This is a genomic window from Campylobacter sp. 2018MI10 (genome assembly GCF_018501175.1).
Lineage (GTDB): Bacteria > Campylobacterota > Campylobacteria > Campylobacterales > Campylobacteraceae > Campylobacter_E.
This window is the reverse complement of sequence record NZ_JAHCZD010000008.1, coordinates 1-57,671: the sequence shown is the minus strand read 5'-3', so window position 1 is coordinate 57,671 and position 57,671 is coordinate 1. Positions and strand designations below refer to the sequence as shown.

Here is a 57,671-nt window from a genome sequence, read left to right as displayed (position 1 = left end):
ATAACAATTACAAAAGCCGTTAAAAAAGATAATGGGGTTTTATTGACTTTAAACAACTCTTTATCAAATGATGATATTAAAACTTTTAGCTATAGCAACAATCAAATTTTAGAATTTGACGCAGTTTTAAATGGTGGTAGGAAAAATTATGATTTTAAAACATACTCTATTAGTGTTTTACAATTTAATCCTAAAAAGGTAAGAGTGGTTTTATACTCTAAGAATACTAAAAAAATATTTTTTAATATAAATAATAATTCTTTAGAAGTAAGCACTGATGAGATTAGTGAAAAAGTTGAAGTTGGATTTAAAAAATCAAATTTATTAATTACTTTAGACGCAGGTCATGGTGGAAAAGATGTAGGTGCAACTGCTTTTGGCAGATATGAAAAAAACATTACTCTATCAATAGTTCTAAAATTAGAAAAAGCTCTAAAAAACAAAGGGTATAAAGTATTTTTAACAAGAAAAAAAGATGTTTATATAAATCTAAGAGATAGAACTAAAATGGCAAATGATAAAAAAAGTGATTTATTTATAAGTATTCACGCAAATTCTATCGGGGATAAGACAAAATTTGATAAAATATATGGAATTGAGACATATTTTCTCTCTCCAGCTAGAAGCGAAAGAAGTAAAAACGCAGCTGCAATAGAAAATAAAAGTGATATTGAAGAGATGAATTATTTTTCTAAACAAACTTTTTTGAATTTTTTAAATAGAGAAAAAATTATTTCATCTAATAAGTTAGCTATTGATATACAAGGTGGTATTTTAAATAATATACCTAAGGGATATTTAAAGCGAGATGGTGGCGTAAAAGAAGCTCCTTTTTGGGTTTTAGTTGGTGCTTTAATGCCTGCTGTTTTGATTGAAGTTGGCTATATATCACATCCTATTGAAGGTAAAAATATCGCAGATAGTGCTTATCAGGATTATTTGGTAAATGGTATTGTAAATGGAATTGAGAGTTATTTTGTTAAAAATAAATAAGGAAGTTTTATGAAAAAGGCGAATTGGATTTTAAAAAATGATGAGATTTTTTCTTTAGATTTTGATGATTTTTATTACAACATAAAAGAACCTTTAAAAGAAAGAAATGGAATTTATATAGATAATGCTTTTAGTAACGCATTTAATAAATTAACTATTTTAGAACTTGGTTTTGGATTGGGTTTAAATTTCTTTTTAAGTGCAAAAAGAGCTATTGATTTAGGCATAAAACTCCATTATGTAGCGATTGAAAATTATTACCAAAGTATTGATGATATAAGATATTTTTGTAATAAATTTGGTATAGAGTTAAATAATAATTTTATTAATGATTACCCACCTTGTAAAGATGGAATTTATAGAATAGAATTTGATGGTGTTGTTCTTGACTTAGTATTTCAAGATGTAAATATTGCTTTAAAAGATTTAGATTTTTTAGCTGATGTTGTATATGCTGATGGTTTTTCTCCTAATAAAAATAAAGAAATGTTTTCTAAAGAGACTTTAAAATATGTCAAAAAGCTATTAAAATTAACTGGTAAATTGGTTAGTTATAGTTCAAATTCTGATTTTAAAAAATCTTTAATTGAATTAGGATTTGAAATACACGATATTAATTTGGGAATAAAAAGAGAAAGCACTCTTGCTATATTAAAACATAAAGATTTGCAAGATGATATAGAAGGATATTTTCATAAAAATTATTTAGAAGTTAATAATATAGCAATTATTGGTGGTGGTATTGCAGGCGCTACAATAGCTTATGAACTATCAAAGTTAGGTAAAACTATTAGTGTATTTGAGCAAAGCCATACTTTAGCAAACGAAGGAAGTGGAAATAAAATAGGGTTATTAACAGCATTAATTCAAAATCCATCAAGTTTGTTAGGAGAATTTAGTCAGTTTTCGTTTTGGCATAGCTCAAAATTTTATAAAAAATTAGGCTATAACCTAGAAGGGATATTAGAGCACGCATATACTGATGAATTAAGAGAAAGATTTAAACTACAAAAGGATAATCCATTAATTAAATTACATTTTGATTTTGCATATTTAAAAGATGGTGGGACATTAGAACCCTGTAAATTAGTTCCTAAAATTTTTGCAAAATCCAATACTAGGATATTTTTAAATTATAAACTAAATAGTTTTAGAGAATTTTATGATAGAGTTGAGCTTGATTTTGATAATAAGACTATGATTTTTGATGCTGTAATATTTGCTAGTGGTGCATATTCTAAAGAAATCTTTAGTAATTTACCATTATCAGTAGTAAGAGGTCAGGCAACTTGGCTAAAAAATAAAATTAAATATAAGCACCCAATTAGCTCAAAAGCTTATATAACTGGAGCAAAAGATGGGATTATTTTATTAGGTGCTACTTATGATAGAAACTTAATTGCTGAAGCAAGTAGAGAGTATGATGATATTAATATAAATAATTTTAAAGAAATTTTTAAAGCTGATTTTAGTGATTTGGTAATAGGTAATAGGGTTGGTTATAGAAGTTATTCTTCAGATAGATTTCCTATTGTTGGAGCTTATTTTAATGAAGAAAAATATAAAAATCTTTATAAATCTTTACAATTTGATAAACATAAACCGCAAGTAAATTCTCCAAGAAGTAGGATTTTTATAAATACAGCTCATGGTTCAAGGGGTTTATCTAGTGCGATAACATCTGCAAGATTAATTGCTAGTTATTTTAACAACACACCTAGCGGAATGTTTAAAAGATACGAACACGCACTTCATCCTGCTAGATTTTTAATAAGGGATTTAAAAAAAGGCTTAGTTAAAGATTAGGAATTTAAATTCCTAATTTTGCTATCAAAAACTAATAACAATTCAATATTAATTTCTTTAAAAAAGCGTAATTTTTATATTTTAGTATTAAGAATATATATTGATTTAGCACAAACTTAATTATATTTTTTATTTAAAACTAGTGCGAAAAAATACCAAATAATTATTTAAAAATGTTAAAGTTAGGGCTATTAAATTATCAGGATTTGTATTGAAAAAGATTGTATTTTTATTAATTAGTGCTTTTGTTTTTTCAAAGGAATTAAGTGATGAAAAGTTATTTAAATTAGCCGAGACAATTAGCGGAAGAAATGTTGAGTGTAACGGACATGATTATTTTGTAAATTTAAATAATTATATAGATGAGCTAAATAAAGCTTATAATGATAAAAATATTTATCAAAATCCTATAAAAGATTATGATAAATATTATGATTATTTTCAATATTGGGCTTATCAAAGCATTGGCAATAAAAGATTATTTGATGAGTTTAATAATGAAATAAATAATTTTTGTAGCAATAACAAGGAGCATTTTATAAAGCTTTCTTCTAAAAATTATCAAAAATCTTGTGAGAATTTCACTCAAAGGCTAGGAATGAGAGCTTTTGGCTCTATTAATAAATTTATTAAGCTTGATGATATTTATATTGAATTTTTAAAGATAGAAAATCCAGAAGATAGCATTGCATATCTTAACGAAATTAGCCCAAATTATTATCAGTTAGATTTTTTATTAAAAATAGCTTTATTAGCTAAAAAAGATATGAAAATAATAGAGTTTTTAGCTAAAAATAATACAAATATTAATTCAGGTTATGAGAGTGCGATTTTTTATGCACTTGATTATTATGAAGCATTAGAATATTTATTAGAAAACAAAGCTAATGTTAATTATGTAAATGCTCTTGGTAAAAGTGCGATTTTTTATGCAGTTGAAATCAGCGATATTAAAACTATAAAATTACTTATAAAATATGGGGCTAATCTTAATTTACAACAAATTGATAGTGAAGAAGAGCTAAAAACAAATCTTCCTTATTATATTTCTTTTTGCTCTTACATTCATCCTGCAAAGACTTTAGTAATACACGCAGCGTCTTTAGCGAATTTAAATACCTTAAAATTGCTTATAGAAAATAAGGCTGATTATACGATAAGCGATAATTTTGGATTAAATGCACTAGATTATGCGATGATTTATAACAATAAAGAAAATATTGAGTATTTAAAAAAATTAGGATTAAAGGAGAAAGAACAATGAAAACAGCGTTTGTAACAGGTGCTAGTAGTGGTTTTGGAAAAGCGATTGCTAAAAGACTTTTAAAGAATAATTATAAAGTAGTAGTTCTTGCAAGACGCAAGGAAAAATTATTAGAATTTGAAAATGAATTTAAAAATAATGTATATATAGCAGAAGCTGATGTAAGAGATATAAATGCTTTAAAAAATGTTGTAAATAATTTGCCTAATGATTTTAATAAAATTGATGTTTTAGTTAATTCAGCAGGATTAGCATTAGGTTTAGGAGAGTTTTATAAATTAGATTTAGCAGATATTGAAACTATGGTTGATACTAATATAAAAGGGCTTTTATATGTAACTCATTTGATTTTACCAAGAATGCTTGAAAACGGCGGACACATATTTAATTTTGGTTCAGTTGCTGCTAATAATCCTTATTTTGGTGGTAATGTATATGCAGGAACTAAAGCTTTTGTGGGTCAATTTAGTCACGCATTAAGAAATGATGTAAGAAAAAATAATATAAAAATTACTGATATTGCACCAGGATTATGTAAGACAGAATTTAGCGAAGTGCGTTTTAAAGGCGATAAAATTGCAGCTGATAAAGTTTATGAAAATACAAAATACCTTGATGCAGAAGATATTGCTGATGCAGTTATTAGTATTATTAATTTAAAAGACCATGTAAATATAAATAGAATAGAATTAATGCCTGTTACTCAAACTTGGGCAGGTTTTCACATACAAAAGGATAATGAATGAAATATTTAAAAATAGAAGGTAACGCAAAATTAAGCGGTAGCGTAGAAATTAGTGGAGCTAAAAATGCAGCTTTACCATTACTTGCTGCTGCTTTACTTATTAAAGGAAAATGCACTTTAACAAATCTTCCTTTAGTATCAGATATTAAGACTATGTTAAGATTGCTTGAGAATTTAGGAGCTACATATGAACTAAATAATCATAGCGTTACAATTGATTCAAGCAATGTATTTAATACAAAAGCACTTTATGATATTGTTCGCAAAATGCGTGCTAGCATATTGGTTTTAGGACCTTTGCTTAGTAGATTTAAAATTTGCGAAGTATCTTTACCAGGTGGCTGTGCTATAGGACAACGCCCAATTGATATGCACTTAAGTGCTTTAGAGAAAATGGGTGCTAATATTGAATTAGTTGATGGCTATGTAAAAGCTAGTGGAGAGTTGGTTGGAGCTAAAATACATTTTGATAAAATTTCTGTTGGTGCTACTGAAAATACAATTTTAGCAGCAGTTTATGCTAAAGGTGTAACTACTATAATAAATGCAGCTTGTGAGCCTGAAATCGTTAATTTATGTGAGTTTTTAGTAAAAGCAGGTGTTAATATAAAAGGTATAGGGACAAATACTATTGAAATCACAGGAGTAACCAAATTAAATACTGATTTTACTTGCGAAATTATTCCTGATAGAATTGAAGCAGGAACATATCTTTGTGCAGGTGCTATTACAAAATCAAATATAGAAGTTAAAAATATAATTCCAGAGCATTTGGGTGCATTATTATCAAAATTTGATGAAATGGGGATTAAATATGAAACTTTAAAAAATAGTATTAAAGTATATTCAAGCGATTATAAAGCAGCAAATATCAAAACTAGCGAATATCCAGGCTTTCCTACTGATATGCAAGCTCAATTTATGGCTTTATGTCTTAAGGCAAATGGAGAAAGTATTATTGATGAAAGATTATTTGAAAATCGTTTTATGCATGTAAGTGAGCTAAATCGTATGGGTGCAAATATCAAGCTAAATGGACATATTGCTAATGTTAAGACTTCTAATTTACAAGGTGCTGAAGTGATGGCAACTGACTTAAGAGCTAGTTCGGCATTAATTTTAGCTGCACTTGCTGCAAATGGGACTACTAATATTCATAGAATTTATCATTTAGAGCGTGGATATGAGAATTTGTGTGAGAAATTAAGTAAATTAGGTGCGAAATTAGTTGAATTAAAGGAAGAAGAATGACAATTAATGAAGCGTTAGAAAATATAAAATCACTTAATCACACTCAAAGCACCGAAATTATTAATTTATTTGATGCAAAAGGAAGAGTTTTAGCGAATGATTTTTATGCTAAATGTAACGCTCCTTTATTTACAAATTCTGCAATGGATGGCTATGCTTTAAAGGCTAGTGAGTTTAAAAATGGTCTTAAAGTTTTAAAGACTATTTTTGCAGGAGATATGAGTGAATGCGAGATTAAAAGTGGCGAATGTGTAAAGATTATGACAGGTGCAAGAGTGCCAAAGGGTGCTGATAGTGTTTTAATGGTTGAAAACTCTATTATTAAAGATGATTTAATGTATGCTACAAGTGATAATTTAAAAGTAGGTGAAGCTATAAGATATGAAGGCGAAGAATACAAAAAAGGCGAATTAATTATCAAAAAAGGCGTAATTACTGATGAAATTATTATGATTTTAGCTAGTAATGGAGTTTTTAATATTGAAGTTATTAAAGAAATAAAAGTTGGTATTTTTGCAAGTGGTCTTGAGATTATTGAGCCTTATTCAAATGGATTTGGTGTTTATAATTCTAATGCTTATGGAATTTATTCTGCTTTTAAGAGTTTTTCTAAACCTTATTATTTAGGGGTTTTAAAAGATGAATATGAGTTTGTTTTAAATTCTTTAAAAGGTGCTTTAGATAATTTTGATTTAGTTGTAAGTATCGGAGCTGCAAGTGTAGGTGATGCTGACTTTATCAAAAAAGCTTTAGATGAGCTAGGTTTTAAGCCTATTTTTACTAAGGTAAAAATGAAACCTGCAGGTCCTGTTAGCTTATATTTTAAAGATAATAAATATATTTTGGTTTTACCGGGTAATCCTATGAGCGCTTATATTGGGGCCTTAATTTATGCAAGAGCTTTAATTTATAAAATGCAAGGAATTGTATATGAAAAGCCAAGTTTTTTATATCCTATATCAATGGATTTAAAAATTAAAAATAATAAAGAAAATGTAGTTATTGGAAATATTATAAATGACACTTTTGTTCCGTTTAATAATGCAAAACTTAGTAGCGGACAAATTACTCCATTAAATAAATGCACTCATTACATAATTTGTCCTATTAATTGTGATATTAAACAAAACGATAAAGTAAGAGTTTATGAACAAAGTATTTAGTTTATTTGTATTAAGTGGTGTTTTGTTTGCTAATAATTTAAGCGATGAATTATTAAAACATTGGAAAAAACAAGATGAATTTTTAGAAATAAAAAGCCTTAGTTTTAATCCTAATATTAATAATTGCAAAATTATTACATATCCAAATCTTAGCAAACAAGGATTTTTTAAAGCAAATTGCAATGATAAAGATATGCAAATATCTTTTAAATTACAAGCTCTTACTAAGGTTTATATTTTAAAAAAAGATGTCTTAAAAGATGAAGAAATAGGGCTATTTGATTTAAAAAGTGAAAAAATTGATTTTTCAAAATTGCCTTATAATGCTTTAAGAACACTTGATAATAGTATTAAGTTTAAAAGCAAAGTAAGAGCAGGTAGTGTTATAAAAACCTCTATGTTAATGCCAAATTATTTAATTAATAAAGATGATAGTGTAGTTGGTATTTTAGATGATGGAGATTTGAGTGTGTTTGTTGATTTAATAGCCTTGCAAAGTGGAGTAAAAGGTCAAAGAATTCGCCTTAAAAACACTCAAGGACACAATCTAACTGGCGAAATAATTAATGAAAAACAGGTCTTAATAAAATGAGATTTTTAGTAGCGATTAATGGAGCTAGTGGAGTTAATTTGGCTTTAAAATTAGCTAAGGTATTAAGCAAAGAAAATGAAGTGTATTTAATCCTTAGTAAAGGTGCTTTAAAGGTTTTAAAAGAAGAAAATAATAAAAAATTAAAAAAATACATTAAAAATACAAATATTACTCTTTTAAAAAATGATGATTTAGCTGCACCTGTATCAAGTGGGAGTTTTAAGCTTGATGCGGCGTTTTATTATGCTAGTAGTGATTTTTTAGCAAAGGCTAGTTATGGTTTTAGTGATACTTTAATTTTAAGAAGTTTTGCCGTAAATCTTAAAGAAAATAGAAAAATCATAATAGCTCCAAGAGAAATGCCATTAAATGAATTAATGCTTAAAAATATTTTAAAATTAAATAAATTAGGCTGTATAATAGCCCCTGCAATTTACGCTAAATATTCTAAGAGTTCTTTTAAAGAATTTGTAATAGGTAAATGGTGTGATTTGCTTGGAGTTGAATATAAAAAATTTAAAAGATGGAAAAGCGAATGAAAAAAGCAATTTATCCAGGCACATTTGATCCGATAACAAATGGGCATTTAGATGTAATAAAAAGGGCTTTAAAAATTTTTGATAAATTAATAATAGCAGTTGCTAAAAATGATAAAAAAAAGCCTGATTATGATTTAGAAACTAGGATTAATTTAGTAAAAAATGCAACAAGTGGATTAAATGTAGAAGTAATAAGGTTTGACAATTTATTAGTAGATTTTGCAAAAGAGCAAAAAATATATACCATTGTAAGGGGTTTAAGGGCTGTGAGTGATTTTGAATACGAGTTACAAATGCACTATGCAAATGCTGAATTAAACGAAGAAATTGACACTATTTATTTAATGCCAAGCCTTAAAAATGCCTTTATTTCAAGCTCAATTGTAAGAAGCATTAAAGCTCATGGTGGAGATATTTCAAAATTAGTTCCATCTAGTATTTTAAAGGATTTAAAATGAATTATTACGCTTTTGAAGGAATTGACACTCTAGGCAAAAGCACTCAAATTAAGCTTTTACAAGAATTACCAAATTCTTATTTTAAATTCCAGCCGATTTTTGTAAAAGAACCCGGTGAAACTACTTTAGGAATAAAATTAAGAGAATTGATTTTAAATGAAGAAATGAGTAAAAAGGCTAGAATGTTTTTATTTTTAGCTGATAGGGCTGAATTATTTTCAAAAATTGATTTTACTAAAGAATTTATTATAGCTGATAGGAGCTTGTTTTCTCATTTAGCTTATGAAGTTGATAGTGATTACAAACAATTATTGGATTTTAATTTATTTGCAACTAATAATGTTTTACCTAATCATATAATATTTTTTAAAGGCAGTAAGGAATTATTAGAAAGTAGATTAAATAATAAAAGCCTTGATAAAATAGAGCAAAAAGGCGTAGAATATTTTTTAAAAGTTCAAGAAAATTATGAAGCGATTTTTAAGGCTTTAAATTTAAAAGTTTTTACAATAGATGCAAGTCTTAGTATAGATAAAATAAATACAATGATTAAGGAGTATATAAATGATACATGCAATTAAAGGAATGAATGATTTATTAGATGATGATGCGTTAATTTACGAAAAGATTATAAAAACTTGTGAAGAAGTAGCAAAAACTTATGGTTATAGCTATATTGAAGTGCCACATTTAGAAGTTACTCCGCTTTTTAAAAGAAGCGTAGGAGAAAGTAGCGATATAGTTGGTAAAGAAATGTATGAGTTTTTAGATAAAAGCGGGGATAGTGTATGTCTTAGACCTGAAGGAACTGCTGGGGTTGTAAGAGCTTTTATTGAACATAAGATGGATAAAGCTGGAGTTGTTAAAAGATGGTTTTATCACGGCTCAATGTTTCGCTATGAAAAACCACAAAGAGGTCGTTATAGAGAATTTCATCAATTTGGCTTAGAGTGTTTTAATATAGCTAATGTTTATGAAGACGCTAGTGTGATTATGATACTTGCTAAAATCTTTAAAAAACTTGATATTACTTATACTTTAAAAATCAATTCTTTAGGCTCGCCTGAATGCCTTCAAAACTATAGAAAAGCATTAAGAGAATATATTGCAAACATTGAAAATAGTTCTGGTTTTAAATTCTGTGCTGATTGTGCTAAAAGAATACAAACTAATGTTATTAGAGTATTAGATTGTAAAAATGATGAATGTGCTAAACATTTAACAAACGCTCCTAAATTAAGTGAGTTTTTAGACGATGAGAGTAGGGCTGATTTTATTAAATTACAAGAGATTTTAAAAGATAATGAGATTAGTTTTGTAATTGATGAAAGATTGGTTCGCGGGCTTGATTATTATTCAAAAACAGCATTTGAGTTTGAAAGTAGCGAAATAGGTGCAAAGGCTGCAATAGCTGGTGGTGGAAGATATGATTATTTGGTTGAGTATTTAGGCGGAGCTAAAAGCTATGGCGTTGGATTTGCTATGGGTGTTGAGCGTGTTATGGATATTTTAAGAAGTAAAAATATAGAGCAAAAATTACAAAATACTTATTTTTGTATATTAGATGAAGAATTATTGCCAATTGCTTATAAATTAGTTGATAATTTAAGAGAAAACGGAAAAACAATTAATCTAAATTACGAAGCAAAAAAATTAGCAAAACATTTAAATATAGCAAATAAACAAAACTATAAATACTTTATTGCAATTGGTAGTGATGAAGCTAGTAAAAATGAAGTATTTTTTAAAGATTTAGAAAGTGGCGAACAAAAAAGTATAAAATACGATGAATTAAAGGAAATTTTATGAATGATTATGGCATAGATATTTGGGGAGATGATAATTTTATCATTAAAAATGGCAAGGTATGTTTAAAATACGGAAGCGAACCTGCCATTATTGATATAGTAAATACTCTTTTAGATGATGGATATAAAGGTCCTATAATTTTAAGATTTAATCATTTGATTAAAAAACAAATAGAACAAATCTATATAAATTTTAATAATGCCATTAAAGAATTTGATTATCGTGGTAGTTTTAATGCTGTTTATCCACTAAAAGTCAATCAATTTCCTGGTTTTGTAAAAAGTCTTGTAAAACTTGGTAAAAATCTAAATTATGGTCTTGAAGCTGGTAGTAAAGGAGAATTATTATTAGCTATGGCTTATAACAACGAAAATGCTCCAATAACTGTTAATGGCTTTAAAGATAAAGAACTAATAACAATGGGCTTTATTGCTGCTGAAATGGGGCATAATATAACTTTAACTATTGAAGGTATTAATGAGCTTGAAGTAATTATCAAAACAGCAAAAGAGCGTTTTGGGATAAAACCAAAAATCGGTCTTAGAGTAAGGCTACATTCTTTAGGTAGTGGCACTTGGGCTAAAAGTGGTGGGATTAATTCAAAATTTGGTCTAACATCAACTGAATTAATAGAAGCAGTAGGGCTTTTAAAAGAAAATGATTTATTAGATTGTTTTACTATGATACATTTTCATATAGGCTCACAAATTAATGAAATACATCCTTTAAAAAAAGCTTTAAGCGAAGCAGGAAATATTTATTTTGAATTACGCAAAATGGGTGCAAATAACCTTGAAAATATTGATATTGGTGGTGGTTTAGCAATTGAGTATTCACAATTTCAAAAGACTTCTCAAAGAAACTATACTTTAAGCGAATATGCAAATGATATTGTATTTATTCTAAAAACTCTTGCAGCACAAAAACAAGAAATAGAGCCAAATATTTATATAGAAAGTGGTCGTTTTGTAAGCGGTTCTCACGCAGTATTAGTAGCACCTGTTCTTGAACTATTTTCTCAAGAATATTCAGAAAGCAAAATGCAGTTAAAAGAAAAAAACCCGCAATTAATAGATGAATTATGCGATTTATACAAAAATATAAAGCCAAGCAATGCAGTAGAATATATGCACGATAGTTATGACCATTTAGATAGTATTTTAACCTTATTTGACTTAGGATATGTAGATTTACAAGACCGCTCAAATGCCGAAATATTGGTTCATCTAATAGGTAAAAAAGCAGTTTCTATGCTAAGTCCAAAACATTTATTAAGAACTCAAAAAGAAGTTCAAGAAAGATATTTGGTCAATTTTTCAATGTTTCAAAGTTTGCCAGATTTTTGGGGCTTAGGGCAAGAATTTCCTATAATGCCACTTGATAGATTAGATACTCAACCAACAAGATCAGCTAGTATTTGGGATATAACTTGTGATAGTGATGGAGAAATATCGTTTGATGCTGCTAAGCGCCCTTTATTTTTACACGATGTTGATGTAGAGCAAGAAGATTATTTCTTAGGATTTTTCTTAGTTGGTGCTTATCAAGAAGTATTAGGAATGAAGCATAATTTATTTACCCATCCAACTCAAGTTAGTATTGATATTGATGATAAAGGTTATGAGATTGAAAGCATTATTGAAAGTCAATCAATTAGGGATATTTTAGAAGATTTAGACTACGATATTCGTGAAATTGATGAAAAAATTCAAGATAAAATAAATTCTTCGGAATTAATAAATGAAAAAACTAAAAAACATATTTTAGGTGAGCTTTTCATATTTATGCACGATAATGGATATTTAAAGAAAATTTAAAAGGAGAGAATATGCAATTTTCAGAAAAAATTAAAGGTTTAGAAGAATCAATAACTTTAGCAATTACAGCTAAGGCAAAATTACTAAAAGAACAAGGCGTAAGAGTTATTAGTTTTAGTGCAGGAGAGCCTGATTTTGATACTCCGCAAGTTGTAAAAAATGCAGCTATTAAAGCGATAAATGATGGATGCGGAAAATACACTCCAGTATCTGGAACTACTGAAGTTTTAAAAGCAATTTGCACTAAGCTTAAAAAAGACCATAATTTAGATTATGAGACAAGTGAAGTAATAGCAAATGTTGGAGCTAAACATAGTTTATTTAATGCAATTCAAGCACTTGTTTGTGATGGCGATGAAGTAATAATCCCAGCTCCTTATTGGGTAACTTATCCAGAGCAAGTTAAGTATTCGGGTGGAGTTCCTGTGATTGTAACTCCTAAAAAAGATTTTAAAATCAGTGCTGATGAATTAAAAGCTGCAATTACACCTAAGACGAAAATATTAATATTAAATAATCCTAGTAATCCTAGTGGAGCTTTATATTCAAAAGATGAATTAATGGCATTAGCTAAAGTTTTAGAAGGCACTAGTATTGTTGTATTAGCTGATGAAATGTATGAAAAATTAGTTTATGATGGAGAATTTGTAGCGTTTGCAAGTTTAAGCGAAGATGCACTAAAACGCACGGTTACAATAAATGGACTTAGCAAATGTGCTGCAATGCCAGGATATAGATTTGGTTATAGTGCTAGTAAAAATAAAGAATTAAATAAATTAATGAAAAATCTTCAAGGTCAATGCACAAGTAATATTTGTAGTATAACTCAAGCTGCTGCAGTTCCTGCTTTAGTTGGAGAGATTGATAAAGATATTGAGATGATGAAAAAAGAATTCAAAAAAAGAAGAGATAAAGCTTGTGAAATGATTAATAGCATTAATGGGCTTAAATTAAGCGTAAAACCTAGCGGGGCGTTTTATTTATTTATTGATTGCTCTAGTGTTAATCCTGATGATGTTGAGTTTTGTGCTAAGCTTTTAGATGATAAAAAAGTAGCTTGCGTGCCAGGAAGTGGATTTGGCATGAGTGGTTATTTTAGAATTTCTTACGCAACTTCAATGGAAAATATCATAGAAGGTATAGAAAAAATCGCAGAATTTGTAAAGGAATATAAGTGAGTAAAATCGCTATAAGTATTTTAAGTGGAGGGCTAGATAGCTGCGTTAGCACTGCTTGTGCTATAAATGAAGGCTATAAAGTAATAGCCCTTCATTTTAATTATAGTCAAAGAACAGAGCAAAGAGAATTGCAAGCTTTTAATGAAATTTGCAAGTTTTATAATATAGAAAAATTAGTTGTGGATATGGATTTTTTCAAACAAATTGGCGGCTCTAGTTTAACTGATATGAGTTTAGAAATTCCAAAAGATGAATTAGGTAAAAATGGTGAATTGCCAAATACTTATGTGCCTTTTAGAAATGGGATTTTTTATAGTATTGCTGCTGCTGTTGCACAAAGATTTAATGCTAGTGCGATTTATACGGGTTTAGTTAGTGAGGATTCTAGCAATTATCCTGATACTACTTTAGATTTCGTTGAAAAAACCGCTTCGTTTATAAAAGAAGGTAGTGGAGAAGATATTAAAATAATTACTCCTTTAATCAAGCTAAAAAAATCAGATATAGTAAAACTTGGAATGAGCCTAAAAGCACCTTTAGAGCTTAGTTATAGTTGTTATGATAGTAATGATTTAGCTTGTGGTAAATGTGAATCTTGCCAATTAAGACTAAAAGGCTTTAGCGAAGCTGGATTTAAGGATTTGATAAAATATCAGTAAGATAAGATTTAAAATAAGAATTTAAAATTCTTATTTTAAATTCTATTAAAAGGAAAAGTTATGCTAAAGGTTATTTCTAAGATTGATGGATATATCATTTCTTATATGTCTTTTTTGATGTTTTTTAAATATTTGTCTGATTATATTGCTTCAAATGTTTCAATTCAAATTCTTTTATCATTTGTGTTTATGTATTTAATCAAACTAGCCTATCAACAATTTTTAAAAATAGAATATAAAAATATACAAAATAAAAATCAGATTTTTTCTATGTTTAAAATAGGCTTATTGCCAGCTATTTTATTATATTTTTTATGTGTGGATTTTTACGAAGCTTTTTTTACTAATTATATGAGCTTTTTGTTTATTAAATTTCCTATTGTTTTTTTAAATTCTTTTTTAAATATTTTATTTTTTGTAATTTTAATAATTATTTTAGCTTTTGTTTTAGGTTATATTAAATACTCTCAAGATAAAGATTTAGCTAATAATTTATAATAATAATTTTAAATAAGTTCTAAAATTTATGAACTTATTTATTAATTTTTATATTAAATTTGCGTCTTTTAATATCTCTTTTATTGCTTCTGCACTATCTTTGCTTTTTAGATTTATGATTAATATATCATCAATATTTACAGAGTATTTTTTACCTGCATATTTTATTATGGTTTTTTTGAGATTTTCCTTACCAAGTTCTGTAAATAAATCTTCGTAATAGTAGCTAGAAATCACCATATTAATACTATCTTGTATATAATCATTTTCGTTATTAACATTATCACCTATGATTTTTAAACTTAAAGTAATTTTTTTAAGCCCGTTTGATTTTGAATACAAATCGGTCTCAAAATTATTAATTTCTATACTATTTGCAAATGCAAAAATACTAAAAAATATTAGCATTATTTTTTTCATAATTGTTCCTTATCGCAAAATTGATAAAATGTCTTTACCACTTGATTTGTCTTTGCCTTTAGTCTAAACAAATTCTCATACGATTTATCACTTCCATTAAAAATAATTTTAAAATTATTAGGATTTGAACTTCTTGATAATGCAACATATAGCTGACCTTGTGCAAAAATCCTATCGCATTTGCAAATTAACTTATCAATACTCATTCCTTGACTTTTATGTATAGTAATAGCATATGATAATTTTAGTGGGAATGCTTTTAATATAGCATCAGGCTTGGTATCAACCAAATTAGGATTAACCCTATAGCTAGCTGCTATTTCAGGGTCATTAAAGTATAAAAATTCTTTAGGGTAAACTGAATAAATCATTCTATTAGATTTAATCTTTAATTCCTGCTCACTTTTATCCCACGCAATTATTTCTCCTTGCATTCCATTATAATAATTATCAGAATTATAAGTAAAAATAACTTTAGCTCCAATTTTAAAAATAAATTCTTCTTCAATTGGTTGAGCTTTTAGCCATTGTTTAAATTCTTTTTCTTGTTCTTCATTTAATTCTGTATTTTTTTTAATACTTGAGTTAAAAACATATTCTTCATCATCAATTTTTTTAAGTTTAGCATTATTTATATTTTTTGCTTCTTCATTGGTGCCACAAATAATTGTATAATCATCATAATTATTTATATCATCTTGAATTTTATACTTTTTAAAATACTCTATGCAAGTATTAGTTATATTGCCAATCCTAATACTTCTTAGATTTTCATAAAATTCCTTATCTTCCATTCTGTGCTGGGTAATTAACTCAATCACCTTAAAATTACATTCATTCCAATATTTAGAGCAAAAAGCATAATTTCCATCGGATTTTACAGGTTCGAGTTGATAAAAATCTCCAACTATTAGTAATTTTATATTGCTATAACCAAAAAGCCTTGAATAAATCATATCAAAAACATCACTACTAATCATTGAAATTTCATCAATTATTATTAAATCTATATTTGATAAAGACTTATTTAAAGCCATTAAATCATCTTTACTTGTTTTTAGCTCATTAATGTTTTTTGCAAGTCTTAGTTTAAAAAATCTATGAACAGTGTCTCCACCAATATTAATAGCAGCAAGTGCAGTGCTTGCTAAGACTATGGTTTTAAAAGCTTCACTTTTTATTATTTTTTCTATGGTGTAGGATTTTCCAACTCCTGCACCACCTGTTAAAAATACATTTCTTCCTTGCTTTAATAAATCAATGATATGTTTAATTTGATTCATCTAAGATATTTACTTTATAGTTTTTAGTAGTAAGATTATTTAATCTTAACATTAAATCATCAAAATTATCTCCATCATAAGGATAAAAAGCTACACAATCTCTTGCTTTAGTATTTAAAAAATCATATATTTCATTACTTATTATTTGTGTTTTTTCTTTACTTGTTCCAGAAAATAATATTATTATTCCACTATCTAGTTCAAATACACAATCAGTTTTTCTTAAAATACTAGCAATTACTTTTCTATGCTCTTCATCAGGGCTTTTGATATAAGTAAGACAAAATTCAAAATCTATATCATAAAAATACCTATAAATATTAGCAGTAAAAAATTCTACAACTTTTCTCATATCTTCTTTTTTAAACATTTGCATAACACAACTCCTTTTTATTCATTTCTTAAAGTTTTTAATACATCAATTTTACTTGCTTTATATGCTGGATAAAGTGATGATAACACTACTATTAAACTAGCACCTAAAATAATAAAGCAAAAATCACTCAAGCTTAAATTAATAGGTAATTTTGAACTACCATAAACATCAGCTGGTAAAGAAATAATATCAAAAGTATCTAAAAACCAAAGTCCAAAAAATCCTAATAAACAACCAAAAATAATTCCAACAAATCCTATAAAACAACCAATGGTAAAAAATGATTTTTGTATTTCGCTTTTGCTTGTTCCTAACGCTAAAAGTAGGGCTATTTCATTTCTTCTATTTAAAACTATCATAAATAATGAAGTTATTATATTTAAACTAGCAATAATTACTATCATCATTAAAATAAAAAATAATGCTTTTTTTTCTAAGTCAATTGCACTTAAAATATTGCCGTTTTGCTCCCACCAGCCAACTAAAAAATAATTATTTTTGTATTTTTCATTTAATTTTTTAATTTCTTCTTTAGGGTTTGCAGTATCTATGTGAATGCCTGTAATCTCATTATTTTTTAATACCTTTTGTAAATCTTTAATATCTACATACACATATGATGAATCATAAGCATTTAGACCTGAATGAAAAGTATTATTTACATAAAAACTTTTTATATTAGGTGTAATACTAAAAGCATTTGCATTAAGATTTGTAAAAATTATATGTATTTTATCTTCTTTATTAACTTCTAATCTTGAAGCTAGTAAATTGCCTAAAATTGCGGGGAATTTCAAATTAGAATTTAAATAATAATCTTTAAAAATTTTATTTACTTCTTTTTCTTTTTCAAAATCAATCCCAAAAATTATAGCACCTCTCATTTCATTACCATATTTAATAGCGGCTTGTGTTTGAATAAAAGGACTGATTTTATAATTTTTACTTAATTCATTTATTAATTCTTCATCAATTAATGTGGTTTTAGGATATAAAGTAATTGGATAATTCATAGTAAGTAACTTATCAATAAAGCTTTTATTCATTCCATTCATTACTGCCATAGTTATTATTAAAACACAAACTCCTAAAGCTACTCCGATAAAAGCAAGTAGCTTAGTAATCATAATAAATGGCATTGATTTATCAAATCTTAGGTATTTAAAAAGCAAGTATCTAATCATAAATATTTCTTCATTACTTCTGCGATTTGTGTTTCTGTAGCATCTTTAATAATCAAATCTGCAAAATCTAAATTCTTTTTAGCGTGTTTATTGCCTAAAAATAACATTATAAAAGTATTTGGATTTTCGCTTTTTACTTGATTAATATTGCTAACTAAACTTTCATAATCAAATAAAATAGCCTCATATCCAATGGCAATGATTTTATAATTATTTTTTAGTTCATCTTTAAATGAACTTATACTATCTACTTTTTTATTCAATTTTGCGTGTTTATTTGCGATATGATATAAATAATCACTTTGCATATCAGAACTAAGCAATATTAATACATCGTTTTGATAATTTGTTGTATTCATATCACTCTTATAATCATTTAGCATTGTTACTAAAATATTTTTTAATTTATTTTTATTAAAAGGTCTTTTTAAAAAACTATCTTTATTGCAATTTTCACTTAAGATAATTGTATTTTTTTCTTTATAATTAAAATTTTCATCGGCTATAACGCAGGCATAATTTGAAAAATCATTAATTTTTGTATAAAAATCAACACTAATTCCGTATTGATTTAGCAATGTTTCTAGTAAAAAGTTTTCTAATAAATCATTATTTAAAATAGCTATTTTTGCACCTTCAAAATTAGGATTTAACTCATTATCAAAATTATCGTAATTAGTTTCGTATGTAATTGTAGTTTTTGTTAAAGAGTATATATTTTGAATATTATCTTCATTATGCTTTTCTATTAATTCTTTAATTTGATTTAAATTCTTATCATTTGTATAAGATAACACGGCATTTATATTCTTTAATTGTTTAGCATTATCAATTAAATGCTTATGTAAAAATTCATTGTGATTTTGCAAAGCCATCATTTTTTGTTTGATTTTACCAACCTCATCAACGATTAATCTTAAATTCTTATTCAAATCTAAGTTATCGCTATTAGCACCTAAACTTTTTAAAATTTCTTTTAAAATATTTATTTTTTGGTTAGCACTTTTTTTTCTAATTAATGCAGCCATAAAACTAACAGCATTAAATATCAAAATTATTGCTAGAATAATTGTAAAAATTGTTTGATTTAATAGGTTTTCTATAAATAAACTTGCTATTAAAATAGCACATAATAATATATTAAACAAGCTTGGGAACACAACAATCCTTTATATAATTTAGAGCATAATTATGTCTATTAAATTAAATGATTACTTAATAATTTGGCTAATTTTAGTTGCTACATTTTTATTTGTTACTTTTGCTATTTCATCATAACTTGCATTGTATATATTTTCATAATTTTCAAAGTATTTTAATAATTTTACGATACTAGCTTTTGAAATTCCAATTTGCTCTAATTTTGATGATTTTATATCTTGTTTTCTTTTTGCGTTTTGATGGCAAGTAATTGCAAATCTATGAGCTTCATCTCTTAGTTTTTGAATAAATTGCAATATTTCATCACTTGTTTTAAGATTAAATTCTTTATCCTTAAAATGTATTTTATCCCTAGCAGCACCTTTTGCTCTATGTGCTAAATGATTTAATTTTTCTTTAGAAATTGCAATTACATCTAAATTGATTTCATTTTGAGCTAAAAGCTCGTTTGCTAAATCTAATAAAGCCTTACCACCATCTATAACCCACAAATCAGGACAGGCTGATTTATCAAAAGAATTTATCCTTCTAGTAAGCATTTCTCTCATTTGTTCATAATCATTATTGCTAGTAAGATTAAATCTTTTATAATTATTTTTATTAAAACTATTAGAAAACACATCATAACTAATTAAAGCTCCGATTATTGCTTGACCTTGAAAATGTGAATTATCAAATACTTCAATATTATAAGGAGTATTGCTAAGATTAAAAAAGCTTTTTAGCTTATTTGCTATATTATTTTCAGTCTTTTCAAGATTTATTAAAGCATTGTTTTTAGCTAATTGAATTAGTTTTTTTATCTCTAAAGTTTTTGCGATTTTTATATTTACTTTATGATTTGCAAGATTGCTTAAGTATTCTTCTAAGAGTTCTATATTTTCATTGTGATTTTCTATATAAATATTGTTTGGAATTATTCCTTCTTTATAGTTTGCTAGTATTAATTGGGTTAAAAAATCACCTTCTTTATTAGATATTTTTTCATTTATTACGCTTATTACTTTTCCGTGATTTATCACTAATCTAGTGCTTGATAAAAATTCATTATTATTGGTTATTGCAAATACATCAAAACTAACATCTTTTGCCAAATCCACTTCAATTTCTTGATTTAAATTCTTTATATGATTTATCATATCTCTTATTTTTGCCGCTTCTTCGTAGTTTTCATTATCAGCATATCTAAACATTTTTTCATTTAAAATTTGTAGCATTTGTTTTGGATTTTTAAGAGCTTGCAAGGCTTGTTTTAAGATATTTTCATATTCATCTTTAACACTAAACTCACAAGGAGCTAAACATCTTGACATATCATAAAATATACATCTTTTTTTACAGCTTTTCATTTGTCTTAATGGATAACATAAATACAATGCTTCTAACAAATCCTTAGCCCCACTAGCATAAGGCCCATAATATTTAGTCAGTGGGTCTTTTTTAACCTTTCTAGTTATCTCAAATCTTGGATAAGTCTCTTTTAAATCACAGCAAATATATGGATAAGTCTTATCATCTCTTAATAAAATGTTATATTTTGGTCGCATTTGTTTAATTAATGAATTTTCTAAAATCAGTGCGTCTAATTCACTATTTGTAGCGGTATATTCTAAATTATTTGCTTCTTCAATTAATTTTATAATTCTAGGAGAGTTTTTAGGATTTGCTCTAAGGCTTGGAGTAAAGGCAAAATAGCTTTTAACTCTTTTTTTTAAATCTTTTGCTTTACCTACATAAAGCAAGGTATTATTATGATAATATCTATAAACTCCAGAAGAATTTGGTAATGATTTAATTTTGTCTAAGAGATTTGATTTTTGCATTTGTTTTTTTGATACTTTCTTTTAGATTATTTATTAATATTTTTTGTTCTTCATATATCGCTAGATTTTGAAAATTCTCACACATTAAATCTTTTAAAAATATTTTTGGTTGTTTTGATTTTTCATAATCAATATATGCTTTTAAAATAGCATTAGAATTAATTATAATTTCTTCTTCAAATAGATTTAAAATAGCAGCGTCTTTTGGATTAATTCTTTTATATATTTTAATATGTTCTTTTAATGTTTTTATAGTTGAATCATTTCTTAAGTCTTGTGCTAAAGTCGGATGATAAACTCTAATTCTAAAGCAATTTTTATTATATTTTTTAAATACATCACAAACTACACCTTTTTGAGTTAATTTATATTTAAGGTCAGGTGGCATACTTAAAATAAATAATTTTAATTGCTTATTAATCTTTAAAAATAAAAGGTTTTTATTATGAGAAGAAAGAATATTATGAATATTTTCAATGTTTTTAAATTCCACCATATTGTTTTACTTGCTGCCTTGTTGTTTTCTGCTTGTGGGTATAAAAGCGACCCAAGTTATTATAATAACAAGTCAACGCAAACGCAAAAATTACCCTTTGTTGAATTAGAGTAAATAATATCTATCATTTTTTTAAAAAGGAGCTTTTATGGAAATTACATTTTCATGGGCGGGAATTTTATGTTTAGTGATATTTATCATCGGTTACTATTTTATCGCAGCTGAAGATAAATATCATATAAACAAAACAAAACCTGCAATATTTATCGGAACTTTAATGTTTATTATTTTAGGGCTTTATTTGTGTCTAAATGGAAAAAGCACAGAGCCATTAGAACATGAAGTAAAGGATTTAATAGAAGAGATTGCTGAAATAGTGTTTTTCTTAATGGTTGCTATGACTTATATTGAAGCTTTAATTGAGCGTAATGTGTTTAATACCTTAAAATATAAGCTTGTAACAAAGGGATATACTTATAGAAAATTATTTTGGCTAACTGGACTTTTAGCATTTTTCATATCTCCTGTTGCTGATAATTTAACTACAGCTTTAATTCTTTCAACCGTTTTACTTACAATTGACAATCAAAAAAAGGAATTTTTAGTTCCTGGTGCTATAAATATAGTTGTAGCTGCAAATGCAGGTGGAGCTTGGAGTCCTTTTGGAGATATTACAACTCTTATGGTTTGGACTGCTGGTAAAAGTCCTTTTATAGACTTTTTCGCATTATTTCCTGCTAGTTTCCTTGGTTGGTGGCTTACTGCGTTTTTATTAAGCAAATTCGTTCCAAATGTAAAACCTAATTTTGATGAAAAATCTTTAAAAGTTGAGCGTATAAAAGATGGTGGAAAAATCATTATTTTCTTAGGTGCTTTAACGATTTTTAGTGCAGTTTTAATGCACTCATTATTTGGCTTACCTGCTATGTGGGGAATGATGTTTGGCTTATCACTTTTAAGCCTTTATACTTATAGATTTAATGTCGCTCGTGGTAAAAAAGATATAAATATATTTTCATATATGACTAAAATTGAAATGGATACATTGCTATTTTTCTTCGGTATTTTAGCTGCTGTTGGAGCGCTTCATTTTGCAGGTTGGCTAGCTTATGCTTCAAGATTATATGATTTTGCTGGAGTTATGAGCACAAATATTGGAGTTGGATTTTTAAGTGCGGTAGTTGATAATGTGCCTGTAATGAGTGCAGTTTTAAAAGCAAATCCAAATATGAATATAGATGATTGGCTTTTAGTAACCTTAACAGCTGGAATAGGTGGCTCATTAATTAGTTTTGGTTCTGCTGCTGGGGTTGGAGTAATGGGAAAAATGCGTGGAATTTATACCTTTGGCTCTCATATGAAATATGCTTGGACTGTTTTATTAGGTTATGTTCTAAGTGTTATTGTTTGGTGGTTACAATTTGAATATTTTGATTTATATTAGGAAAGGAAATTAATGGAAAAAGCAGATATTTTAGTGCTTGACTTTGGGTCGCAATATACCCAACTTATTGCTAGAAGACTTAGAGAGCAAGGAGTTTATACACTTATTTTACCATTTAATATTAGTGCGAATGATATTAAAAATTATGAGCCTAAAGGTATTATTTTAAGTGGTGGTCCTGCTAGTGTTTATGCAAATGATGCTTATTTTTGCGATAAAGAAATTTTTGATTTAGGTTTGCCGATTTTAGGGATTTGTTATGGAATGCAGTTAATGGCTCATCATTTTGGAGCAGTTGTTGCACCTGCAGGGCATAAAGAATATGGTAAAGCTAAAATTAGCATTCAAGAAGATAGTTGTTTATTTAAAAACTTACCTAAATCTCAAGTGGTTTGGATGAGCCATTCTGATAAGGTTGAGAATTTACCAGCAGGATTTAAAACTATTGCTGTTAGTGATAATAGTCCATTTTGCGTATATGGTAATGATGAGAAAAAAATGTATGCCTTACAATTTCATCCTGAAGTTCAACATAGCGAATTTGGTAAAAATATTCTTAAAAACTTTGCAAAATATGTTTGCAATTGCGAAAGCGTTTGGAATATGGGTTCATTCGCTAAGACACAAATTGAGAAAATTAAAGAGCAAGTTGGAGATAAAAAGGTTCTTTGTGCAATTAGTGGTGGTGTAGATAGTAGCGTTGTGGCTGCATTGCTTGCTAGTGCTATTAAAGAACAAACTATTTTAGTTTTTGTTGATACTGGATTACTTAGAAAAAATGAAAAAGAGCAAGTAGAAAGTATGCTTAAATTAAAATTTGGAATAGAATTAAATACTATTGATGCAAGAGAAATTTTCTTAAAGAAATTAAAAGGTGTAACAGACCCAGAAACTAAGCGTAAAATTATCGGAAATACCTTCATTGAAATATTTGAAGATTTTGCAAAAAAACAAGAAGGTGTTGAATTTTTAGCTCAAGGCACTTTATATACTGATATTATTGAAAGTAGCGTTGTAGGTAGCTCAAAAACAATTAAGAGCCATCACAATGTAGGTGGCTTACCTGAAAAGATGAATTTAAAATTAGTTGAACCTTTAAAAGAAATATTTAAAGACGAAGTAAGATTGCTTGGACTTGAATTAGGTCTTACTAAAGACTTAGTATATCGCCATCCTTTCCCAGGTCCAGGACTTGCAATTAGAATTATGGGTGAAGTAAATGAAGAAAGCCTAAATATCTTAAAAGAAGCTGATGATATTTTCATTCAAGAGCTTAAAGCAAATGGTTATTATGATAAAACTTGGCAAGCATTTTGCGTATTGTTAAATGTAAGAAGCGTTGGAGTAATGGGTGATAATAGAACCTATGATAATGCAATAGCTTTAAGAGCAGTTGATGCAAGTGATGGTATGACAGCTACATTTTCTCATTTACCTTATGAATTATTAGAGAATGTAAGTAGAAGAATTATAAACGAAGTTAATGGAATTAATAGAGTAGTTTATGATATTTCTAGTAAGCCACCTGCAACTATAGAATGGGAATAAAATTCCAAATAACCCTAGCTTAATTAATACCTAAGCTAGGGTTAATAAAACTCTTTTAAAAACATTTAAATCCTTTTATAAAAATATCAAGCTTTTTAATGAGAAGATTTTAATATAAAATAAATTATATTAATAAAAATTATAATTTTAATTGTATTTTATGTATTTTAAATACTATTCAAGCAAAAAAGGTAAAACTATGAAATGTATTGGTAAAATTTTTAATATTTTAAAACTTATCATAGGTATTTTAAAAAATATTTTTCTTGCTTTATTTATAATTTTTTTTATACATCTTGTATCTTTAATTTATATCAATGTTTGTAATGATATATTATTGCTTTGCACGATAGTTTTTGCTTTTCTTTATTTGTTAATGTCAATGATTATAAGAGATTATAAACCTTCTAAAAAAGTTTTATATATTTTTATTACTTTATCAACTTTGCTAATAATTTCACAATTTTATATAACACATATAAAAGAACCAAATGAATTAATAAAAATGATTATAAGTTCTAATAAAGGGTATTTTACAGATGGAAAGAAAGGCGGATATATCTATGTGATAAAAAATGATTTAGATTTATTTGATTATGTTAATACAAAAATAAGAGATAATACTAAAAAATATTTTGAGGATAGTGGATTTAAACAAATTAAATTTAAAAATAATGTTTATTCTTGCAAGAAGATTATAAAAGGTCAATATTATGATATAACATTCGTTAGTAATGAAACAGACAATGGTATTGTAGCGAAATATATTGTAATAGAATACGAGCCATTTCTTGGAATAGAATATATACAAGATTTATTTTAATAAAAAAGGAAAGTAATGAAAAACTATATTAATATGCTAATATCTTGGGTTATTATTAATTTAAATAGCAAGGATAAAGCTTTAATAGATTTTGATTATTTTAAAGCTATGTTTTTTCCATTTTCTTATTTGAAGATTAGTATTTATAGATTTTTATTATTCTTGTTTTATTTATCACTTTATTATTCTGTTGATTTAGGACTTTTGACTAAAGCATTTTCACATAACTCAAATGATAGCTATATATTTTTCAACATAATTTTTACAATTATTCATTTTTTCATTTTACCTTATATGTGGTTTTTTGCTAGTTTTAAAAATAAAATTTCACATAAAATCAATATTGAATATGCGTATATAAGTTTGATTTTTATTGTTGCATTATTGTATCTTTTTTATAATATTTTTCCTAGTTTTAGCTTATTAGTTATATCTTTAATAATACATATTGTGTGTTATTTTTTTAGAGTTAAGACAATTTATTTATTTTTTTTAACTATTGCTATTTTTATTACTTACTATCAACAATTTTATAAAATATTTTCAAAAGAAGTTATTTTAAATATTAATTTGTTTTATATGTATTTAGCTCTTGCAATAAATTATATTTACAATAAAATTATTTCAAAACTAAAATAATATAATGCGAGAAAATATGACTTTTAAAAATGATTTTATTGTATTTATAAAAAATATACTTTTTTATCTAGCTTGGTTTTTCTTTTTCGTAGCTTTAGCTTTATTTTATTTAATCTATATAAATCCATTGAGTTTTAATAATCACTTGGATTTTATAATTTATTTGATAATTTCAAGTCTATCTTTTATGCTTTATTACATAATTTCTAAAAGGCTAAAAAACTTTGAAATATATTTAAAAGATAGATTTTTTAGTGTTTTAAAATATTTTTCATTTAATATAATGTTTATTGCCTTAGCTAATGCTTTATTTAATCTTTATGTAAAAAATGATTTTATTTTAGATATTATTTATGCGATTTTATTTTTCATAATTTATAAATTAGTTGGTAAAAATACAATTAAATACCAAGCACTTGTTTTAGCTATCTTGCTAGTATTTTGCGCCTATAAATATTATGATTATTTTTTAAAACTGCCAAATGAACTTGTAATGCAGATTATAAAGGCTAAAACGATTAATTTTGATGATTATTTTTTAGTAGATGATATTAATTTAATCAATGCACTTAATAAAAACATAAAGGATAAAAGCCCTTATGAAGTTTATGAATATTTTAAAGAATTTAAAATGCTAAGGTGTTATAAAAACGCTAATATTTGTTATAAAAATGTAGTATTTGGAAAAATGGTTTTTATAACTTTAATTTATAAAAATAAAGTAATCCAAGAAATTCATTATAAGGTATATAAGTAGGATTTGCTTATTTTGCGTAAAGTAGATTTATTTTCTATCTGCTTTATAATATATTTTATTTATTTGATTATCTTGCAATTTTATTGCTATATCAACTGGGTTTTTATAAATAGTATCTTGAAAATACAGCATATTATTTTTCTCATTTTTTCTAAATCCATATTCTTTTAGATATTTAAGAATTTCATCATTGTTTTTATCTAATAATACAGCGTTGAGTTCTTTTGTAGTAACTTCATTTGTTATGCAATATCTTTGATTTTCTAGGCAAGTTTTATTAGCTTTTATGATTTTTGCTATTAAATCACTTGGCTCTTTTATAAAAAATTCATAGTATTTATAAGCAGATACTAAAGCTAAAATTATTAAAAAGTATTTATTAAATTTAATCTCATCTAATCTCTTTTTAATACTTCCATAAATAGCAGAAAGCAAAATTGCAGATATAAAATAATAAGCAAAATTAAAGCCCATAAAAAGCTCAATCAAACCAACAACTACGCATAACCAAGATAAATAATAAGATAAATATTGTAAGAGTTTTATAATTTTATGCAACATTTCACTACTTCATAATGCAAGTATTATAAATATTTAGGATTTACCTAAGTAAATCCTTATTTTTTAGATAGTTCGTTTATCATATCTATAAGCATTTGTGGAGATTTTGCATAAGCTAAATTGATTACATATTTTCCATTTACAATAAAGGTTGGAGTTCCGTAAGTATTAGCAATTTCATTTGCAATATCAGTTGAGCTTAATAAATATTTTCCTTCAGGGCTTTGCAAGAAGCTTTCTAATTTTTTCTTTGAAATTCCAAGAATACTTAGACCAGATTTATAAAATTCATCAGGATTATTATTCCAAGTTGATTTATTTTTAAACATTTCAACAAAATAAACGCTACTAATTTTATCATATAGGCTATTTTTATCAATCAAGCTAATTTTATTTTTTTCATCTTGATAATGTGCGTATGCAAGTAAATTAGCCATTTCTTGACCAAATTTTCCCCAAGTTTTTACCATCATTAATCTAATATCTAAATCTTTTAATTGCTCTTTTATTAGTCCTAAAGTATTGTGATTGTGGTGTAAATAACAATGCGAACATTGATAAGACCATATTTCTGTTAAAGAATTATCAGAATTTGGAATTGGATTTTCAAGCACATTGTATTCTACACCTTCACTTAAGGCAAATAAGTTTGAACTAACAAGCAACACTAAAGCTAACTTTTTAATTTGTTTTAACATTTTTTCTCCTTAAAAAAATTGCATAAATATATAAAATTTTAATTAATAAAAATTTTCTATTAGAAATGATAATGATTAACAAAATATCGTATAATAATGGTTCAATTTAAAAAAAAGGATAAAAAAATGAAAAAGATATTTTCTTCAATTATCGCTACTGCGATTTTAGGCTCAAGTGCTTATGCAATTACTATTGATGAAGCTAGTGTAAAAGCTCATTTTGTTGGCTTTAAAATGACAAAAAAATTAGGTGTTCCTGGTGTTATTGATGATGCTAAATTTGAATTTAGCAAAACAAGTGGCTCTGTTGTAGATATTTTAAACGGAACTAAAGCAAGTATGGATTTTGCTAACGAAAATACAAAAGATAAAATTCGTGAAAACAATATCCATAGAACTTATATTGCAAATCTAAAAAATAGCAAAATTGAAGCTAGTTTAAAAGATGTAAAAGGTGATGAAACAAGTGGTAGTGCTACAGGTGTAATCACATTTAATGATATTACAAAAGAAATTCCAATGACTTATAGTGTAACTGATGGTAAATTAGTTGTAAAAGGAGTAATCAATATGAATACTGATTTTAATACAACTGAAGCATTTACAGCACTTTCAACTGATAAACAAATCTCGGCACTTCACGGAAAGAAAACTCACGAAGAAGTTGAAATTTATTTTGATGTAGATGTTAAATAATCTTTAAAGGCTAGAATACTAGCCTTTAAAAAACTTAAGGATTATTTAAATTGATTTTAATAGATTATATTGATATTGATAAAGCTTACGGCGAAAAAGTTATTTTAAAAAATGTAAATTTTAGTATAAACGATGGCGAAAAAATCGCAATAATAGGTAAAAACGGGCAGGGCAAATCTACATTTTTAAAAATAATTACTAAAGAAATAGAACCTGATAATGGTAGGGTTTTGATTAATTCAAGTATAAATTTTTCTATGCTTTCTCAAAGCATTAATATAGATTATAATCTTAGTGTAGATGAATATATTAAATTAGAATTAGGCGATATTTTTAATGCTTTAAGCGAATATAATGAGATTAATTCTAAACTATCAACTAATCCAAATGATAAAGAATTATTACAAAAACAACAAATTTTATTTGATTTAATAGAGAGCAAGGACGCTTGGAGTATTGATAGCAAAATAAATAGAGCTTTAAAAGAATTTGAATTAAGTAGTTTTATAAATAGAAATCTAGCAAGTCTTAGTGGTGGAGAATTAAGAAGATTAAGCCTTGCTTGTATGCTGCTTAAATCTCCTGATGTTTTGATTTTAGATGAGCCTACGAACCACTTAGATGTAACTATGTGTAAATACCTTGAAGATATGTTAAAAGCTAGTAAAAAATGTGTTATTTTTATAAGTCACGATAGATATTTTATAGACAATATTGCAAGTAAATGCGTAGAAATAGAAGATGCAAAATTAAGAGAATTTGAAGGTGGGTATTCAAATTATTTACAAGCTAAGGCAAGATTACTAGAAAGCCTTAATAAAAGCTATGAAACTTTAGTAAAACAATTAAAAAGCGAAGAAGAATGGCTGCGTCGTGGGGTAAAAGCAAGGCTTAAGCGAAATGAAGGCAGAAAAGAGCGTATTTTTAAAATGCGTGAAGAGGCTAAAAAAAATCCTAGTATTTTGAATAGGCTAAGAGTTGAGCTTGCCCGTGCAAGTGATATAAAATCAAATCCACTTATAGCAAATAAGAAAAAAATGCTTTTTGAATTACACGATATTAGCCTAACGCTAGGCGAAAAATTATTATTTAAGCCATTTAATGCAAGGATTTTACAAGGTGAAAAAATAGCAATTGTAGGCAAAAACGGCTGTGGAAAATCTAGCTTTTTACAAATTCTACTTGAAAAACTTCGTCCTAGCAGTGGTTTTATAAAAAAAGGTGAGATAAATATAGGATATTTTGACCAGAAAAAAAGTGATTTAAAAGATGATGAAACTTTGATTGAGTATTTTTGTCCAAATGGCGGTGATACTATCAATGTAAAAGGCTCTAATATGCATGTATATGGATATTTAAAGCATTTTTTATTTCCTAAAGAACAACTTACTTATAAAATTGGCTCACTTAGTGGTGGCGAAAAAAGTAGGGTGGCTTTAGCAAAACTTTTTACAAAAGATTATGAAGTATTAATTTTAGATGAGCCTACTAATGATTTAGATATTGCTACGATTAATATTTTAGAGCAGTATTTAATGGATTTTAAAGGTGCTTTGATATTTGTAAGTCATGATAGATATTTTACGGATAGACTTGCTACTAAGCTTTTTGCCTTTTCAAATCAATCAATTGAAATTGAAACTATGAAATTTAGTGAGCTTTTAGAATTAAACGATGAATTAAGCGAGTTAAATAGCGAAATAGAAAATGATAAAGAAAAACCAGTAAAAGTTGAGCGTAAAAAAAGCGTAAAATTAAGCTATAAACAAAATAAAATCCTAGAAGAACACCCAGTTAAAATTGAAGAGATTGAAAAAGAAATTAGATTATTAAATGAATACTTAAGCGACCCTACAAAATATGAAAAATATGGGATATTGGCTCTTAATGAAAGACTTGAGAATTTAAATCAGGAATTAGAGCTTTTAGAAAATGAGTATTACGAAGTTTTAGAACTTACAGAAAGGTTAGAAAATGTTGATAATTAGTATAATTAGTGTAATTTTTGTGATTGAAACAATACTTAAATTACTTGAAATAAATCATATTAAAACAAAAACAAATAAAGGTTTTTTAAGTGATGAGCAATTTATAGAATTTAAAAATATAGCTATAGTTGAGCATAAATTTTCAATACTAAATAATTTTTTAGCACTTATTTTAAATTGCGTATTTATATTGGTGTTATTTAATGTATTAAAGGTTCATTTTGAGCCTAATTCACTGCTTGATAATACTATTTTAGTTTTATTGTATTTTATTATAAATTCTTGCATTCTAACTTGCTTAGATTATTATAAAACTATGGTTGTTGATACCAAGCACGGCTTTAATAAAAAAACTCCTAAAATGTATTTTAAAGACCTTTTAAAATCATTAATCTTATTAGTAATTATAGGTGGAGCTTTAGTTTATATTTTGCTTTTTGCTATTGCTAAATTAGGCGAGTTTTGGTGGATAGGTGGCTTTGTTATTTTATTTATTTTTAGTCTTTTAGCTATGGTTATTTATCCTAATTTTATAGTTCCATTGTTTAATAAGTTAAGCCCTGTAGAAGGTGAATTAAGAGATGATATTGCAAAATTATTAGATGAATGTGGCTTTAAAAGTAATGGGGTATTTAGTATGGACGCTAGTAAAAACGATACTAGACTTAATGCTTATTTTGCGGGTATGTTTGGAGCAAAAAAAGTAGTTCTTTATGATACTTTAATCAATGCTATGAGTAAAGATGAATTACTTGCCGTATTAGCTCACGAATTAGGGCATTTTAAACATAAAGATATTTTAAAAATGCTTTTTATAAGTGGTTTAAATCTATTAATTACCTTTGCGTTTTTTGGATATTTTTCAAGTTTTTTTGAAAATCAATTTAATTTAGAAGGTTTTGTATCTAGCCCGTTGTTTGCTTTTATTATGGTAGGCTCGGCAATTTCGTTTATTTTAAGTCCTATTTTAAATTCTATTTCAAGAAAAAATGAATTTAGTGCAGATAAACACGGAGCAATAAAAACTAGCAAAAACGATATGATAAGTGCTTTAAAGGTATTAGCTATTCATAATAAAGCCTTGCTAGATCATAACGCTATTTATGAAATGATTTATAAAACTCATCCGAGTTTAAGTAGAAGAATAAGTGCATTAAATGATAGCCACATTTAACGAATTAAAAGCCCTAAGCAATGAAGTAATTGCAAGACAGATTATAATGGAGTATTTTTCATATTCAATGCTTGAATATTCAGTCGCAAGGGCAAATGTGATAAATCCAAGCGATAAAATTAAACTTTTAAGTATTGCAAACGAATACAAAAACGGCACTCCATTGCAATACATATTCTCAAAAACTTATATAAAAGATTTAGAATTTAAATGTGCTAAAGGAGTGTTAATTCCTAGAAATGATACTGAAATACTAATAGATTTAGCAATAAATCTAATAAATCAAAATAATATAAAAAATATTTTTGAAATAGGTTTTGGAAGTGGGATTATTAGTATATTTTTAAAATTATTTACAAAAGCAAATATAAAAGCTTGTGATATAAACAAATTAGCCTTAAAACTAGCCAATGAAAATGCTAAATTGCATAATGTAAATTGTGATTTTTTTATTAGCGATTTTATGAAAGTTAATTTTAAAGACTATGAACTAATTATCTCAAATCCTCCATATATTAGCACCGAATATAATTTAGATAAATCAGTATTAAAAGAGCCTAAAACAGCGCTTTTTGGTGGTAAAAAAGGATATGAGATATTATTTAAAATAATTGATAAATGTTATTTAGAAAATGTGAGATTTTTAATGTGCGAATTTGGATATGATCAAAAAGAAATCCTAAATGATTATCTAAAAGAAAAGAATTTTAAGGCTAGTTTTTATAAAGATTTAAATGGTTTTGATAGAGTTTTTATAGCAGAAAGGTTAGATTATGAAAAAAATTAATGATTTTTTATTAGCTGGAATAATTTTTGTAGAATTATTCATAGGAATTGTTGTTGCTCCTATTATTTTTTATCCTAGTGCAATTATTGGAGATGGGATTTTAAGTCACTTTCAAAGCGGACTTTTGATGACACAAGTGTTTGTAAAATTTAATTATTTGTTACTTTTCGTAAGTTTATTAAATATTATTTATGAAAGTATTTCAAATAAATTATTTAGTTTAAAGCCAATTTTAAGCCTAATAATTTTGATTTTAGCCTTAGTATTTGTATTTTATTATACAGCTAATGTGCTTGATATGCAGGCTTTAGGCGTTACTGATAGTAAAGATTTTGATGATAATCATAAGCAAAGTGAAATGATTTTTAAAGTTATGGTTATTTTACAATTAATATTATTTTTTACTAAGAAAAAAGAAAAATAGGCTATAATCGGCAAAATTTAAAAGGAGTTTAGTATGCAAATTAACAATAACATACAAAGCAATGTCTTAATGGCTCAAAATAAACCTACTCAAAAAGTTGAAGATACTTCGGTAGAACAACTAAATGAGAAAAAAGTAAGTGAAGAAAAATTAAGCGAGAAAAAATATCAAGAAATCAGCACTCAACAAGATGAAATAATTTCAAAAATTCAAAATAATAATACAAATAAAGCTGATTTGAAAAATGATTTAGAAAAAATAGAAAATAGTTTAAAAACAGCAAATAACAATAACGATAGATTTAAAAATGAAGATTTTTCTAAATTAAACGCTAATTTTTTAAAGCAAAATGAAGAAAGTTTTAAAAACGCTCAACAAGTTAATTTTAACCAAACTCAAATAGCATCATTATTAGCGTAATTTTAAGGGTTTTTAGCCCTTAAAATTGATATTCAAGAGATTTTGAAATTCTTTGTATTTTAGCGCTTCTTGTTTCTTCATTATTTAAAGTAATTTCCATATCAATATTTGTCTTTTTACTAGCAGTATTTATTATTTTGTAAAAATATAAAAAATCATTTTTATAAGGCAAATTAAATTCATTTTTTGGCAGTTTTAAAAATTGAACCAAATACCCTTCAATTATTATATGTTCAATTTCATTTTTACTAGCAATCACAAAATAATCGTTATTATCCTTAACTCCTAAATAACTAATAATGCAATCATTTACATAATAAGACCTTAGCATTATTTCTTCTTTTGAATTATAAAATTCATCATTTTGCCTAACACAAGCTGTAAAACATATCAAAATTACTAAAAATAAAGCTTTTTTCATTACTTCTCTTTCGTTTAATTTATAAATTTATAATTTTTAATAAAAAAGGTTAATCAATGAAAAAAGCATTCGCATTTACTGGCCCATCAAATTCGGGCAAAACTACACTAATTTGTAAAATTTCAGAGCATTTACAAAAGCTTGGCTTAAAGGTAGCAATAATTAAGCACGACCCAAAAGATAAAGCAGTATTTGATACAAATGGTAAAGATAGTTTTAAATTCTATCAAACGGGTGCTGAAGTTGCAGTTTTAAGTCCTGTAAAAACCACTATTTTTTATCACGAAAGCTTAGAAATAGAGCAAATAATTAAGCAATTTAGTGCTGATATTGTTTTAGTTGAAGGACTTAAAAGTTTGCCTTTACCAAGATTATGTGTGTTTTGCAAAGAAGTTGATGAGAGTTATTTAGAATATTCTTTAGCATTAGCTAGTTATTCTAATAAAGATTATGGTTTAAAGCAATTTAATTTAGATGATATTGCTAGTATTAGTGAATTTGTTTTGAATAATGCTAAGGAGATTTAATGCAAGAAATAATAGAAGCTATAAAACAAAGCGTTTTAAAGATTAAGCAAAGCTTTGATAACCCTGAATATGGCTATACAGAATTAAGCAATGCTAGTGGGGATTTACAATTAAAACAAGATGTATTAAGCGATATGATAATTACAAACGAGCTTAGTAAAATTGGCTCAATTAAAGCAATTATCAGTGAAGAAAAAGAAAATCCGCAATTTTTATACGATGATGCAAAATATATAGTTGCGTATGACCCACTTGATGGCTCTTCTTTATTTGATGTTAATTTTGCAGTAGGAAGTATATTTGCCATCTATGAAAATACTGCAGAGCCTAATAGTTTAAAAGCAGCTATTTATTCAATTTATGGTCCTAGAACCCAATTAGTAGTTTGTATAAATGAACCAAAATTATATGAATACGATGGAAAAGAATTTAAATTCTTAAAAGATTTAAAACTAAATGAAAAAGGTAAATTAAACGCAACAGGCGGCACTCAAAAAGATTGGAGTAAAGCTCATAAAGCAATGATTGATAAAATATTTAGTGATGGATACCGCTTAAGATATAGCGGTGCTATGGTTAGTGATTTGCATCAGATTTTAATAAAAGGCGGGGGATTGTTTTCATATCCAAATACAAGTGAAGCTACATTAAATGATGGTAAATTAGGAAAACTTAGGGCTTTATTTGAAGTATTTCCTTTCGCTTATATTTACGAAAAAGCTGGTGGATTTTCAAGTGATGGGATAAAAGGCTCTAAAGGATATGAGAGTTTGCTTAATTTAAAATTTAGCACAATTCACGCAAGCACACCTTGTTATCTTGGTTCAATCAGTGAAAAGGCATATTTAGATGAATATTTATGAGAGTAATTTGCAAATTGCTAAAAAGAATTTGCAAGATTGCCAACAAAAAACACAAAATAAATTATCTTGTATAGATTGTGAAAAGCTCTGTGAGTGCGATATAAGAAATGCTTTTGTAAAGGCTACTTATGAAAATATGTCGCAAGGTGCTTCACAAGATTTTAATTTTTAAGGATTTAGATGAAAACATATATTACAACTCCAATTTATTATGTAAATGACAAAGCTCATATAGGTCACGCATATACCACTATAATTGCTGATACGCTTGCTAGATTTGCTAGACTTAAAGGAGATGAGACTTTCTTTTTAACAGGCACTGATGAGCATGGTCAAAAAATAGAAGAAAGCGCTATCAAAAATAACGAAAGCCCAAAAGCTTATGCTGATAAAGTTAGTAAAAGTTTTAAAGATTTGTGGGCTGAACTTGAAATTAGTAATGATTATTTTATTAGAACAACTGATGAAAATCATAAAAATTGTGTTCGTAAGATTTTTTTAAAAATGTATGAAAAAGGCGATATTTATAAAGATGAATACGAAGGTCATTATTGTGTATCTTGCGAGACTTTTCATACAAAAACTCAATTACTTGATAATGATAAATGTCCTGATTGCAAAAAGCCTACTAGAATTTTAAAAGAAGAAAGCTATTTTTTTAGATTAAGCAAATACCAAGATAGATTATTAAAATGGTATGAAGATAATCCTACTTGCATTATGCCAGCTAGCAAAAAAAACGAAGTAATAGCATTCGTAAAACAAGGCTTAAGGGATTTATCGGTAACTAGAACTAGCTTTTCTTGGGGTATAAAAATACCTGATGAATTAAATGATAGTAAGCATATAGTTTATGTATGGCTTGATGCTTTGAGTAACTATTTGAGTGCTTTAGGGTATTTAGATAATGATGAAAAAATGTCTTTTTGGCCTGCAAATATTCAATTAGTTGGTAAAGATATTTTAAAATTCCACGCAATTTATTGGCCTTGTTTTTTAATGAGCCTTGATTTAGAGTTGCCTAAAATGATAGGAGCGCACGGCTGGTGGACGGTTGAAGGCGAAAAAATGAGTAAAAGTGTAGGAAATGTAATAAATCCTATTGATGTTAAAAATGAATTTGGCAATGAGCCTTTAAGATATTTTTTATTATCTCAAATGCCTTTTGGAAATGATGGAGATTTTAGCAAACTTGCGATGGTTAATAAAATAAATGCTGAATTAGTGAATGAATTAGGTAATTTATTAAGCAGAAGCATATCAATGGCTAAAAAATATTTTAATTTGAAAGTGGAATTTGAATCAGGATTTAGCGAAGAATTAAATAAGGCAAATGAATATTTTAAAGCAAGTATAAATGCTATAAATGAGCTTAGAATGAATGAATATATAAGCGAAATTATGAAAGCTTTAAGTATAGCAAATGCGATGGTTTCAAAATATGAGCCTTGGACTATGATGAAAAATAACGAAAGTAAACAAACTCAAAGCTTATTAGTAGTAATTTTTAATATTTTAAAAAATGCTAGTATTTTATTAAGTCCTGTTATGCCAAAAGCTAGTGTAAAAATAGCTAATGCTTTAGGAATAAATATTGATACTAAAACATATAACGATATGTTTAATTTACAAAAAGAATTTAATTTAAACGAATGCGAACATTTATTCTCAAGAGTTGAGCTTAAAATTGAAAGCAAAGAAGAAGTAAAAAAAGAATTAAAAGAGCCAAAAATCAAAATTGATGATTTTGCAAAAATCAAAATGCAAGTAGCAACCGTCTTAGAATGTGAAAATGTAGAAGGTAGTGAGAAATTATTAAAATTCCAACTTGATTTAGGAACTGAAAAAAGACAAGTTTTAAGCGGAATTGCGAAATATTATAATGCTAAAGATTTAGTTGGCAAACAAATTATTTTACTTGCTAATTTAGAGAGTAGAAAAGTATTTAAGCATTTAAGTGAAGGTATGATTTTAAGTGCTAAAAATTCAGATGAAAGCTTAGTTTTATTAACACCGCTTACTAAATGTGAAAATGGTGCAGTGATTGGATAAAAATTGGAAATAACTAATTTTTCAGAATTAATTAATGCAAAAATTATTAATAAGCCTAGTGTTTCTAGGCTTAAAGATTTTTGCCTTAATTTAAATAGCGTTACTAATGCTAGTGCGTTTTTTACCAATGAACAAGCATTGGCAAATGAAGCTATTAAAAAAGGTGCTTATGCGATAATTAGCACTAAGGATTTATCAATTAGTGATAAAGAAGTAGCATTTTTAAAAATAAATGATTTTGAATTTGCTTTAACAAGATTGCTTGCGTTTTATTCAATTGATAAAAGGGTGGTTTTATTAGATGAATTAAGCATAGAATGTTTAAATAGGCTAAATATTACTACTTTAAAAAATGACTTATTTTATGATTTTGAAAATATTTTAAAAAATAATTTAATCTTTTGCTCAAGCAAGGAATATTTAGATAAATTAAGCTTAAGCTATGAAAATGTAAAGTATTCTTATGAAATTATTAAACGCTCTAGTTTTTTTTATCAAGATTTAATATTAAATGATGAGTATTATTACAATGTTTTTATACCTATAATATTTACAGAACAATTTGCAAAAATCAATGTATTTAAAGAACTAAATATCAATTATTCAAATCTTAAATTATTAGATTTTATATTTTTAAATGACAATAATGAAATAGTCAAAATGAGCGAAGGCTCTAAGGTCGTGTTTTTTGAAAATAACGAATTAATCATTAGCGAAATCAAAAAACATTTAAATTTATTTGAAATCACCGAAATAAAAAATCATACTTATATGTTATATAAAGGCGATAAAAATAAATTTATTAATGAATTAAATGTATTTAATGAAGGGTTATTTTTATGATTTATATAGTTTCTTTTGCGTTTTCTTTTTTGATGCTTTATTATTTAGCTTTAGTATTGCAGTTAAATAATTATAAATTTAAAAGAGTTTTATTTAATTTTTCTAAAAAGCGTTGGCATTTTTATTATTTAATAGCACCATTTTTACTCTATGTAATTACTTGTGATATTAATCATTTTTTAGCCTTAGGAGTAGCTATAATTTATCTTTTAGCTTTAATTTTTTTAGCAAAAAATATTGATAAACCTTTAGTATTTACAGCTAGGATTAAGAGATTATTTTTATTTAATTTATTAGGTGCTTTTGTATTTACCCCAATTCATTTTTATTACAAACTTGACCCACATACCTTAGATATTATAATTTTTGCATTTTTACTTTCGTATATTTGTGAGTATTTTGTAAATAAGAGTTTTTATGATAAAGCTTATAATAAAATAAGCAATTTAAAAGATTGTAAAGTAGTATTAATCACTGCAAGTTATGGCAAAACAAGTATCAAACATTACCTAGCTAGTATTACTCAAAACTATTTTAAAATTCATTATGCTAAAGGTAGTATCAACACTCTTTTAGGGCTTATTAAAGATATTAATGAAAACCTAAACCCAAATACAAATTTATTAATAATAGAAGCAGGTGCTAGAAAAAAGGGCGATATAGAAGAAATCACAAAATTAGTCCGCCCACATTATGTAATAATAGGACAAATTGGCACAGCTCATTTAGAATATTTTAAAAATATAGAAAATACTAAAGAAGTTAAAAAAGAAGCCCTAAAAAGCACTAGATTAGAATTAGCAATCACTCATAGTAGTGTAGGTGAGAGCTTTAGCTATGATAGTGCTTTAAGTGAGATAAAAGCTAGTTTGGATGGGCTTAGTTTTAAATGCAATGATGAAAAGTATTTTGCTAATTTATTAGGTAGTTTTAATGCTAGTAATTTATGTGCTTGTATTTACCTAGCTAAGGCTTTAGGTTTAAATTACGAGCAAATTAGCAAAGAAATAGCTAATTTAAAAGCTACAGAACATAGATTACAAATCATCTCTCGTGAGCCAAAATTTATAATTGATGATGGGTTTAATGGTAATTATGATGGTATGAGTGATAGTTATAGAATAATTAAAGATTATAATTTAGGCAAAAAAGTCTTAGTTAGTCCAGGCATAATTGAAGCAAGTGAAGAGTTAAATAAAAAACTATGCAAAGTAATTAATGAATGTTTTGATTTAGCAATTATTACAAGTGAGACTAATGCTAGAATATATGATGAGAATTTAAAAATTAAAAAAATCATTCTAAAAGATAAAGCAAAATTAATTGAAACTTTAGCTAATGAAACTAAAGAAAAGGATTTAATAATATTCTCAAACGATGCTCCTAATTTCATATAAAATAGAATAAAATTATTAGCTAAAAAATTTTTTAGATAATAATTTTTATTATTTACCAATTATTATCCTATGTTATTTATTATTACTTCACATTTTTAAAAGGAGATATAATGAAACAATTAACAACGGATTTTGGTAACCCAATAGGTTCAAATCAAAACTCACTTAGTGCAGGTGCAATGGGACCGCTTTTAATGCAAGATTATCAGTTGATTGAAAAACTTGCTCATCAAAATAGAGAAAGAATTCCAGAGCGTGCAGTTCATGCAAAAGGAAGTGGAGCTTATGGAGAATTAAGAATAACACAAGATATTAGCAAATATACAAAAGCAAAAGTTTTTGCTAAGGGTGAAGTTACTCCACTTTTCTTACGCTTTTCAACAGTTGCAGGTGAAGCAGGTGCAGCTGATGCTGAAAGAGATGTTCGTGGCTTTGCGATTAAGTTTTACACAAAAGAAGGTATTTGGGATTTAGTAGGTAATAATACTCCTACATTTTTCTTAAGAGATGCTTACAAATTCCCTGATTTTATTCATACTCAAAAAAGAGACCCAAGAACTCATTTAAGAAGCAATAATGCTGCGTGGGATTTTTGGACTTTAACTCCTGAAGCACTACATCAAGTAACAATTCTTATGAGTGATAGAGGAATTCCTGCATCATATCGCCATATGAATGGATATGGTTCTCATACTTATTCATTTATTAATGATAAAAATGAAAGATTTTGGGTTAAATTTCACTTTAAAACCAAACAAGGAATTAAGTGCTTAACAAATGAAGAAGCAGAAAAAATCATAGCAAAAGATAGAGAATCTCATCAAAGAGATTTATATGAGAATATTGAAAAAGGAAATTTCCCTGTTTGGAGCGTAAAAGTTCAAATCCTTGCAGAAAATGAAGTTGAAAAACTTGGATTTAATCCATTTGATTTAACAAAAGTATGGCCTCATAGCATTGTTCCATTAATTGAAGTTGGAGAAATGATATTAAATCGCAATCCACAAAATTATTTTAATGAAGTAGAGCAAGCTGCATTTAGCCCAAGTAATATTGTTCCAGGTATAAGCTTTAGCCCTGATAAAATGCTTCAAGCTAGAATTTTTAGTTATCCTGACGCACAAAGATACAGAATTGGTGCAAACTATCATCAATTACCTGTAAATAGAGCTAGAAATGAAGTTAGCACATATAATGTTGCAGGTGCTATGAATTTTGGTATAGGTGATAATTTAGCTAATGGTGCTTATTATGAGCCAAATACTTTAGGTGGTGCAAGTGAAAATGCTAAATATCTTGAGCCTGATTTGGCAATAGGTAATAGTGCAGCTAGATATGCTCCGCTTGATAATGATTTTTATACACAACCAAGAAATCTATTTAATATCTTACCTGCTGATGAAAAAGAAAGACTATATAAAAATCTAGCAGCAAGTTTTGATGGTGTAAAAGATGAAATCATTGCAAAAGCTCTAGCACATTTTGAAAAAATTAGCCCTGAATATGCAAATGGCGTAAAAAAAGCTTTAGGAAAATAAAATGCAATTAAGTAGTGCCGAATTAGCAAGATACGATGAATTATGTAAAATGGCGTTGGATTTTGCAAGAAATAATGATTACAACACTCTCCTTAACATGATAAAGGCAGGATTTAATGTTGATTTTAAAGACCATCGTGGAAACACACTTTTAATGTTGGCTTGTTATAACGGCTCTTACGAATGCGCTCAAATGCTTATTAGCAATGGTGCAAATGTTGATATGAAAAATGATAAAGGTCAAACTCCACTAGCTGGAGTTTGCTTTAAAGGTTATTTAAATATCGTAAAACTGCTAGTAGAAAACGGAGCGAATATTGATGAAAACAATGGTTTAGGAATGACTCCTTATACATTTGCCTTAATGTTTGGAAGAACTGAAATTGCTGAATATTTAGCTTCGCAAAAATCTAGTATATTAAAAAAATTAACGTTAAAACTCTTAAAACTCTTCAAAAAAGTATAAAATTTAAAAGCAAATAATATTTTTTATAAATAATTAATATTATTTGCTATTTTATGATATATTTTTGCGAAAAATTTTAAAGGAGATAAAATGTTAAATTGTAACAATCTAAATTCTTTTGTATTATTAACTAAAGCCCATTGACCCTTACTCTTATTTTTTAATTTCCCAATTTTTATTATTGTTTATTTTTTAGTTTTTTATTTTTAGCATTTTAAGCTTTATAGCTTTATTTTATTTGCTTGAAAATAAATTTGTTTTATTGTTTTTAAAGGAAAAATTATGAAAAAATTTATTATTTTATTAGCATTTGTAATGCAAATTTTCGCACAAGATTTGATTAAAGTTGGAATTGACCCAGCATATGCACCATTTGGATATATGAAAGATGGTAAAGCATATGGATTTGATATAGATTTAGTAAATGAAATAGCTAAAATATTGGATATTAAAGTGGAATTTATTCCTATGGATTTTGATGGTTTAATAGGTGGTTTAAAACTTAAAAAAATTGATATGATAGCTTCAGGACTTAGAAATACACCAGAAAGAGCTAAGAGCGTTGAGTTCAGTGATTTTTACTACATAAGTAGTAATTATTTTTTAAAACAATCTTCAAGAACTGATATTATTGAAATTAATGGACTGACTATAGGAGCGCAATTAGGCTCAATTCAAGCTGATATATTAGCTAGATTTAAAGATGTAAAAATATTTTTAAATGCTGATACTTCAAATTTAATCTTAGCATTAGTTGGTGAAAAAATTGATTCTGTTTTAGTAGATAAAACTGTAGCCAAAGGATATTTAAGAAATTATAAAAATTTAGTTGTATTTAAGAAAACTGAAGAAAAAACTGATGGTCTTAGTTTTGCTTTTGCTAAAGGAAATACAAAGTTAAGAGATGAATTTAATAGGGCACTTAAAATTATAAAAGATAGTGGAATTTATGATAATTTAATAAAAAAATATGATATGGAATAAGGAAAAATTATGAAAAAATTAATTATTTTATTAGCATTTGTAATGCAAATTTTCGCACAAGATTTAATTAAAGTTGGTATGTCGCCTGGTTTTGCTCCGTTTGGATATATAAAAGATGAAAAAATCGTTGGCTTTGATATAGATTTAGTAAATGAAATAGCTAAAGTATTGGATATTAAAGTGGAATTTGTTCCTATGGATTTTGATGCTTTAATGGGTGCTGTTAAATTAGGCAAAATTGATGTGATTGCTTCAGGACTTAGCAATACTCCTGCAAGGGCAAAGAATGTTGAGTTTAGTGATATTTATTATACTGGTTCAAATTGTTTTTTAAGATTAAAATCAAGAACTGATATTAAAGATTTAAATAATTTAGTAGTAGGAGTGCAATTAGGTTCAATTCAAGCTGCAATGCTTAATGAAATTCCTTCGGCAAAACCATTTTTAAATTCTGAAATTTCAAATCTAATCCTAGCATTAGTAAATGGCAAAATAGATGCTGTTATAGTTGATAAATTAGTAGCTAGAGGATACTTAAATACCTATAAAGAAATTGAAATATTTAAAGATATACAAGAAAAAAGTGGCACTAGCTTTGCATTTGCTAAAGGTAATATTAAATTAAGAGATGATTTTAATAAGGCTTTAGAAATTGTAAAAAGTCAAGGAATTTATGAAAAATTATTAGAAAAATATGAAATGTGATATTTTTTAATACAAATTTTGTTAATTTTGTTACAAATCGTAACGAAATTAACAAAAAAAATAATTTTTTATTATCATTAACAAAAAATATTGATATTATTATTTAAATTATTTTAAAGGAGAAAAAATGCAAAAGAGTGTTGCTAAATTATTTTTAAGACTTCGTTGATGCTTACTACTATTTTTTAATTTCCCAGATTTTATCATTGTTAATTTTTATTATTGTTAGTTTTATCATTGTTATTTAGGTTATTTTAGTTTTTTGCTCTAAGCAATTTAGTTATTTATTTTTATTAAAAGGATTAATTATGAAAAAGTTATTTTTAGGTTTTGCACTAGTTGCACAAATTTTTGCTCAAGATATTTTAAAAGTAGGAACATCTCCAGGTTATGCACCATTTGAATATATGAAAGATGGTAAAATTGTTGGATTTGATATGGATTTAGTGGAAGAAATAGCAAAAATACTAGATATTAAAGTTGAATTTGTTGCTATTGAATTTGATGGTTTAATCAATGCTTTAAAAGCAGGGAAAATTGATGTTATAGCTTCTGGAATGAACGAAACCCCACAAAGAGCAAAAAGTGTTGATTTTTCTAATTCATATTATAACGGGGTAAATTATTATGTTAAATTAAAAGAAAATACTAATATAAATTCTTTAGAAGATTTATCAAAAGGAGCAAAATTAGGAGCTCAATTAGGCACTTTACAAGCTGATGAAGTTAGTAAAATTAAAGGCGTAAAACCATATTTAAATTCTGAATTAATAGTTTTTGTTTTAGCAACGGTTAATAAAAAAATAGATGGTTTTGTATTAGACGCTGCTGTGGCTAAAGGCTATATTAATACTTATCCTGAACTTAGCGTATTTGCTAAAACACCAATTTTAGGTGATGGAGTGAGTTTTGCATTTGCTAAAGGTAATACAAAATTAAAAGATGATTTTAATAATGCCTTAAAAATTCTAAAAGACAACGGAACTTATGTAAAATTATTACAAAAATACGATTTAGATAATTAAGGAGAAAGTATGAAAAAAATTGTTTTAGCTTATAGCGGGGGTCTTGATACTTCAGCAATTATTCCTTGGCTTAAAGAAAATTATGATTGTGAAGTGTATGCTTTAGTAGCTGATGTGGGTCAAGATAAAAATGAATTAGTAGATGTTAAACAAAAGGCATTTAATTCAGGGGCAAAAGATTGTGTGGTAGTTGATTTAAAAGAAGATTTTGTTAAAAACTATATATATCCTACAATTTTAAGCGGGGCATTATATGAAGGCACATATTTACTAGGCACTTCAATGGCAAGACCGGTAATTGCTAAGGCTTTAGTTGATTATGCAATAAGCATTAATGCTGATGCTATCGCACATGGAGCTACAGGAAAAGGAAATGACCAAGTAAGATTTGAATACACTATAAACGCACTAGCACCTAAGTTAGAAGTTATAGCTCCTTGGAGAATTTGGAATATGAAATCAAGAGAAGATTTGCTTGATTTTTTAGCGTTAAAAAATATTAAAACAACAGCGAGTAAAGAAAAAATCTATAGTAAAGATGCAAACGCTTGGCATATTTCAACTGAAGGTGGAGTTTTAGAAGACACAACAACTTTTAATAATGAAGATTGTTTTTGTCTAAGTGTAAATCCAAAAATCGCTCCTAATGAAGCTGAATTAGTAAAATTAAGCATTGAAAAAGGTGTGGTTACAAAAGTAAATGATATTAGCCTAAGTCCTTACGAAGCGTTAAATAAACTTAATGAAATAGGGGCAAAACACGGAGTTGGTAGGATTGATATTGTGGAAAATAGGCTTGTGGGAATGAAATCAAGGGGATGCTATGAAACACCTGGCGGAACAATTATAAATACTGCTTTAAGAGCGTTAGAGCAAATCGTTCTTGATAGAGATAGCTTAAAATTAAGAGCTATGTTAGGACTTGAAATGAGCTATTTAGTGTATGATGGTAAGTGGTTTTGCCCTACAAGAACTGCTATTAGTGCTGCGATTAATGAATTTAGCAAAGATTTAAATGGAGAAATAATTATAGAATTATATAAAGGCAATTGCAATGCAATGAGTAAAAGCTCTCCTAATAGTCTTTATGATAAAGATTTTGCAACTTTTAGCGAAGATGAAGTTTATAATCAATTTGATGCAGCAGGATTTATAAGACTATTTAGCTTAAGTGCAAAAATTAGAGCACTAAAAAAATCTTAATTTAATATTTTAGGTCTTTTCATTAAGACCTAAAATTATTCTATTTCTATATTTACTTTATTTACAATCTAATTCTATTTTCTAGCTATTCAAAACACTATTATTACGATATTTGTTTTAATTTTTACACAAAGCATATTGATGAATTAAATAATATTTTTTATCAAAAAATAAATTATAAAACTATAAAATTTTATATAAATAATATTTTTTATTATCTAAAAAACTTTATAATCTTTTTACTTTAATTAAAAGGAGAAAATAATGAAAAAAATTATGTTATCTTTAAGTTTATTAGTAGGTTTAAATGCTGCTAGTTTAATTGATGAAGCAAAAGAAGCAGGTTTGGTTGCTATACCTAGCGATAAAGCCAAATTAGAAGAATTAATTAAACAATATGCACCTGATTATGTAGAATATCCTACCACTAAAGAAAGAGTTGAACTTGGTAAAAAACTATATTTTGACCCAAGAATTTCAAAAAGTGGAATTATATCTTGTAATACCTGTCATAATTTAGGTTTAGGTGGAACTGATGGAGTTCCAGCAAGTACAGGGCATAAATGGTCTCCTAATCCGCATCATCTAAACTCTCCAACGGTTTATAATTCTGTATTTAATTCTTCACAATTTTGGGATGGTCGTTCAGGTCATTTACAAGACCAAGCAAAAGGGCCTATTCAATCATCAGTAGAAATGGCAGCTATACCAAGTGAAGTTGTGAGCAAAATTACTTCAATTCCTGAATATGTTAATGATTTTAAAAAAGCTTATGGAGATAAAAAAATTGATTTTGATTTAATTGCTACAAGTATTGGTATTTTTGAAAGAACCTTAATAACTCCATCAAGATTTGATGAATTTTTAAATGGTAATGAAAAAGCTTTAAGTAAAGAAGAAAAACAAGGATTAAAACTATTTATAGATAAAGGTTGCACTGCTTGTCATACAGGTATTAATCTTGGTGGGACACTACAAGCATTTGAAGTAGCTAATAAATATAAATATGCAAATATAGGTGATTTTAAAGGAGATAGCGATGGTTTAATTAAAGCTCCTACATTAAGAAACATTGAATTAACCGCACCTTATTATCATAATGGTGCTATTTGGGAATTAGATGAAGCTGTTAAATTAATGGGAAAAATCCAATTAGGAATAGAAATAAATGATGAAGAATCACAATTAATAATTACATTCTTAAAATCACTAACAGGTAAAATGCCTGATATTACATATCCTAGCTTACCTGCTTCAACTTCTAAAACAATCAAACCTGATTTAGAATATTAAAACATTCCTAGCTAAATGCTAGGAAGTTAAATTAAAATAATGCTTCTTTATTTTCTTCAACTTTTGGGATAAATAGTTTTAATCCACCTAGCATATGAAAATGTAAATGAAACACTTCTTGTCCTGCATCAGCACCTACATTAGTAAGTAATTTATATCCGCTTTTATCAAGTCCTAATAATTTTGCAACTTCGTGAATAAAATCTGTCATTTTTGCCATTGTAGCACCGTCAACTTCTTGAAAACTTACAAATCTTTTTTTAGGAATTATTAATATATGAACAGGAGCTTTTGGATCTATATCGTGAAATGCTAAAAATTCATCATTTTCTAAAACTTTACTAGATGGGAGTTCGCCTATTACAATTCTTTCAAAAACATTTAAATCGCTCATTTTCTTTCCTTTTTTTAATAGTCTTAATCGTTTATTTATGTAATTTACACTAAAATTGTAAAAAATCAATAAAAAGGCTAACTCTTGGAAGATATTTTAATTAGTTTAGATAATTGTTCTTCGCTTGAAGAATTAGAGCAAATAAAGGTGCAAATTCTTGGTAAAAAAGGTTATTTAACAAGTGAATTTGCTAAGTTAAAAGACTTAGAAGGTGATGAAAAAAAACAAAAAGCAGAAATTTTAAATAAATTAAGAGATGAATTTAATGATAAATTTATTCAAAAGCAAAAATATTTAAAAGATGAATTTATAAAAGCAAAAGCTAAAAAAGATGCTTTCAATTTTGCTTATTTTGATGAGCGTTCAAATTCTGGTGCTCTTCATCCTGTAATGAGCACAATGGATAAGATAATTGATTATTTTTTAAGACAAAATTTTAGTCTTGAAGAAGGTCCGTTGATTGAAGACGACTTTCATAATTTTGAAGCTTTAAATTTACCTAAATCACATCCTGCTAGAGATATGCAAGATACTTTTTATTTTATAGATAAATTACTACTTAGAACTCAAACAAGTCCGGTGCAAATAAGAACTATGAAAAAACAAAATCCACCTATTAGAATGATTGCACCTGGTGCCGTATTTAGAAGAGATTTTGATATTACACACACTCCTATGTTTCATCAAATAGAAATGCTTGTGGTTGAAGATGGGGATAAAATATCTTTTGCTAATTTAAAATATGTTTTAGAAGAATTTTTAAGATATATGTTCGGAGATGTAAAAGTTAGATTTCGTCCAAGCTTTTTCCCATTCACAGAGCCTAGTGCAGAAGTTGATATATCTTGTGTATTCTGCGGCGGTTGTGGTTGTAGAATTTGTAAGCAAACTGGCTTTATTGAAGTTATGGGTTGTGGTATGGTTCATCCAAATGTATTTAAAAATGTTGGCTATAAAAATGTTAGCGGATATGCTTTTGGTTTAGGAGTTGAGCGATTTGCAATGCTACTTCATAAAATACCTGATTTAAGGTCATTATTTGAAGGAGATTTAAGATTATTGGAGCAATTTAAATGATAATTAGTAAGAATTGGTTAAATGAATTTATAGACTTAAAAAATATTAGCACAGATGAATTAGTAAAAACTTTAAATAGCATAGGTTTAGAAGTTGATGGAGTAACTACAATTATAGCTCCTAAAAAAGTTGTAGTTGCAAAAGTAATGAGTAAAGAAAAGCACCCTGATGCTGAAAAATTAAGCATTTGCCAAGTAGATGTTGGTAATGAAGTTTTACAAATCGTATGTGGAGCTAAAAATGTTGAAGCAGGGCAATTTGTAGCAGTTAGTTTAGAAGGTGCACAAATTGGTGATATTACTATTAAAAAAGCTAAATTGCGTGGGGTTGAGAGCAATGGAATGATATGCTCATCAACTGAACTTGGATTTGCTAAAATAAATGATGGCATTATGGTTTTAGATAGTAGTATAGGCGAACTTACTTTAGGTAAAGAATTATGCGAATATCCTTTATTTAATGATGAATTAATTGAAATTGAGCTAACTCCTAATCGTGGGGATTGCTTAAGTATTAATGGTATAGCAAGAGATTTAAGTGCAGCATTAGATATTAATTTAAAAGAAAAGAAACCTTTTAAAGATATTGATAATGCAGAAGGTATTAGAAGAATTTTAAATGTTCATTTTAGTGATGGAATTGATGGTAATTTAAATATAAAAGCAATAGAATTATTAAATAATATTGAAAATACTTTAAAGGTTAAATTAAGATTAGCTAGTATTGAAGAATTAAAAGATAATGCTATAGAAAACTTATTATCTTATACAACACATGCAAGCGGGGTATTATTTAATGCAGTTGATTTAAGTAAATTATGTAATGAATGCGAGCAAATAAGTTTAGATGTAAAAACCAAAGAAAACAAAGAATTTGTTATTAAGTATAAAGATAAAGAATTAGCAATTGCTGGAATTACACAAAATGAAGAATTTAAAATAGATAAAGATAGTAAAAAAATAATCATAATTGCAAATTATGTAAATCCTAAAATAATCGCAAATACCCATAAAAATTATAAAAATACAGATATTTATAGAAGTTTTAGGGGTAGCGAACCAGAGCTTAATATAGGAATTGATTATTTATTTAATTTGTTACAACTTAATAAAAACATTAAAATTTATGGTAGTTCTTGTCAAAATACCCCAAGCAAAGAAAAAATATCAATTAATTGTAATATTAGTGAGCTTGAAAATATGATAGGTCAGTCTTGCGAAAAAAATGATGTTGTGAAAATTTTAAAAAGATTAGGGTTTGAATTAAGTATTGCTGAAGATAATCTATATTTAAAAGTTCCATTTTATAGACATGATATTAATAATTCTGCTGATATTTGTGAAGAAATAGTAAGAATGATTGGCATTGATAATATTAAGCCTAAACCACTTGATTTTTATGAATTAAACAGAACAAACAACACTTATTTAAAATATAAAAAATCTCTTGAATTAAGAAATAGAGCTTTAATGTGTGGATATTTTGAAAGTATTGGCTATGTTTTTGATAGCAAAGAATTTTTAGAAAAATTAAATTTAAAATATATCAAAAATGAAATTATAAACCCAATCACAAATGAAATGAATACGCTAAGAAGCTCTATCATTAGCACACTTTTAAAACAAGCTAGTTTTAATTTTAATAATTCAAGAAAATCAGTAAAATTATTTGAAATTGGTAGTGTATTTGATGAAAACGGACAAGAAAATAAAAAATTTGCTTTAATTAGCTCTGGCTTAAGTGAAAATGCAAATTTAAAAAATCATGCAAAACCTAAAAATGTTGATTTTTTCACATTCTTAAATGAATTAAAAACAATATTAAAGGATTTCCAATTAAAATCTAGTGATTATCATTTATTTAGCGAATTTGAAAGAGCTGATATTTATAAAAACAATCAAAAAATAGGGGTAGTTGGAAGATTAGATTTACATTTAGAAAATGAATTAGAATTACCGGTTACTTATTTATGCGAAATTGATTTTAATGCTTTAGAGTATGATTTTATACAAGCAAAAGCTTATTCAAAATTCCAAGGAACAACTAGAGATTTAAGTATTTTAGTGCCTAAAAATTATGATTATTCGGTTATAAAATCAACTATAAATAAATTAAACATTAAGAATTTAAAAGATTTTAAAATAGTAGATTTATATCAAGATGAAAGCTTAAAAGATTATGAAAGTTTAAGTATAAGTTTTTCATTTGTTGATGATGAAAAAGTATTAAAAAATGATGATATAAATAATGAAATGAATGAAATTATTAGTGAATTAGATAAAATAGGATTAAAATTAAGATGAAAATAAAAGCATTAAATAAACAATTTGATTTAGTTTTGGAAAATATAGCTGCAGATAAATCTATCTCTCATAGAGCTGCTTTATTTTCTTTATTAACTAATGGGGAGTGTAAGGTTAAAAATTATCTTTACGCACAAGATTGCCTACATACTTTAGAAGTTGTAAGAAATTTAGGTGCTACAATAAAAATATATGAAGATAAAAATGAATTAGTTATAACACCGCCTAATGCTATCAAATCTCCTAATGTAGTTTTAGATTGTGGAAATTCTGGGACACTAATGAGACTTTTAATTGGTTTTTTAGCTAGTCAAGATGGTTTTTTTGTTTTAAGCGGAGATGAATATTTAAACAAAAGACCTATGAAAAGAGTAAGCGATATACTTAATAAACTAGGGGCTAAAATTGATGGTAGAGAAGGGGCAAATTATGCTCCTTTAGCAATTAGGGGAAAGAAAATAGATTATTTTACTTTTGAAAATACTCTAAAATCAGCACAAGTAAAAACTGCATTAATATTAGCTGGATTATTGAGTAATGGTTGCGAAATATACGAAAGCGAATTAAGCAGAGACCATTCAGAAAATTTATTAAAAATGATAAAAGCACCAATAAAAACAGATGGTTCTAAAATAGAAGTAAAACCATTACAAGATAAATTACAATCGTATGAAATAGAAGTTCCAAATGACCCTTCTTCTGCATTTTTCTTTGCTGTTTTATGTGCTATCAGTGATAATTCCACTCTAGTTTTAAAAAATATGCTTTTAAATAAAACTAGAATTGAAGCATTTAAAATTCTTGAAAAAATGGGGGCAAATATTACATATCAAATAGAGAAAAATGATTATGAAAATATAGGAACCATTACTATAAAAAGTTCTAAATTAAAGGCTGTTGAAGTTAGTGAAAATATTTCTTGGCTAATTGATGAAATACCAGCATTATCAATAGCATTTTTATATGCTGAAGGAAATTCTATTGTCAAAAATGCAAAAGAATTAAGAGTAAAAGAAAGCGATAGAATAAAGGCTGTCCTTGAAAATTATTCAATTTTAGGTGTTGAATACGAAGAATTTGAAGATGGATTTATGGTTGTTGGAAAAAGTATAAAAAATAATAATGTAATGCTAAAAAGTTTTGCAGACCACAGAATAGCTATGAGTTTTTCTTTGCTAGCTAAAGATTATGAAATAGAAATTGACAATGTTGAATGTGTAGATGCTTCTTTTACAAATTTTTATGAAATTTTATCTTTATTTGAAAGACAATAAAATATGAAAATAGAATTAGCTAAAAGTTACGGATTTTGTTTTGGAGTTAAAAGAGCTATCAAACAAGCAGAGAAGACTAAAGATGCAGCCACCATTGGGCCATTAATTCACAATAATGATGAAATATCAAGATTAAAGAACGATTTTAATGTAAAGACTATTAATGATATAACAGAATTAAATGATGAGAAAAAGGCTATTATAAGAACGCATGGAATAACAAAACAAGACTTAGACATATTAAAAGAAAGTGGTAGAGAAATTATAGACGCAACTTGCCCTTTCGTTAAAAAGCCACAAGAAATTGTGGAAAAAATGAGCAACGAAGGGTATGAAATTGTTATTTTTGGTGATAGCAATCATCCAGAAGTAAAAAGCGTAAGAAGTTATGCTACTACTAATAATTATGTAGTTTTAGATGAAAAAGAACTGATAGATATTAAGTTTAAAAATAAAGTAGCTTTAGTAAGTCAAACTACAAAAAAAGTAGAAAAATTTATGCAAATAGCTAATTTTTTAATGTTAAAAGTAAAAGAAGTAAGAGTTTTTAATACAATTTGCGATGCAACATTTAAAAACCAAGAAGCTATTAAAATTCTTGCAATGAAAAGTGATGTTATGATAATTGTTGGCGGTAAAAATAGCTCAAATACAAAGCAATTATTTTTAATAGCAAAAGAGCATTGCAAAGATAGTTATTTAATTGAAAATGAAAATGAATTAGATTTTAATTGGTTTAAGGATAAAAATCTATGCGGAATTAGTGCAGGAGCTAGCACACCTGAATGGATTATTGATAAAGTTGTTAAAAAAATAGAAAATTTTACTTAATATTAAATAGTCATAAGTGAAATAGTGATAGAATAGGGCACAATCATTTCTTAATTTGATTAATTTTATTACAAAAGGACCAAAATGGCTAAGTTAAATGGAGCTCATAACAATTTAGAAGATTTAGAAAACATTGATTTCGCGGCAATGTTAGATGAGTTTGAAAGCGAAAAAAATCCTGAAAATATTTCAGTAATTGATGGAAAAATTATTAAAATTGAAGGCGACGAAGTATTTGTTGATATACAAGATAAATCAGAAGGTGTTTTAAATATTAGTGAAATCACAAAAGATGATAAGCTATTGTTTAATGTTGATGATGTTATTAAGGTAACAGTTGTAGGTAGTTATAATGGACGCCGTTTATTATCATACAAAAAAGCACTTCGTAAAGAAAAAGTAGTTGAATTTATTAAAAACTATAATGAAGACAATAACGATACTTTTGAAGTAAAAATCATAGGAAAAAATCGTGGTGGTTTTGTTGCAGTAGATAATAATGAAGTAGAATTTTTCTTACCAAAATCACAATGCTCTCATAAAGAAATTAATACTTTAATGAATAAAAAAATTAAAGTTAAAATATTAAAAATTGACGAAGAAACACAAAGTATAGTTGTGTCAAAAAGAAAAGCAAACGAAGAAGACCGCAAAAAGAAAAAAGAATTAATTAATAATATAATCAACGATTCAGAACTTAAAGAAGGTGTTGTTAGAAAACTTACAAGCTATGGAATGTTTGTTGATATTGGTGGAGTTGATGGCTTAGTTCATTATAGCGAAATATCTTATAAAGGTCCTGTAAATCCTAGTACTTTATACAAAGAAGGGGATAAAGTTTTAGTAAAAATTGTAGGATATGATGAAGAGAAAAAACATATTTCTTTATCAATCAAAGCAGCTTTAAGTGACCCTTGGGATGAAATTAAAGATAGCTTAGAAATTGGAGATATTTTAAAAGTAGTAGTTTCTAATATTGAAAATTATGGAGCTTTTGTAGATTTAGGAAATGATATTGAAGGATTTTTACATATAAGTGAAATTTCTTGGGATAAAAATGTTAAAAATCCAAGAGATTATTTAAAAGAAGGTCAAGAAATTGATGTTGAAGTAATTGAAATAGATTATGAAAAACGCCGTTTAAGAGTATCTCTTAAAAATTTACTTCCAAAACCTTTTGATGGCTTTAATGAGAAATTTAAAGCAGGAGATATTGTTGAAGGCGAGATTAGCACTATTACAAATTTTGGAGCTTTTGTTAAAATTGACAATATTGAAGGTTTATTATTAAATGATGATATATCTTGGACTGAAAATGAAACTTGCAAAAAAGTTTATAAAGTAGGGGATAAAGTAAAAGTTAAAATTAGAAAAATTGATAGTGAAAACCAAAAAATTTCTTTAAGTGTTAAACATTTAGAAGAAAGTCCTAGTTCATTATTTGCTAAAGAACATAGATTAGGTGATGTTATTAAAGGTATTGTAAGCGATATTAAAGACTTTGGAGTGTTCGTTAAAGTAAATGATAAAGTTGAAGCTTTAATTAAAAATGAAGATTTAGGAGAAGTTAAGCCTAATATTGGAGATGAAATTGAAGGAGCTTTAATTTTCACTAGAAATGGTAAAATTCGCTTAAGTATAAAAAAATTAAATTTAATTAAAACTCGTGAAGATTTAGAAAAATTTAATTCTGATGATAAAATTACAATAGGTGATATAATTAAAGATCAATTACAATAGTAATGAAACAACACTCGTTATATTTTATATTTGGAATAATTTTTTTTATTTTAGTATTGGTTTTAATGCTATTAATAAAATCTGCAAATTATAAAGATTTGCAGATTTCTAAAATTATTGATGAAAATATTGAAATTATTAAAAATAAAATATCAAATAATGAGTGGTATGCTAAATTAGCTAAAGATGAATTGGGAGATTCTTACCCAATATCAAATGAACTTTATGTTCATTTTGAATTACAAGATACAGGTAATTTAAGTAAAAAGAAATTTTTTAAATTAAATATAGATAAAAACGATAATTATTCTTTGTTTTGTGTAAAACAAACTATATCTAATTTAAATTTGAAATATTTTTTAATTAATAATAAAAAATATTCTCAGATAGTCATAGATACTAACAATATTTCTTTATTACATTACCTTATAGATAGTTTAAAAAACTATAATATCAATTCTGATTTTGAAGAAATTTGGATTTAATTTAATTTTAAAGGATTAACAAAATGGCATCTTATTCAATGGGTGATTTAAAAAAGGGTTTAAAAATAGAAATAGAAGGTGTTCCTTATAAAATAGTGGAATATCAACATGTAAAGCCAGGTAAAGGTCCTGCTTTCGTAAGAATAAAAATAAAATCTTTCATAAATGGTAAGGTTTTAGAAAAAACTTTCCACGCAGGTGATAAATGTGAATCTCCTAACTTAGTAGAAAAAGAAATGCAATATTTATATGATGATGGAGAATTTTGCCAATTTATGGATAATGAGACTTATGAGCAAGTAGCTATAACAGAAGAAGATGTTGGTGAAAGTAGAAAATGGATGATTGATGGTATGAATGTAAGCGTATTATTCCATAACGGAAAAGCAATAGGCGTTGAAGTTCCGCAAGTTGTTGAACTAAAAATAGTTGAAACTCAACCGAATTTCAAGGGTGACACACAAGGCTCTAATAAAAAGCCAGCTACTTTAGAAAGTGGTGCAGTTGTTCAAATACCTTTCCATGTATTAGAAGGGGAAGTTATTAGAGTAGATACTCAAAGAGGCGAGTATATAGAAAGAGCTAATAAATAATTATGAACGATAAAGCAAAGCGTGTAAAATACTTAAGAGCTTTAGAAAAAGCTGCTAATCGCTTTGCTTTAGCCTTAAAAAAAGAAGATTTTTCAGATGGTATTTTCGCATCTAGTATAGAGCAGAATTTAAAATTACTAAATAAATGTGAGCCTGTTTATCTTGATTCTACATATTCAAAAGAATTAGAAAATTTTGTGAATTTATGCTGTTTTTCTCAATTAGACAGATTTGAATTAATTAGCAAATTTAATACTCTAGAGAAAATAAAAAAGCAAAATCAATACAAAAAAACAAAACATAAAAATCAATTGTATGATAATTTATTTAGTTAAAATATATTTTTATTTAAATAAGTTATTGGAGAATTAAAATGGATGATTTTGATAAATTATTTGAGACCACACCAGAAGAAAAACTAATAGATGTATTACAAAACGCACCAAGAGGTGCAGTTCAAAATACTATAGTAACGCATAGTAAAGAATTTTTAGCATTAAAATTATTATTAGAAAAGCAAAATATAGACTATACACAAGTTGAAGAATTTATATTTAATAATGATGCTTTGCTAAATGAAATGCTAAATGATGTTTTTATAGATTTAACAGCAAAAATTTTAGGGCATGAGGGATAATGAAAGTTATTTTTGATGATATTGTTGAAATTTATGATGATACATTAAATGAAGAAGATTTATTAATTAAAGCAAAAAGCCTTAAACCTTGGAGAAAAGGGCCTTTTAAAATAAATAATATTTTTATAGATAGTGAGTGGAAAAGCAATATAAAATATAATATTTTAAAAAAGCATATTGGTTGTATTGAGAATAAAATAGTGGCTGATGTTGGGTGCAATAATGGTTATTATATGTTTAGAATGCAAGAATTTAGACCAACTAAGATTGTCGGATTTGACCCTTCTCAAAGGTGCTATGAGCAATTTACTTTTTTAAATTCCTTATTTAAAACAAATATTGTATTTGAGAGATTAGGGGTAGCTGATTTACCAAGCTACAATCATAAATTTGATGTAATTTTTTGCTTAGGGGTGATTTATCACAGAAGCGACCCAGTGCAAATGCTAAAACAATTAAAACAAAGTCTAAACACTAATGGGATTGTATTCTTAGATACTATTTATTTTGATAGCGAACAACCTTTTGCTTTAGTTCCAGATACAAGTTATGCAAAAATGTCTAATGTATATTTTATACCAAGTATTAAAGCATTGCAAAATTGGTGTAAAAAAGCTAATTTTAAAGAATTTGAAATACTAGCAACTTCTAAAACAACAATAGAAGAGCAAAGGAAAACAGATTGGATTGATGGATATAGCTTGGAAGATTTTTTAGAAGATGATGATTTTACAAAAGAAGGTTATCCTGCACCAAAAAGAATATATATAAAATTAAAGGTATAAAATGGCTGAAGAAAAAAATGATATAGAAGAAAATTCTACAGAGATTAAAATCAATGTTGAAGCTTGCCCTACAATAAATACAGAAATTTGTGGCAACATTACCGAAACAGATGAAAATAAAGCAAATCTGCAATTAAAAATAACATCTGAATTAATTTCAGATTCTGAAGGTTTAGCGCATAATGGTTTTATATATTCTGCAGGAGCTTATGTTGCACAAGTAGCAATTAACAAAAAAAATACCTGTGTTATAGGCTCAAGAACTAGTTTTTTTGCGCCGGCTAAAATAGGGGATATTATATCTTTTGAAGCAACTGCTAAATTTGATAATAGTAAAAAAAGAGAAGTTTTAGTAAAAGCATATATAAGAGAAGTATGCGTATTTGAAGGTATTTTTTATGTTCTAGTAACAGATGAACATATATTAAAAATGCAAAAAAGTGAATTAGCAAAATACCAGAGCAAAAAACAAGAATAATAATTTTCTTGTTTTATAAACTAAAACCTTTTATACAAACCAAATTCAAAATATATAAAAAACACTACACTTAAAACAACGGCACTTGCATTTGCCTTAACTTAAAGCATATTTGATATTTAGTTTAAAATGAGTATTTAAAAAGTGCTTAAACATTTAAAACAACGGCACTTGCATTTGCCTTAACTTAAAGCATATTTGATATTTAGTTTAAAATGAGTATTTAAAAAGTGCTTAAACATTTAAAACAACGGCACTTGCATTTGCCTTAACTTAAAGCATA

At 26.7% G+C, this 57,671-nt stretch carries 61 protein-coding genes (1 of these 61 running past the window's edge); 50 read left to right on the top strand and 11 right to left on the bottom strand.

Features of this window, described 5'->3' with window-relative positions:
* The 15 genes from KJR01_RS05045 to KJR01_RS04975 all read left to right on the top strand — a co-directional run.
* Positions 1-993 carry the 3' portion of an N-acetylmuramoyl-L-alanine amidase family protein gene (locus KJR01_RS05045; RefSeq protein ID WP_214117572.1) on the top strand. The gene continues 972 nt to the left of window position 1, outside the view, so only the last 993 of its 1,965 coding nucleotides appear in the window; its start codon lies off the left edge, out of view; its stop codon occupies positions 991-993.
* A 9-nt stretch (positions 994-1,002) separates the two neighbouring features.
* Complete coding sequence (mnmC, locus tag KJR01_RS05040; protein WP_214117571.1) at positions 1,003-2,799, top strand: bifunctional tRNA (5-methylaminomethyl-2-thiouridine)(34)-methyltransferase MnmC2/FAD-dependent 5-carboxymethylaminomethyl-2-thiouridine(34) oxidoreductase MnmC1; 1,797 nt, start codon at positions 1,003-1,005, stop codon at positions 2,797-2,799.
* Positions 2,800-3,010: 211 nt separating this feature from the next.
* Entirely contained in the window at positions 3,011-4,063 is a 1,053-nt protein-coding gene (locus KJR01_RS05035; protein WP_214117570.1) for an ankyrin repeat domain-containing protein, read from the top strand.
* Positions 4,060-4,809, top strand: a complete 750-nt coding sequence (locus KJR01_RS05030; RefSeq protein WP_214117569.1) for an SDR family NAD(P)-dependent oxidoreductase — start codon at positions 4,060-4,062, stop codon at positions 4,807-4,809. Before KJR01_RS05035 ends, KJR01_RS05030 begins: the two co-directional genes overlap by 4 nt.
* Entirely contained in the window at positions 4,806-6,059 is a 1,254-nt protein-coding gene (murA, locus tag KJR01_RS05025) for a UDP-N-acetylglucosamine 1-carboxyvinyltransferase (RefSeq protein WP_214117568.1), read from the top strand. The genes KJR01_RS05030 and murA overlap by 4 nt, the downstream gene beginning before the upstream one ends.
* On the top strand, positions 6,056-7,222 hold the full coding sequence (locus KJR01_RS05020; RefSeq protein ID WP_214117567.1) for a molybdopterin molybdotransferase MoeA: 1,167 nt from the start codon (positions 6,056-6,058) through the stop codon (positions 7,220-7,222). The genes murA and KJR01_RS05020 overlap by 4 nt, the downstream gene beginning before the upstream one ends.
* Positions 7,206-7,814, top strand: coding sequence for a flagellar basal body P-ring formation chaperone FlgA (gene flgA / locus KJR01_RS05015; protein ID WP_214117566.1), 609 nt, complete (start codon positions 7,206-7,208; stop codon positions 7,812-7,814). Before KJR01_RS05020 ends, flgA begins: the two co-directional genes overlap by 17 nt.
* On the top strand, positions 7,811-8,353 hold the full coding sequence (locus tag KJR01_RS05010; protein WP_214117565.1) for a UbiX family flavin prenyltransferase: 543 nt from the start codon (positions 7,811-7,813) through the stop codon (positions 8,351-8,353). The genes flgA and KJR01_RS05010 overlap by 4 nt, the downstream gene beginning before the upstream one ends.
* Positions 8,350-8,811, top strand: a complete 462-nt coding sequence (gene coaD, locus KJR01_RS05005) for a pantetheine-phosphate adenylyltransferase (protein ID WP_214117564.1) — start codon at positions 8,350-8,352, stop codon at positions 8,809-8,811. Before KJR01_RS05010 ends, coaD begins: the two co-directional genes overlap by 4 nt.
* Positions 8,808-9,392, top strand: coding sequence for a dTMP kinase (gene tmk / locus KJR01_RS05000; RefSeq protein ID WP_214117563.1), 585 nt, complete (start codon positions 8,808-8,810; stop codon positions 9,390-9,392). The genes coaD and tmk overlap by 4 nt, the downstream gene beginning before the upstream one ends.
* Positions 9,376-10,620, top strand: a complete 1,245-nt coding sequence (gene hisS, locus KJR01_RS04995; protein ID WP_214117562.1) for a histidine--tRNA ligase — start codon at positions 9,376-9,378, stop codon at positions 10,618-10,620. Before tmk ends, hisS begins: the two co-directional genes overlap by 17 nt.
* Positions 10,617-12,437 (top strand): biosynthetic arginine decarboxylase, encoded by a 1,821-nt coding sequence (gene speA, locus KJR01_RS04990; protein ID WP_214117561.1) that lies wholly within the window; start codon positions 10,617-10,619, stop codon positions 12,435-12,437. The genes hisS and speA overlap by 4 nt, the downstream gene beginning before the upstream one ends.
* 11 nt (positions 12,438-12,448) lie before the next feature.
* The gene (locus tag KJR01_RS04985) at positions 12,449-13,615 is read left to right on the top strand and encodes a pyridoxal phosphate-dependent aminotransferase (RefSeq protein ID WP_214117560.1); all 1,167 of its coding nucleotides are present in this window, start codon (positions 12,449-12,451) and stop codon (positions 13,613-13,615) included.
* Positions 13,612-14,274, top strand: coding sequence for a 7-cyano-7-deazaguanine synthase QueC (gene queC, locus KJR01_RS04980; protein WP_214117559.1), 663 nt, complete (start codon positions 13,612-13,614; stop codon positions 14,272-14,274). Before KJR01_RS04985 ends, queC begins: the two co-directional genes overlap by 4 nt.
* Before the next feature lie 60 nt (positions 14,275-14,334).
* Complete coding sequence (locus tag KJR01_RS04975) at positions 14,335-14,772, top strand: hypothetical protein (RefSeq protein WP_214117558.1); 438 nt, start codon at positions 14,335-14,337, stop codon at positions 14,770-14,772.
* A 48-nt stretch (positions 14,773-14,820) separates the two neighbouring features.
* On the opposite strand, the gene KJR01_RS04970 is transcribed toward KJR01_RS04975, so the two are convergent.
* Genes KJR01_RS04970 through KJR01_RS04940 form a run of 7 tightly spaced genes read right to left on the bottom strand, consistent with a single transcriptional unit; the run spans position 14,821 to position 21,515 of the window.
* The gene (locus KJR01_RS04970) at positions 14,821-15,192 is read right to left on the bottom strand and encodes a flagellar basal body-associated FliL family protein (RefSeq protein WP_214117557.1); all 372 of its coding nucleotides are present in this window, start codon (positions 15,190-15,192) and stop codon (positions 14,821-14,823) included.
* Positions 15,189-16,475: an ATP-dependent DNA helicase gene (locus KJR01_RS04965; RefSeq protein WP_214117556.1), complete on the bottom strand. Its 1,287-nt coding sequence runs from the start codon at positions 16,473-16,475 to the stop codon at positions 15,189-15,191. The genes KJR01_RS04970 and KJR01_RS04965 overlap by 4 nt, the downstream gene beginning before the upstream one ends.
* Positions 16,462-16,851, bottom strand: coding sequence for a hypothetical protein (locus KJR01_RS04960; protein WP_214117555.1), 390 nt, complete (start codon positions 16,849-16,851; stop codon positions 16,462-16,464). The genes KJR01_RS04965 and KJR01_RS04960 overlap by 14 nt, the downstream gene beginning before the upstream one ends.
* Before the next feature lie 14 nt (positions 16,852-16,865).
* Positions 16,866-18,035: an ABC transporter permease gene (locus tag KJR01_RS04955; RefSeq protein ID WP_214117554.1), complete on the bottom strand. Its 1,170-nt coding sequence runs from the start codon at positions 18,033-18,035 to the stop codon at positions 16,866-16,868.
* A complete protein-coding gene (locus KJR01_RS04950; RefSeq protein ID WP_214117553.1) occupies positions 18,032-19,195 on the bottom strand; it encodes a hypothetical protein in 1,164 nt (387 codons plus the stop codon). The genes KJR01_RS04955 and KJR01_RS04950 overlap by 4 nt, the downstream gene beginning before the upstream one ends.
* A gap of 51 nt (positions 19,196-19,246) precedes the next feature.
* Entirely contained in the window at positions 19,247-21,019 is a 1,773-nt protein-coding gene (uvrC, locus tag KJR01_RS04945) for an excinuclease ABC subunit UvrC (RefSeq protein ID WP_214117552.1), read from the bottom strand.
* Entirely contained in the window at positions 20,988-21,515 is a 528-nt protein-coding gene (locus KJR01_RS04940; RefSeq protein WP_214117551.1) for a hypothetical protein, read from the bottom strand. Before KJR01_RS04940 ends, uvrC begins: the two co-directional genes overlap by 32 nt.
* A 148-nt stretch (positions 21,516-21,663) precedes the next feature.
* On the opposite strand from KJR01_RS04940, the gene nhaD reads away from it, so the two are divergent.
* The 5 genes from nhaD to KJR01_RS04915 all read left to right on the top strand — a co-directional run bounded on the left by nhaD (position 21,664) and on the right by KJR01_RS04915 (position 26,726).
* Positions 21,664-22,959, top strand: coding sequence for a sodium:proton antiporter NhaD (gene nhaD, locus KJR01_RS04935; protein WP_214117550.1), 1,296 nt, complete (start codon positions 21,664-21,666; stop codon positions 22,957-22,959).
* 12 nt (positions 22,960-22,971) lie between these two features.
* Positions 22,972-24,507: a glutamine-hydrolyzing GMP synthase gene (gene guaA, locus KJR01_RS04930; protein ID WP_214117549.1), complete on the top strand. Its 1,536-nt coding sequence runs from the start codon at positions 22,972-22,974 to the stop codon at positions 24,505-24,507.
* 199 nt (positions 24,508-24,706) lie between these two features.
* Positions 24,707-25,330: a hypothetical protein gene (locus KJR01_RS04925; RefSeq protein ID WP_214117548.1), complete on the top strand. Its 624-nt coding sequence runs from the start codon at positions 24,707-24,709 to the stop codon at positions 25,328-25,330.
* Between the two features lie 15 nt (positions 25,331-25,345).
* Positions 25,346-25,969 (top strand): hypothetical protein, encoded by a 624-nt coding sequence (locus KJR01_RS04920; RefSeq protein ID WP_214117547.1) that lies wholly within the window; start codon positions 25,346-25,348, stop codon positions 25,967-25,969.
* Between the two features lie 16 nt (positions 25,970-25,985).
* Positions 25,986-26,726 carry a hypothetical protein gene (locus tag KJR01_RS04915; RefSeq protein WP_214117546.1) on the top strand — a complete coding sequence of 247 codons (741 nt, stop codon included), beginning with the start codon at positions 25,986-25,988 and terminating at the stop codon, positions 26,724-26,726.
* A 27-nt stretch (positions 26,727-26,753) separates the two neighbouring features.
* Here KJR01_RS04915 and KJR01_RS04910 read toward each other — a convergent pair whose 3' ends face one another.
* A complete protein-coding gene (locus KJR01_RS04910) occupies positions 26,754-27,287 on the bottom strand; it encodes a hypothetical protein (protein WP_214117545.1) in 534 nt (177 codons plus the stop codon).
* Positions 27,288-27,343: 56 nt separating this feature from the next.
* Complete coding sequence (locus KJR01_RS04905; protein WP_214117544.1) at positions 27,344-27,985, bottom strand: thioredoxin domain-containing protein; 642 nt, start codon at positions 27,983-27,985, stop codon at positions 27,344-27,346.
* A 126-nt stretch (positions 27,986-28,111) separates the two neighbouring features.
* Here KJR01_RS04905 and KJR01_RS04900 point away from each other — a divergent pair, with 126 nt between their 5' ends.
* The 6 genes from KJR01_RS04900 to KJR01_RS04875 are packed head-to-tail and all read left to right on the top strand — an operon-like array spanning position 28,112 to position 33,474.
* Positions 28,112-28,681 carry a hypothetical protein gene (locus tag KJR01_RS04900; RefSeq protein WP_214117543.1) on the top strand — a complete coding sequence of 190 codons (570 nt, stop codon included), beginning with the start codon at positions 28,112-28,114 and terminating at the stop codon, positions 28,679-28,681.
* 50 nt (positions 28,682-28,731) lie between these two features.
* Entirely contained in the window at positions 28,732-30,669 is a 1,938-nt protein-coding gene (gene abc-f, locus KJR01_RS04895) for a ribosomal protection-like ABC-F family protein (RefSeq protein WP_214117542.1), read from the top strand.
* A complete protein-coding gene (locus KJR01_RS04890) occupies positions 30,656-31,843 on the top strand; it encodes a M48 family metallopeptidase (RefSeq protein ID WP_214117541.1) in 1,188 nt (395 codons plus the stop codon). Before abc-f ends, KJR01_RS04890 begins: the two co-directional genes overlap by 14 nt.
* Complete coding sequence (locus KJR01_RS04885; RefSeq protein WP_214117540.1) at positions 31,827-32,630, top strand: HemK/PrmC family methyltransferase; 804 nt, start codon at positions 31,827-31,829, stop codon at positions 32,628-32,630. Before KJR01_RS04890 ends, KJR01_RS04885 begins: the two co-directional genes overlap by 17 nt.
* The gene (locus KJR01_RS04880) at positions 32,617-33,054 is read left to right on the top strand and encodes a DUF4149 domain-containing protein (protein WP_214117539.1); all 438 of its coding nucleotides are present in this window, start codon (positions 32,617-32,619) and stop codon (positions 33,052-33,054) included. The genes KJR01_RS04885 and KJR01_RS04880 overlap by 14 nt, the downstream gene beginning before the upstream one ends.
* 33 nt (positions 33,055-33,087) lie before the next feature.
* Positions 33,088-33,474 (top strand): hypothetical protein, encoded by a 387-nt coding sequence (locus KJR01_RS04875; RefSeq protein ID WP_214117538.1) that lies wholly within the window; start codon positions 33,088-33,090, stop codon positions 33,472-33,474.
* 19 nt (positions 33,475-33,493) lie between these two features.
* On the opposite strand, the gene KJR01_RS04870 is transcribed toward KJR01_RS04875, so the two are convergent.
* Entirely contained in the window at positions 33,494-33,895 is a 402-nt protein-coding gene (locus tag KJR01_RS04870; RefSeq protein ID WP_214117537.1) for a hypothetical protein, read from the bottom strand.
* A 56-nt stretch (positions 33,896-33,951) separates the two neighbouring features.
* Here KJR01_RS04870 and mobB point away from each other — a divergent pair, with 56 nt between their 5' ends.
* The 13 genes from mobB to KJR01_RS04805 all read left to right on the top strand — a co-directional run bounded on the left by mobB (position 33,952) and on the right by KJR01_RS04805 (position 46,791).
* Positions 33,952-34,422 carry a molybdopterin-guanine dinucleotide biosynthesis protein B gene (mobB, locus tag KJR01_RS04865; RefSeq protein ID WP_214117536.1) on the top strand — a complete coding sequence of 157 codons (471 nt, stop codon included), beginning with the start codon at positions 33,952-33,954 and terminating at the stop codon, positions 34,420-34,422.
* A complete protein-coding gene (locus KJR01_RS04860) occupies positions 34,422-35,285 on the top strand; it encodes a class 1 fructose-bisphosphatase (protein ID WP_214117535.1) in 864 nt (287 codons plus the stop codon). Before mobB ends, KJR01_RS04860 begins: the two co-directional genes overlap by 1 nt.
* Complete coding sequence (locus KJR01_RS04855; protein ID WP_214117534.1) at positions 35,272-35,457, top strand: hypothetical protein; 186 nt, start codon at positions 35,272-35,274, stop codon at positions 35,455-35,457. The genes KJR01_RS04860 and KJR01_RS04855 overlap by 14 nt, the downstream gene beginning before the upstream one ends.
* Positions 35,458-35,465: 8 nt before the next feature.
* Entirely contained in the window at positions 35,466-37,337 is a 1,872-nt protein-coding gene (gene metG, locus KJR01_RS04850; RefSeq protein ID WP_214117533.1) for a methionine--tRNA ligase, read from the top strand.
* Between the two features lie 3 nt (positions 37,338-37,340).
* Entirely contained in the window at positions 37,341-38,180 is an 840-nt protein-coding gene (locus tag KJR01_RS04845) for a hypothetical protein (protein WP_214117532.1), read from the top strand.
* Positions 38,177-39,577 (top strand): UDP-N-acetylmuramoyl-tripeptide--D-alanyl-D-alanine ligase, encoded by a 1,401-nt coding sequence (locus KJR01_RS04840; protein ID WP_214117531.1) that lies wholly within the window; start codon positions 38,177-38,179, stop codon positions 39,575-39,577. The genes KJR01_RS04845 and KJR01_RS04840 overlap by 4 nt, the downstream gene beginning before the upstream one ends.
* Before the next feature lie 110 nt (positions 39,578-39,687).
* On the top strand, positions 39,688-41,115 hold the full coding sequence (locus tag KJR01_RS04835) for a catalase (protein WP_214117530.1): 1,428 nt from the start codon (positions 39,688-39,690) through the stop codon (positions 41,113-41,115).
* Position 41,116: 1 nt separating this feature from the next.
* Positions 41,117-41,581, top strand: coding sequence for an ankyrin repeat domain-containing protein (locus KJR01_RS04830; protein WP_214117529.1), 465 nt, complete (start codon positions 41,117-41,119; stop codon positions 41,579-41,581).
* Positions 41,582-41,863: 282 nt separating this feature from the next.
* Positions 41,864-42,565 carry an ABC transporter substrate-binding protein gene (locus tag KJR01_RS04825; protein WP_214117528.1) on the top strand — a complete coding sequence of 234 codons (702 nt, stop codon included), beginning with the start codon at positions 41,864-41,866 and terminating at the stop codon, positions 42,563-42,565.
* A 9-nt stretch (positions 42,566-42,574) separates the two neighbouring features.
* The gene (locus KJR01_RS04820) at positions 42,575-43,270 is read left to right on the top strand and encodes a transporter substrate-binding domain-containing protein (protein WP_214117527.1); all 696 of its coding nucleotides are present in this window, start codon (positions 42,575-42,577) and stop codon (positions 43,268-43,270) included.
* 308 nt (positions 43,271-43,578) lie between these two features.
* Complete coding sequence (locus tag KJR01_RS04815) at positions 43,579-44,295, top strand: transporter substrate-binding domain-containing protein (protein WP_214117526.1); 717 nt, start codon at positions 43,579-43,581, stop codon at positions 44,293-44,295.
* Positions 44,296-44,304: 9 nt separating this feature from the next.
* A complete protein-coding gene (locus KJR01_RS04810; protein ID WP_214117525.1) occupies positions 44,305-45,498 on the top strand; it encodes an argininosuccinate synthase in 1,194 nt (397 codons plus the stop codon).
* Between the two features lie 264 nt (positions 45,499-45,762).
* Positions 45,763-46,791 (top strand): cytochrome-c peroxidase, encoded by a 1,029-nt coding sequence (locus KJR01_RS04805; RefSeq protein WP_214117524.1) that lies wholly within the window; start codon positions 45,763-45,765, stop codon positions 46,789-46,791.
* 31 nt (positions 46,792-46,822) lie between these two features.
* Here the strand turns inward: KJR01_RS04805 and KJR01_RS04800 are convergent, their stop codons facing one another.
* A complete protein-coding gene (locus tag KJR01_RS04800) occupies positions 46,823-47,185 on the bottom strand; it encodes a histidine triad nucleotide-binding protein (RefSeq protein WP_214117523.1) in 363 nt (120 codons plus the stop codon).
* Positions 47,186-47,269: 84 nt separating this feature from the next.
* On the opposite strand from KJR01_RS04800, the gene pheS reads away from it, so the two are divergent.
* The 11 genes from pheS (at position 47,270) to KJR01_RS04745 (ending at position 57,388) form a co-directional block, all read left to right on the top strand.
* Positions 47,270-48,262 (top strand): phenylalanine--tRNA ligase subunit alpha, encoded by a 993-nt coding sequence (gene pheS, locus KJR01_RS04795; protein WP_214117522.1) that lies wholly within the window; start codon positions 47,270-47,272, stop codon positions 48,260-48,262.
* Positions 48,259-50,565 (top strand): phenylalanine--tRNA ligase subunit beta, encoded by a 2,307-nt coding sequence (pheT, locus tag KJR01_RS04790; RefSeq protein WP_214117521.1) that lies wholly within the window; start codon positions 48,259-48,261, stop codon positions 50,563-50,565. Before pheS ends, pheT begins: the two co-directional genes overlap by 4 nt.
* Positions 50,562-51,839 (top strand): 3-phosphoshikimate 1-carboxyvinyltransferase, encoded by a 1,278-nt coding sequence (gene aroA / locus KJR01_RS04785; protein WP_214117520.1) that lies wholly within the window; start codon positions 50,562-50,564, stop codon positions 51,837-51,839. The genes pheT and aroA overlap by 4 nt, the downstream gene beginning before the upstream one ends.
* Before the next feature lie 3 nt (positions 51,840-51,842).
* Entirely contained in the window at positions 51,843-52,670 is an 828-nt protein-coding gene (locus tag KJR01_RS04780; RefSeq protein ID WP_214117519.1) for a 4-hydroxy-3-methylbut-2-enyl diphosphate reductase, read from the top strand.
* An 84-nt stretch (positions 52,671-52,754) separates the two neighbouring features.
* Positions 52,755-54,410, top strand: coding sequence for a 30S ribosomal protein S1 (locus KJR01_RS04775; protein WP_214117518.1), 1,656 nt, complete (start codon positions 52,755-52,757; stop codon positions 54,408-54,410).
* Between the two features lie 2 nt (positions 54,411-54,412).
* A complete protein-coding gene (locus KJR01_RS04770; protein ID WP_214117517.1) occupies positions 54,413-54,895 on the top strand; it encodes a hypothetical protein in 483 nt (160 codons plus the stop codon).
* Between the two features lie 23 nt (positions 54,896-54,918).
* On the top strand, positions 54,919-55,488 hold the full coding sequence (gene efp, locus KJR01_RS04765) for an elongation factor P (protein WP_214117516.1): 570 nt from the start codon (positions 54,919-54,921) through the stop codon (positions 55,486-55,488).
* A gap of 2 nt (positions 55,489-55,490) precedes the next feature.
* Complete coding sequence (locus tag KJR01_RS04760; protein WP_214117515.1) at positions 55,491-55,823, top strand: hypothetical protein; 333 nt, start codon at positions 55,491-55,493, stop codon at positions 55,821-55,823.
* Positions 55,824-55,861: 38 nt separating this feature from the next.
* The gene (locus KJR01_RS04755; protein WP_214117514.1) at positions 55,862-56,125 is read left to right on the top strand and encodes a DUF2018 family protein; all 264 of its coding nucleotides are present in this window, start codon (positions 55,862-55,864) and stop codon (positions 56,123-56,125) included.
* Positions 56,125-56,910 (top strand): tRNA 5-methoxyuridine(34)/uridine 5-oxyacetic acid(34) synthase CmoB, encoded by a 786-nt coding sequence (cmoB, locus tag KJR01_RS04750; RefSeq protein WP_214117513.1) that lies wholly within the window; start codon positions 56,125-56,127, stop codon positions 56,908-56,910. Before KJR01_RS04755 ends, cmoB begins: the two co-directional genes overlap by 1 nt.
* Before the next feature lies 1 nt (position 56,911).
* Complete coding sequence (locus tag KJR01_RS04745; RefSeq protein WP_214117512.1) at positions 56,912-57,388, top strand: PaaI family thioesterase; 477 nt, start codon at positions 56,912-56,914, stop codon at positions 57,386-57,388.
* The last annotated feature ends 283 nt before the right edge of the window (positions 57,389-57,671 follow it).

What these genes read in the sequence shown, in the direction of transcription:
- pheT (WP_214117521.1), top strand. Translation starts at nt 48,259, where the DNA reads ATGATAATTAGTAAGAATTGGTTAAATGAATTTATAGACTTAAAAAAT.
- KJR01_RS04775 (WP_214117518.1), top strand. Translation starts at nt 52,755, where the DNA reads ATGGCTAAGTTAAATGGAGCTCATAACAATTTAGAAGATTTAGAAAAC.
- KJR01_RS04780 (WP_214117519.1), top strand. Translation starts at nt 51,843, where the DNA reads ATGAAAATAGAATTAGCTAAAAGTTACGGATTTTGTTTTGGAGTTAAA.
- flgA (WP_214117566.1), top strand. Translation starts at nt 7,206, where the DNA reads ATGAACAAAGTATTTAGTTTATTTGTATTAAGTGGTGTTTTGTTTGCT.
- KJR01_RS05020 (WP_214117567.1), top strand. Translation starts at nt 6,056, where the DNA reads ATGACAATTAATGAAGCGTTAGAAAATATAAAATCACTTAATCACACT.
- KJR01_RS04955 (WP_214117554.1), bottom strand. Translation starts at nt 18,035, where the DNA reads ATGATTAGATACTTGCTTTTTAAATACCTAAGATTTGATAAATCAATG.
- KJR01_RS04905 (WP_214117544.1), bottom strand. Translation starts at nt 27,985, where the DNA reads ATGTTAAAACAAATTAAAAAGTTAGCTTTAGTGTTGCTTGTTAGTTCA.
- KJR01_RS04900 (WP_214117543.1), top strand. Translation starts at nt 28,112, where the DNA reads ATGAAAAAGATATTTTCTTCAATTATCGCTACTGCGATTTTAGGCTCA.
- KJR01_RS04885 (WP_214117540.1), top strand. Translation starts at nt 31,827, where the DNA reads ATGATAGCCACATTTAACGAATTAAAAGCCCTAAGCAATGAAGTAATT.
- cmoB (WP_214117513.1), top strand. Translation starts at nt 56,125, where the DNA reads ATGAAAGTTATTTTTGATGATATTGTTGAAATTTATGATGATACATTA.
- KJR01_RS04910 (WP_214117545.1), bottom strand. Translation starts at nt 27,287, where the DNA reads ATGTTGCATAAAATTATAAAACTCTTACAATATTTATCTTATTATTTA.
- KJR01_RS05010 (WP_214117565.1), top strand. Translation starts at nt 7,811, where the DNA reads ATGAGATTTTTAGTAGCGATTAATGGAGCTAGTGGAGTTAATTTGGCT.
- KJR01_RS04985 (WP_214117560.1), top strand. Translation starts at nt 12,449, where the DNA reads ATGCAATTTTCAGAAAAAATTAAAGGTTTAGAAGAATCAATAACTTTA.
- KJR01_RS04860 (WP_214117535.1), top strand. Translation starts at nt 34,422, where the DNA reads ATGCAAGAAATAATAGAAGCTATAAAACAAAGCGTTTTAAAGATTAAG.
- KJR01_RS04745 (WP_214117512.1), top strand. Translation starts at nt 56,912, where the DNA reads ATGGCTGAAGAAAAAAATGATATAGAAGAAAATTCTACAGAGATTAAA.
- KJR01_RS04800 (WP_214117523.1), bottom strand. Translation starts at nt 47,185, where the DNA reads ATGAGCGATTTAAATGTTTTTGAAAGAATTGTAATAGGCGAACTCCCA.
- KJR01_RS04975 (WP_214117558.1), top strand. Translation starts at nt 14,335, where the DNA reads ATGCTAAAGGTTATTTCTAAGATTGATGGATATATCATTTCTTATATG.
- aroA (WP_214117520.1), top strand. Translation starts at nt 50,562, where the DNA reads ATGAAAATAAAAGCATTAAATAAACAATTTGATTTAGTTTTGGAAAAT.
- coaD (WP_214117564.1), top strand. Translation starts at nt 8,350, where the DNA reads ATGAAAAAAGCAATTTATCCAGGCACATTTGATCCGATAACAAATGGG.
- KJR01_RS04915 (WP_214117546.1), top strand. Translation starts at nt 25,986, where the DNA reads ATGACTTTTAAAAATGATTTTATTGTATTTATAAAAAATATACTTTTT.
- KJR01_RS04815 (WP_214117526.1), top strand. Translation starts at nt 43,579, where the DNA reads ATGAAAAAGTTATTTTTAGGTTTTGCACTAGTTGCACAAATTTTTGCT.
- KJR01_RS04835 (WP_214117530.1), top strand. Translation starts at nt 39,688, where the DNA reads ATGAAACAATTAACAACGGATTTTGGTAACCCAATAGGTTCAAATCAA.
- metG (WP_214117533.1), top strand. Translation starts at nt 35,466, where the DNA reads ATGAAAACATATATTACAACTCCAATTTATTATGTAAATGACAAAGCT.
- KJR01_RS04840 (WP_214117531.1), top strand. Translation starts at nt 38,177, where the DNA reads ATGATTTATATAGTTTCTTTTGCGTTTTCTTTTTTGATGCTTTATTAT.
- KJR01_RS05030 (WP_214117569.1), top strand. Translation starts at nt 4,060, where the DNA reads ATGAAAACAGCGTTTGTAACAGGTGCTAGTAGTGGTTTTGGAAAAGCG.
- KJR01_RS04805 (WP_214117524.1), top strand. Translation starts at nt 45,763, where the DNA reads ATGAAAAAAATTATGTTATCTTTAAGTTTATTAGTAGGTTTAAATGCT.
- KJR01_RS04820 (WP_214117527.1), top strand. Translation starts at nt 42,575, where the DNA reads ATGAAAAAATTAATTATTTTATTAGCATTTGTAATGCAAATTTTCGCA.
- mobB (WP_214117536.1), top strand. Translation starts at nt 33,952, where the DNA reads ATGAAAAAAGCATTCGCATTTACTGGCCCATCAAATTCGGGCAAAACT.
- nhaD (WP_214117550.1), top strand. Translation starts at nt 21,664, where the DNA reads ATGGAAATTACATTTTCATGGGCGGGAATTTTATGTTTAGTGATATTT.
- tmk (WP_214117563.1), top strand. Translation starts at nt 8,808, where the DNA reads ATGAATTATTACGCTTTTGAAGGAATTGACACTCTAGGCAAAAGCACT.
- KJR01_RS04920 (WP_214117547.1), top strand. Translation starts at nt 25,346, where the DNA reads ATGAAAAACTATATTAATATGCTAATATCTTGGGTTATTATTAATTTA.
- KJR01_RS04810 (WP_214117525.1), top strand. Translation starts at nt 44,305, where the DNA reads ATGAAAAAAATTGTTTTAGCTTATAGCGGGGGTCTTGATACTTCAGCA.
- KJR01_RS04755 (WP_214117514.1), top strand. Translation starts at nt 55,862, where the DNA reads ATGGATGATTTTGATAAATTATTTGAGACCACACCAGAAGAAAAACTA.
- KJR01_RS04875 (WP_214117538.1), top strand. Translation starts at nt 33,088, where the DNA reads ATGCAAATTAACAATAACATACAAAGCAATGTCTTAATGGCTCAAAAT.
- KJR01_RS04855 (WP_214117534.1), top strand. Translation starts at nt 35,272, where the DNA reads ATGAATATTTATGAGAGTAATTTGCAAATTGCTAAAAAGAATTTGCAA.
- KJR01_RS04970 (WP_214117557.1), bottom strand. Translation starts at nt 15,192, where the DNA reads ATGAAAAAAATAATGCTAATATTTTTTAGTATTTTTGCATTTGCAAAT.
- KJR01_RS04870 (WP_214117537.1), bottom strand. Translation starts at nt 33,895, where the DNA reads ATGAAAAAAGCTTTATTTTTAGTAATTTTGATATGTTTTACAGCTTGT.
- KJR01_RS04825 (WP_214117528.1), top strand. Translation starts at nt 41,864, where the DNA reads ATGAAAAAATTTATTATTTTATTAGCATTTGTAATGCAAATTTTCGCA.
- KJR01_RS04960 (WP_214117555.1), bottom strand. Translation starts at nt 16,851, where the DNA reads ATGCAAATGTTTAAAAAAGAAGATATGAGAAAAGTTGTAGAATTTTTT.
- KJR01_RS04830 (WP_214117529.1), top strand. Translation starts at nt 41,117, where the DNA reads ATGCAATTAAGTAGTGCCGAATTAGCAAGATACGATGAATTATGTAAA.
- KJR01_RS04760 (WP_214117515.1), top strand. Translation starts at nt 55,491, where the DNA reads ATGAACGATAAAGCAAAGCGTGTAAAATACTTAAGAGCTTTAGAAAAA.
- hisS (WP_214117562.1), top strand. Translation starts at nt 9,376, where the DNA reads ATGATACATGCAATTAAAGGAATGAATGATTTATTAGATGATGATGCG.
- KJR01_RS04770 (WP_214117517.1), top strand. Translation starts at nt 54,413, where the DNA reads ATGAAACAACACTCGTTATATTTTATATTTGGAATAATTTTTTTTATT.
- guaA (WP_214117549.1), top strand. Translation starts at nt 22,972, where the DNA reads ATGGAAAAAGCAGATATTTTAGTGCTTGACTTTGGGTCGCAATATACC.
- KJR01_RS04965 (WP_214117556.1), bottom strand. Translation starts at nt 16,475, where the DNA reads ATGAATCAAATTAAACATATCATTGATTTATTAAAGCAAGGAAGAAAT.
- KJR01_RS04940 (WP_214117551.1), bottom strand. Translation starts at nt 21,515, where the DNA reads ATGGTGGAATTTAAAAACATTGAAAATATTCATAATATTCTTTCTTCT.
- KJR01_RS04925 (WP_214117548.1), top strand. Translation starts at nt 24,707, where the DNA reads ATGAAATGTATTGGTAAAATTTTTAATATTTTAAAACTTATCATAGGT.
- murA (WP_214117568.1), top strand. Translation starts at nt 4,806, where the DNA reads ATGAAATATTTAAAAATAGAAGGTAACGCAAAATTAAGCGGTAGCGTA.
- efp (WP_214117516.1), top strand. Translation starts at nt 54,919, where the DNA reads ATGGCATCTTATTCAATGGGTGATTTAAAAAAGGGTTTAAAAATAGAA.
- speA (WP_214117561.1), top strand. Translation starts at nt 10,617, where the DNA reads ATGAATGATTATGGCATAGATATTTGGGGAGATGATAATTTTATCATT.
- KJR01_RS04890 (WP_214117541.1), top strand. Translation starts at nt 30,656, where the DNA reads ATGTTGATAATTAGTATAATTAGTGTAATTTTTGTGATTGAAACAATA.
- mnmC (WP_214117571.1), top strand. Translation starts at nt 1,003, where the DNA reads ATGAAAAAGGCGAATTGGATTTTAAAAAATGATGAGATTTTTTCTTTA.
- KJR01_RS04880 (WP_214117539.1), top strand. Translation starts at nt 32,617, where the DNA reads ATGAAAAAAATTAATGATTTTTTATTAGCTGGAATAATTTTTGTAGAA.
- uvrC (WP_214117552.1), bottom strand. Translation starts at nt 21,019, where the DNA reads ATGCAAAAATCAAATCTCTTAGACAAAATTAAATCATTACCAAATTCT.